Consider the following 57466-nt stretch of genomic DNA (forward strand, 5'->3'; position numbering starts at 1 on the left):
ACCGTTGATCACCTGCATTTCCGGTCCCCTCTGACGTGCCGACTGGAGGTGATGACGGGCGGAAAAAGGGCTTCGCATGTTTGAGCCCGAAGGGCGAGTTTGCGAAGACCCCGCCCGGCATCGCCGGAAGGAGGGAACCCCCGAAGGGGGCGCGGCAGCGGGGCACGCTTTCTTGCCTACTTCTTTGTCGTGCAACAAAGAAGTAGGTCGGCCGCCGGGCCGAGACCCGGCCAATGTGACACCCCATACTGGAAAGCCCCACAACCCGCCACCAACACCTCTCAAGACAACCACCGCTTCCTTCGCCGGTAATGCTTCACCTCCCGGAAACTCTTCCGCCCCTCGGACGACAGCCCCAGATAAAACTCCTTCACATCCTCGTTGGTCCGGAGGTCGGCGGCCTCCCCCTCCATCACCACCCGGCCGTTCTCCAGGATGTAACCGAAATCCGCATAGCGCAGCGCCACCATCGTGTTCTGCTCGGCCAGCAAAAAGCTCACGTTCTCCTTGCTGTTCAGATCCTTCACGATCTCGAAAATCTCCTCGACGATCTGCGGGGCGAGGCCCATGGAAGGCTCGTCGAGCAGGATCATCTCGGGCTTGGCCATCAGCGCGCGGCCGATGGCGCACATCTGCTGCTCACCGCCGGAGGTATAGCCGGCCTGCGAGCTGCGACGGGTCTTGAGACGCGGAAAATAAGCGTAGACCTTGTCGAGGCTTTCTTTCAGTTCGGCACGACTCTGGCTGCGGGTGTAGGCGCCGGTGAGGAGGTTCTCCTCGATCGAAAGGTGGCCAAAACAATGGCGCCCTTCCATCACCTGGATCACGCCCTGGCGCACCAGGTCGGCGGGGGTCAGCTGGTCGATCCGGCTGCCCTTGAACTCGACGCTGCCCTTGGTCACGTCACCGCGCTCGGCGCGCAGCAGGTTGGAAATCGACTTGAGGGTCGTGCTCTTGCCGGCGCCGTTGGCACCCAGCAGGGCCACGATCTTGCCCTTGGGCACCTGCAGCGACACGCCCTTGAGCACGAGGATGACGTGGTCGTAGATGACCTCGATATTGTTGATGCTGAGGTAAGACATGGCGGCCATTCCCTTGTGGGCGTCTTGTAGGGGCGACTTCAGTCGCCCGCCTTTTAGTTGATCAACCACCGCGAGGGCGACTGAAGTCGCCCCTACAGGTCACGCGGGAGCCGACGCCCAGCCGGCTCCCGCCCCGATCAGCTTTCCTTGGAACAGTCGCGGGGCTTGATGCCCTTTTCCTTGGCGTAGGCGGCGGCCGACTCTTCGATCATGCCGCGCACCAGCGGACGGTCGGACTCCACCCAGTCGGTGATGGCCTTCCACTGGGTGCCGTCCCATTGCTGGAACTTCACCTTGCCCGGGCCTTCGTGATCGGCACAGGTGATCTTCAGCGGCGGCATGAAGCCGGTGGCGCCGAGGGCCTTCAGGCGGGCATCGTCGAGGTTGAGGTTTTCGAGGCCCCAGCGCATCTGCTCGCCGGTGAGGGACTTGCCCTTGCCGAATTTTTCCTGGGCCTTGCGGATGCCTTCGACGGTGATGATGCCGTGCACCACGCCGCGGTTGTAATACACCGAGCCGATGCGCGACTTGTCTTCCATGTTGCCCTTGTCCTTGCCGTACACGTGCTTCTTGATGTCGGCCACGACCGGGTAGTTCGCGCCGGCCACGTTGAAGCCCGCGGCCACGAAGCCCTTGGCTGCGGCACCGGCCGGAACGGTGTCCTCTTCGGCGCCGGACCACCACACGCCGATCAGCTTCTCACGCGGGTAGCCGGTCTTGGCGGCCGCCTTGATCGCCGTCGGGTTCATCACGCCCCAGCCCCACAGCACCACGTAGTCGGGCTTGGCCTGGCGGATCTGCAGCCACTGGGATTGCTGCTCGTTACCCGGATGGGCCACGGCGATCTTGATCACTTCGAAGCCGTGCTTGGCCGCCAGCTTGTCCATGATCGCGTGGGATTCCTTGCCGTAGGCGGAGTCGTGATAGAGCAGGCCGATCTTTTTGCCCTTCAGCTTGTCCATGCCGCCTTCCTTCTGGCCCATGTAATTCACGATGGCAGAGGCTTGCGACCAGTAGGTCGTGATCATCGGGAAGACCCACGGGAAGACCCGGCCGTCGGCGGCGTCGGTGCGGCCGTAGCCGATGGTCACCATCGGGATCTTGTCCTGGGCCACCTTCTCGAGCACCGAGTAGGTAATGCCGGTGGACACGGGCTGGAACAGGGTGTTGCCGGTGCTGCCCTTCTTCTTGAGACGCTCGTAGCACTCAACGCCGCGGGCGTTGTTGTATTCGGTTTCGCACTCTTCCCAGGTGAGCTTGACGCCATTTACGCCGCCGTCGCGCTCGTTGATGAGCTGCATGTAGTCGATCCAGCCGCCAAAGATGCCGACGCCGCCCGCCGCGTAGGGGCCGACCCGGTAGCTCGGCAGGCCGATGAACTGCTCCTCGGCAGCGCTTGTGACGGAAGAGGCCAGCAGGCCGGCCATGGCCGCGCCCAGCAGAACGGTTTGCTTCAGTTTCATGTTTTGTCTCCTCTTGTAGGTATGGGTGCTACACGCGGGGCGGCAAACCGCCGGGCATTTTTCAGTGCGGGAAGGGCCACAGGCGCAGCTTCTCCTTGGCGATCTGCCACAGTCGGGCCAGGCCGTGGGGCTCGACGATCAGGAAGAAGATGATCAGGCCGCCGAACACGATGAGCTGGAAGTTGGACACAAAGCCCGCCCCCAGCGAATCGCCGAAGATCATCGGCACGAAGTTATCGAGAAAGATCGGCAGCAGCACGATGAAGGCCGCCCCCAGGAAGGAACCCATGATCGAACCGACCCCGCCGATGATGATCATGAACAAAATTTTGAAGGACAGGTCGAGGTTGAAGCCTTCGGGCTCGACGGTACCGATGTAGGTGTAGGCATACAGCGCGCCGGCCACGCCGCAGTAGAAGGAACTCACCGCAAAGGCCAGCAGCTTGGTGCGCATCAGGCGAAAGCCGATCACCTGCGCCGCAACGTCCATGTCACGCACCGCCATCCAGGCCCGGCCGGTGGATGAGCGCACCATGTTCTTGGCCAACAGCGCCATGAAGGCGACGATCAGGAAGGTGAGCACGTACTTGGCTTCGGGCGTTGCGAAGGTGTAGCCGAGAATGGTCACATCCTGCGCGGTCACCACGCCCGACGACGAGTTGTTGGAGAACCACGGAAACTTGACCAGCGCCCACACGATGAAGAACTGCGCCGCCAGAGTGGCCACCGCCAGATAGAAGCCCTTGATGCGCAAACTGGGCAGCCCGAACAGGATTCCCACCGCCGCAGCCGTGAGCCCCGCCAGCACCAGCGCGACCAGGAAGGGCATGCCCTCGATGCGCAGGATGAAGTTGTAGGCCGCAAAGGCCCCCACCGCCATGAAGGCCGCCGAACCCAGCGACAACTGCCCGGCATAGCCGGTAAGGATGTTGAGCCCCAGCGCCGCCAGCGAAAAGATCAGCACCGGAATCAGGATGGCCTTGAGCCAGTACTCGCTGGCCAGGAAGGGCACGGCCACGCCGAACACCAGCATCAGCAGCCAGAACCCGATCCTGTCCTGGCGAATCGGGAAGATCTGGGCATCTTCGGCATAACTGGCCTTGAACTGGCCGGCTTCACGGTAAAGCATGGTGGTTTACTCCTTCGCCGCTCGGGCGGGTGCCGGGGATGGGCGGGTTATTCCTGTATTGAATTCTGCTGTCGGGTTACGCCCTGCGGGCCAGCCCGACCTACCGAGGCTTACACGCGGTCAATGTGCTTCTCGCCGAACAGCCCTTCCGGCCGCACCAGCAGGAAGGCCAGCGCCAGCATGTAGGGGAACCAGCCTTCGATGCCGCCACCAACAAAGGGGCCCACGTAAACTTCGGCCAGCTTCTCGGAGGCACCGATGATCAGGCCGCCGACGATCGCGCCGGGCACCGAGGTGAAACCGCCCAGAATCAGCACCGGCAGGGCCTTGAGCGCCGTAAAGGTGAGGGCAAACTGCACGCCGTTGCGGGCGCCCCAGATCATCCCGGCCACCAGCGCCACGAAGCCGGCCACCGCCCACACCACGCGCCAGATGGTTTGCAGCGGAATGCCGATGGACAGCGCCGCCTGGTGGTCGTCCGCCACGGCGCGCAGCGCCCGGCCCACCTTGGTGTATTGGAACAGCAGGGCCAGCAGGGCCACCAGCGAGGCGGCGACACCGGCAGCAAAAAGGTCGAACTTGGAAACGCCGATCTCGTAGTTGTCCATCAGCCAGGCGATGGGCTCATCGACGATGCCCAGATCCAGTCCGCGCACCGTGGCGCCCCAGGTCATCTGGGCAATGCCCTCGATCACGTAGGTGAGGCCGATGGTGGCCATGAACAGCGTGATGTGCGGCTGGTTCACCAGCGGCCGCAGCACGATGCGCTCGGTGGCGACGCCAAGCACGATCATCGCCAGGAAGGCCAGCAAAAAGGCCAGCCAGAACACGATGCTGCTGTCCGCCTCCATCCCCAGCCAGCCGGGCAGGACTTCCTGGAAGCCGACGAAGGTCAGCGCAGCGAAGAACACCATCGCCCCCTGGGCAAAGTTGAACACGCCCGAGGCCTTGTAGATCAGCACAAAGCCGAGGGCCACCAGCGCGTACATCACGCCCGACAGCAGCCCGCCAACCAGCACTTCAATGAAAAACTGCATGTCTCTCTCCTCTGCGGCACATCGGACTGGATTGCCCGCAGCCGCTTCTGCTGTCGTTCGATGTCGGGTTACGCTGGGCTAACCCGACCTACGGTGTTGCAACCACCGGACCCAGAAGTAGGTCGGGTTGGCCCACCGGGCGTAACCCGACACCCCGCGCTCAGTGCGACGTGCCCAGATAGGCCTTGATCACTTCGGGGTTGTTCTTCACTTCTTCCGGCTCGCCGTCGCCGATCTTCTTGCCGTAGTCCAGCACCACCACGCGGTCCGAGATGTCCATCACCACGCCCATGTCGTGCTCGATGAGCACGATGGTGGTGCCGTAGTGGTCATTCACGTCGAGGATGAAGCGGCACATGTCCTGCTTTTCCTCCACGTTCATGCCGGCCATCGGCTCGTCCAGCAGCAGGATGTGCGGCTCGGCGGCCAGCGCGCGGGCCAGCTCGACGCGTTTTTGCAGGCCATAGGGCAGGCGGCCGACGGGCGTCTTGCGGATGCTCTGGATTTCGAGGAACTCGATGACTTCCTCGACCTTGATGCGGTGGGCGATTTCCTCTTTCTGCGCGGCGCCCCAGTACAGGGCGTGCTGCAGAAAATTGCACTTCATCCGGAGGTTGCGCCCGGTCATGATGTTGTCGAGCACCGTCATGCCCTTGAACAGCGCAATGTTCTGGAAGGTGCGGGCAATGCCCTGCTCGGCCGCCTCGTGGGGCTCGAGCTTCTTGCGCAGCGCGCCCTTGAAGAAGATCTGCCCTTCCTGTGGGTGATAGACGCCGTTGATCACGTTGAGCATCGAGCTCTTGCCGGCGCCGTTGGGGCCGATGATGGAGCGGATTTCATGCTCCTTCACGTCAAAGCTGATGTCGGTCAGCGCCTTCACGCCGCCGAAACGCAGGGAAATGTTCTGCAGGTCGACGATCACGCCGCCAATTTTTCTGGCCATGGGGTCGGTCTCCGTCGGTCAGGCGGCTTTCCGCGGCTGGGGCGGAAAAGTCCTGGCATCTTCGAGGCGCAGATCGGCGGACACCTTGTTGGTGCGGCCGTCCTCGTAGGTCACCTGGGTTTCGATGAACTGGTTCTTCTTGCCGGTGTACAGCGCGTCGATCAGTTCGGCGTATTTCTCGGCCACGAAGTTGCGGCGCACCTTGCGGGTCCGGGTCAGCTCGCCATCGTCGGCATCGAGTTCCTTGTGCAGGATCAGGAAGCGCTTGATCTGCGATTCGCTCATCTTCGGGTCGGACGCCAGATCGGCATTGACCTGCTCGATGCACTCGCGAATCAGCTCATACACCTGGGGCTGGCTGGCCAGATCGGTGTAGCCGGAATAGGCCATGCCGCGCCGCTCGGACCAGTTGCCCACGGCTTCCAGGTCGATGTTCACGAAGGCGGTGACGTAATCGCGGCCGTTGCCAAAGCACACCACTTCCTTGATGTGCTGGAAGAACTTGAGCTTGTTCTCGATGTAGTTGGGGGCAAACATGCCGCCACCGGTGAGCTTGCCCACGTCCTTGGCCCGGTCGATGATCTTGAGGTGGCCGTCCTCGTCGAAGAAGCCCGCGTCGCCGGTCATGAAGTAGCCGTCGGCGTTGATCGATTCGGCGGTGGCGTCGGGGCGCTTGTAGTAGGCCTTGAGCAGCATCGGGCCGCGCACCAGGATTTCGCCGTTGTCGGCCAGCTTCACCTCCACGTTGGGCGCCGGTGTGCCCACCGAATCCAGCTTGATCTGGCGATCCGGCTGCAGGCACACGTAGGCGCAGGTTTCGGTCTGGCCGTAGAGCTGCTTGAGGTTGATGCCGATCGAGCGGTAGAAACGGAACAGATCAGGCCCGATGGCCGCGCCGGCGGTATAGGCCACGCGCACCCGGCTGAGGCCGAGCACGTTTTTAAGCGGGCCGTAGATCAGCGCATTGCCGATGGCGTACTGCAGGCGATCACCGGCCGACACGGGCTTGCCGTCCAGCAGGTCGGCCCCGCAGCGCCGGGCCACGTCCATGAAGTGTTGAAAAACCTTGCGCTTGATCGACGTGGCATCTTCCATGCGGATCATCACCTGCGTGAGCAGGTTTTCGAAGACCCGCGGCGGCGCAAAGTAATACGTGGGGCCGATTTCCCGCAGATCGCCCATCACCGTCTCGCCCGATTCCGGGCAATTGATGGTGAAACCCGCCACCAGCGCCTGGGCGTAGGAGAACAGGTGATCGCCCACCCAGGCCATCGGCAGGTAGGAAAGGATGTCGTCCTGGTCGGTCAGCTGGTCAAAGCTGCAGCCGCCGCGGGCCGCGGCGATGAAGGCCGCGTGGGTCTGACAGACGCCCTTGGGCTTGCCGGTGGTGCCCGAGGTGTAGAGCATGACCGAAACGTCGTCCGGGCTGCCCTTGTCGATCTCGTTGCCGAGAAAATCGGGGTGGTGGCTGTCGTGGATGCGGCCCATTTCGAGCACTTCATCAAGGCCGTGCAGGAAGGTCTGGTTGTAATGACGCAGGCCGCGCGGGTCGTCGTAGATCACGTGTTCAAGGAGCGGCAGGCCGTCCTTGATCTCGAGCATCTTGTCCACCTGCTCCTGGTCTTCCACGCAGGCGAAGCGGATTTCCGCATCCTCCATCACGTAGGCCATTTCCTGGGCCACGGCATCCTGGTACATCATCACCGGAATACCGCCCAGGCACTGACAGGCCGCCACCGACCAGTACAGCCGCGGCCGGTTGTCACCCACCACGGCCAGGCGGTCGCCGCGCTTGAAACCCAGCTCGGCCAGGCCGCTGGCAATCGACCGCACCCGCGCGGCAACATCCGCCCAGGTGTAGGTCTGCCAGATACCGTATTCCTTCTCGCGCATTGCCGGCCGCGTGGGCCGCTGCCGCGCATGCTGCATCAGCAGGCGCGGAAAAGTATCCAGGCCGGCCGTGTCTGCGGCTGTATCTCGGACATCCGACATACCCCCTCCTCCAGTCTTGTCTCGCATCGTGTCTGCGACTTCTTCCGGCAAACCCCTTGGAGCTTTGCCCGCGGCCGCAGATTGTCTTTTTGCTGGAGGCCAGTCTCGCAAACCATGTTTGCTCAACTGTTTTTCAAATGTAGGGAATTGTGATCAGGACACTTCGGTGAAGGGGGACGAGAGGCACGAACGGGCCATCCCCAAAAAAGCAAAAGCCCCTCACGGGGCCACGACATCACACAAGGCGCATTGCCGGCCTTCTGGCTACGCCGTTCAGGCGTCGCGTCAGGCCGGCAGCGTCATTGAACGGTATTCAGTTGGTGCCCTCTCCGCCTACCGGGCCGAGCCGCGTGCGGATGTCGCTCCACTGGGTCCAGGCCGAACCGTAGTACTCCGACGCATACGCACCGGAACCGCTGTAATAGCCGCGGTCATCCTTCATCATGTCGGTCCGAACGGGGCCCTGCATGCCCGACGCGGTCGGTTCCATGTATTCATAGACGTCGCCGGTGCGATGCAGCTTCATGCCGTCGCTCAGCTCCTGAAGGCTGTCATACAGACTGTGGTCGGCCGCTTGGGCGGTGGCCAGCGGGGCAAGGGCGAGGATGCTTCCAGTCAGGAAGCCGGCGCCGATTTTAACCAAGAGACCCTTTTTCATTTTGCCCTCCTGCTACGTTTTCTCTCCTAGAAAAAAATGGTGAAACCAGCTTCAGGAAGACCCCTGCGCAACCGGTTCCCGCTGCGTGAGCGATCAACGCTGCATCGCCGACACGCTGTGAACCTGCCGGACACGGCCCCTTGAAAAAACCGGCTGCATCCGACTTGTCCACATCTTCATAATAGTCGACGGATTTTGTCGGAAAAGAAAAAAGTCACGAAAAAACGCTGCCGCCACAGACCTATTCGGCCAATGCCGTGAGGCTCCCGGCCGGCCGATCCGGCGGCACCACGTCGTCCAGCGCCAGCAGGGCCAGCACGCCGGCAACGAGGTCGCGATGGGCCAGCGGCGTATTGCCGTACCACTGGCCCAGATAGCTGCGCAGGCTGCTGCGGGCGTCGCCCGGATCGAGATTCATGTAGCTCAGGGCCTGCCAGTTTTCGGGGTTGCGCTCGAACAGCGGCAGCAACAGGTTTGCCAGCACCTCGTTTTTCTGGCGCAGGTAGGGGTTGCGGCGCAGCGCGTCCTCGTTGTCGCGCAGCCAGGTGGCCAGCGGCGCCTCGGGCGGCAGCCGGCGGTGGCCTTCGGCGATCAGCAGGTCGAAAAAGGCGCGCAAACGCACCGCCTCCGCCTGCCACTGCGGCCCCGGCGGGGCCTGCTCCCAGCGCTGCGCCAGGTTTTTCAGCGTGAACAGCGAGGCGGTTTCACACAGGGTTTCCTCGAACCACTGGTTGTCGTGGGCGCTCACGTGGGCGTCGTAGTTCGACAGCACGTGGCACAGTTCATGGGCAAACTCATACGCGTAAAGGTGCCAGTTTTCGCCTTGGGCATGCAGGCGGATGCGGTATTCGCCGTGGCTGCCCCGGCCGTATTCCGCCACCGGCGGGCCGTCGGTGTGGGTCACCACGATGGGCGCCTTCAGCCGGCCGGGCAGGCGCGACAACATTTCATCCGCGACCGAATAAAGCACGGTCTCGATGGCATCCTTGCGCGCCCTCCCCCAGCCTCCGCCCTGCACCTGGATGCTCAGGCCCAGCTTGCGGGTGCCGGATTTTTTCGCCACCGTCTCGCCGCCCGTATCGGCATAGGCCAGCGAACACACCACCGACGCCAGGATGAACGGCAGCCGCATGCCGCGCCGCAGCCAGTCCGCCGTGGCGCCATGCCGGAACGCAAAACGCTTTCGTTTGTTCATGCGAACAAAAGCCCCGAAGACTGCCGCGCCGGGCATCGGCGCGCCGCCAGCCCCTCGTTTCATGATAGATCGGGGACGGGGAATGCCAAGGCAAGCGTCAGCGGATCAGCACATCGAGCTGCTCGCGAAACTGGCGCTTGAGGTGCTCGATGTCGGCGTAGCCGGTATGAAAATGGCCCAGCCCGTCCAGTTTTTTCTTGAACGCCAGCAGGCTCACGATTTCATCGGTGATCTCGCCCGTCTTCACGTCGGCGTTCTTGAAGTAGGTGTAGATCCACGGCTTGCCGGTTGCCAGAAACTGGTGGTGGGCGGTGTCGAATTCTTCCTCGGTGAATTTGCCGGTCTTGGTGAAAAACAGGCTGACGAACACATCGCATTCACGCACCGCCCGGTTGTATTCGTCCTGCAGCCGGGTGTCGGACATGGCGTCGAGAAAATGCTCCCAGCGGACAACCTTCAGATACACGCCGCGCTCCAGAAAACGGTCATTCTGCTGGCGGATGAACAGGTCGAAGGCATCCCGTTCGCCCTTCAGTTCGGATGACGAGGCCAGGAAGATCCTGATCGTGCGCGGCGCAGCAAGGCCCGGACCGGCCTCGAGTTGAAGGCCGTCGAGCAGCGCCAGCACCTTGACCATTTCGAGGTCCACTTCGCAGCGGATCTCCGGAATCCCGCGCTCCTTGTATTTCAACAAGATCTTGCGGTCGAAGAATCCGGGCGCAGGCGATCTGGCGCAGGTGGAGCAATTGCACGGAATGCGCTTTTCCACCTTGTCGCGCAGGCCATGAAAGGAATCGTTGAGCGCATCCAGCTCGGCGGCCACCACGCTCAGCAGCTCCTTGCGTTCGGCCCCGCGGGCGCGCAGTTCGATCTCGCCGCCTTTGGGCAGGATTTCCACCAGCACGTGCGAGCCGTCCCGCTCGAACAGCGCACCGGTGCGCCAGGCCTTGTCGGGGTCGGCCACAAAACGGTTCAGGCGCACGATCAGCCGGCTGACGAGCCCCTTCGGCATGAAGTCGTAGCGGTAGCGCAGCACCAGGTCGGCGCCGGGGCTTGCAGCCGGCAGCGCGGCGGGCCGGGCGGCCGGCAGCAATTGCGGCGCCAGCCAGGCCTCCGGCCGGTGGTCGGCGAGCGGGTAGCACAGCTCGAAGCGCTGCATCAGCGCCAGCAGTTCCAGGTGCATGTCGGCGTAAGCCGCATCGCCCCACAGGCGCAGGCAGTCGGCCCAGCCAAAACGGCCGCAGGCGCCCTTCACCGCTTCATCGTCGAGAATCCGGAACACCGCCGTGGTGGCCCACTGGTTCTGCAGGATGACCGCGCCGGCCAGACGGGGCTCGTCCTGAAAATGCAGGAAGACGCCGAGGTCATGGAAGTACTGGCTCAGGTGCAAGGCCTTGGTCCGGTCGAAAGGCAGGTGCCGTGCGTACAGATCGAAATACGCCTGCTGCGTGATGTGCGGTGACCGGGCCGCCGCCGCTTCGATCGCCTCCCGCACCTTGATCCACCTGGCGGGCAGCTCGTCGCCGATATGGCCCAGTTGGCCGGCATGAAACTCGATGGCCGCGCGCAGGGCATCCGCCCCGTCGGCAAACTCCAGGTTGCCCGAGTAGCTGCCCTGCACATTGTCGAAGCGCCCCTTGATGCCGCCCAGGTCGATGCCCTTGCTGCGCCCGCCCTTCTCGTTCTGGAAGATCAGCACCGGGCTGTGGTCGCCAAACAGGTCGATCAGCTCCAGCGGGTATTTGAAGCCGTCGTCCTGCACCGACTTGTCGTCCTTGCGGGTGTCGTCCACCAGCACGTAAAGGGAGCGGCGGGTCAGGAAGAACTGGTGGGTGGCGTGGTAGATCTCCTGGCCGCCGAAATCCCACACGTTGAGGCGAAAGCGCCGGCCATTGGGCAGCGTGAAGTCGTGGCGGTGAATGTCGATGCCGTGGGTGCTCTCGCTCTCCGCCGGTAAAGGCGCCTCCGGCTGGTAGAGCCGGCGCAGCAAGCTGGTCTTGCCGGCGCCGCCCTCGCCAAGAATCAGCAATTTGGCTTCGTAGAGGTAATCCACCTCCCCGGCGTCGCGCTCGCGAAAATAGTTGAGGATGGCCTCATTGCCTTGCTGGACGACTTCCGGCGGCGGCGTGGTCAGGGGGCAGCCGTAGACAAAAATGCCGTTCTGACGCGGCTCCGCGGTCCACAAAACCGGGTAGCCCGCCTCGATCAGGGGGCGCAGCGCCGTGAGATCACACAGCGCCGAGTTCGTCAGAATCAATCTGCGCAGCTGCTTCAAACCAACCAGCGGAAACAGCTCCTGAATCCGCGTATCCCTTGCGACGAATTCCTGCAGGTTGGCAAGGCCGGCCAGCGGCGACACATCGACAACCTGTGTTCCCGATACGTTCAAGGACCGCAGCGCCGTGTTGCCGGCAATCGGAGCAAGATCGGCAAGCTGACTGTTGGCCTGCCCGGCGGCCTGCCGCCCCTCGCGGGACACACCCACTTCCGGCCACGGAAACACGTGGGAATCGGACAGATTGAGGTGCCGCAGCCAGCTCAGCTCGCGGATTTCCGGCGGAATCGCCGTCAAGCCGCACAGGCCCAGATCGAGAAAGGGATCCCGGTTTTTCTTGTTGGCGGCGATCAGGCTCTGCGCAAGTTCAGACATGGCTACGGACCCAGGAAAAAAGACACGACTGCGCGTGAGCACATCCACGCCCAAAAAAACGCGCCAGCGATGATTGTAATTTGCAATGGCGGAAGACGTGATTCCCCGCCCCGGCCGCGCGCGCGGCCCGACAAGGGCATCCCGACACCAGACGGTGTCTGGCCACATCCATCGAAAAAACAAGGGCATATACCAATTGGATAAACCCTTCTGGCCCGAATATTTTTCCTGCTCCGACAGTGCGACTTCGCACACCCGGCCCCGGCCCGGAGCGCGTTATCATCGGGGCCGGTGAGGCTCATGCCACACATTTTTACCTACCATTCCGGCATTTCGATGATGACTTTCCCTTTCCGCCGCACACTCGTTGCGCTGGCCCTGTGCCTGCCCTGCGTGTCCGCCACCCTCGCCGCCAACGAGCCTGTCGGGCCGGAAGTGCGCATCGAAGCGGCCATCAATGCCGCCCAGGCCGTGGTGCAGCAGGGGCCCCGCGACATCGCGCTGGGCGACCAGGGCGTGCTCAGGCTGCCGGACGGCTTCGGCTTCATCCCCAAGGCCGAGGCCGAAGCGATGATGGCCGCACAGGGCAACCACGCCGGGCCGGGTTTCATGGGGCTGGTCGTGGGCCCGGACCTGCAGGGCTTCCTGGCGGTGGAGTTTTCGGCCGCCGGCTACGTGAAGGATGAAGACGCCCGCGAGTGGGATGCCGCGGACATGCTGGACAAGCTCAAGGAAGGCACCGAGGCGGCCAACGAAGAGCGCCGCCGGCGCGGCCTGTCGGAATTCAGCGTGGTCGGCTGGGTCGAGGTACCGAGCTACGATCCGGCCACCCACCGGCTGGTGTGGTCGGTGGCCGCCCGGCCCAAGGAGCCCCGCGTGGGCGGTGACGGGGTGAACTACAACACCTACATGCTCGGCCGCGAAGGCTATTTTTCGATGAACCTCGTCACCAGCATGGATCGTGTCGAGCTGGAAAAACCCGTTGCGCGGGAAATCCTGGCGGCCCTGAGCTTCAACGAAGGCAAACGCTACACCGACTTCAACGCCGCCACCGACCGCATGGCCGAATACGGCCTGGCTGCGCTGGTTGGCGGCCTTGCGGCCAAAAAGCTGGGCCTGCTGGCCACCGCGGGCATTTTCATCGCCAAGTTCTGGAAGATCGGCCTGCTGGCCATGGCCGGCGCCGGTGCGGGTGCCGGCACATGGCTGAAGCGCAAGAAGAATGCAGACTGAGCCCGCCGGATATAGGCCGGCTTTCCGGCCCGCAACACCCTTGATGAAACTCCTCCTGCTTCTTCTTGGCGGCGCCAAGTTCGGCAAGCTGCTGACCACCGGCGGCACGATGCTGATCTCGGTGGGCGCCTATGCCCTGATCTGGGGCTGGCGCTACGCCGCCGGCTTTGTCGCGCTGCTGTTCTGCCACGAGATGGGCCATTACCTTGCCGCGCGGCAACGCGGCCTGAAGGTGGGCGTGCCAACTTTCATTCCCTTCGTCGGCGCATGGATCGAGCTCAAGGAGCAGCCCATGAACGCCGAAACCGAAGCCTACGTGGCCATGGCCGGCCCCCTCGCCGGCACCGCGGCATCGCTGGCCTGCTACCTGCTGGCCCGCTCGGAAGGCAGCAACCTGCTGCTGGCAATCAGCTATTCGGGCTTCTTCCTCAACCTGTTCAACCTGATCCCGGTGCCGCCGCTGGACGGCGGACGCATGACCGGCGTGGTCTCGCGCAAGTTCTGGCTGCTTGGCGCGCCGGTGCTGGTCGGCATATTCATGTGGCGGCCCAGCCCGATGCTGATCCTCGTCGCGCTGCTGGCCGCGCCGCATGTCCTCAAGGCCTTCCGGGGCACGGGCGGCGAGGCGCCCGGCTACTACGACACCCCGCCGGGCAAACGCATCGAATACGCCCTGCTCTACCTCGGGCTCACGGCCTATCTGGCCGTGATGAGCCACGAGGTGCATGAAATGCTGGGCGCCATCCGCCAGGGCGGATAGCCCGCCCGCTCAGCTCGGGTCGGTCATGACGCCGGGCGTCGTTGCCAGCAAGCGGACCCGCTTGAACTGACCCTCCGCCGTGCGGATCTCGGCCATCAACTGCAGGCGGTTGGTGCCCAGCTCACGCCAGGTGGGCACCATGGCCAGCTCGGCGTACTCGTTGAAGCCCTCGACTTCCTGGGACGCCACCACGGTCGGCATCTCGCCGGCCTTTACCCGCAGCCACTGCACGACCACCCGCGTCAGCACCGTATCGCCATCGCTGCGGATGACGATCACCCGGTACGGGCCACTGTCCTTGCTCTGCACCCAGCGCCCGACCAGCGTCACCGACTGGACGTCCGCCGGAATCGACAGCTTCAGCTCGGGCAGCTTGGGCTTTTCAGCCGGTTTTTCTGCCAGAACCGGCGTGGCTATTGCCGTTGCCGGTGCCTGTGGCGCAGCCCCGACCTGGGCCCAGGCCCCCGGCACGACGAAAGCCAGGGCCAGTGCTGCCGCCCCGCAGGATCGCGCCCACCTGGCGCGGGCTGCCGGCCGAGCCGGCCACGAGAGTTCTAAGCCATTCATCTGTCTGTTCCTCGAAACGCATCGTCATTCCGTCACCGCTCGGCAGGAGGCCCAACACCATCAGCGGACGGCCATTCTTGCCACAAAGATTTTTGCGGCCCGACATTATGGAGGCAGTCGGGAGGCACCGGGCAAGTCTGCCCGGCCTTGCCACACATTACGCCCGCCCCTGTTTCATCCGCATGGATCCTGGAGGATGATGAACAAATGCCGCAGTGCGGCAAAACCCCGGCCAGCCCCCGCACCTTGCCTCTTTTGGCCGATTCCGTTCCCGCGACCTGATCACGAGGAGAATCCCATGCCTGTCCTTGCCCTCAACCCGCGCCAGCTCAAGGCGCCCTGGCTCGCCACCCTCGCAAGCCTCGGCGTGCTCGCCGCAGCCTTCCCTGCCCACGCCGCGCCGCCGCTGCCCGCACTGAACATCGACATCAGCCAGACCTCCATCTCCGGCATCTCGTCGGGCGGCTTCATGACCGTGCAGTTCCAGCTGGCCCACTCCTCGATCGTAAAGGGCGTTGGCGTGGTGGCCGGCGGGCCGTTCAATTGCTCGAAGGCGGACGTCTTGCGCGCCGTTTCGAGCTGCTCCTGCACCGGCGAACCCAGCGTGCCCTGCGCCGTTTCCGAAACCAGCACCGACGTGCCTTCGCTGGTTGCCGGCACCGAAGAGATGGCCGGCAAAGGCCTCATCGACCCGACCCGCAATCTGGCCGGCCACCGCATCCTCACCGTCGCCGGCACCAAAGACACTCTCGTCCCGCCCCCGATCGCCCGCCAGTTGTCGGCCTTCTACACCGCACTGGGCGTGCCCGGGGCCAACCTCTCGCCGGTCAGCCTGCCCAACGCCGGGCACACCATGCCGACGCAAAACTACGGCATCGCCTGCGGTCTCGAGAAGGAACCCTATATCGGCAAATGCGCCTACGACAGCGCCCGTGAAATCCTCGGCTGGACCTACGGCAAACTCACGGCCGCCGGCAGCAAGCCCGCCGGCAAGTTCATCCAGTTCGACCAGCGGGCCTACATTCCGGCCCGCAGCGCCGGCGCCTTCAGCTGGAGCACTGGCCTCGACACCACCGGCTGGGCTTACGTGCCCGACACCTGCGCCAGGGGCGAAAAGTGCCGCGTCCACATCGCGCTGCACGGCTGCAAGCAGGGCCAGAGCTACCTCCCCCTCACCCCGCCCCCGGGCGGCGGCCTTTACAACGGCACCACCTTCGTCAAGAACACCGGCTACGACCGCTGGGCCGACAAGAATCACCTGGTCATCCTCTACCCCCAGGCCGTCTCCATCCCCTTCCGCAACCCTAACGGCTGCTGGGACTGGTGGGGCTACACCGGCACCGACTACGCCACCAAAAACGCCGTTCAGATCAGGACGCTGCGGGCGATGGTGGATGGGCTGGCCGCCGGCGCAAAGTAGATCCGTCGCGCCCCAATGACAAACGGCGCCGAGGCGCCGTCCCAGACTGCTGACAAAGCCGCCGGGGGCTTGGTTTTTTATAATCCTAGAAACGGCAGTTGGACGCGCCTGCAGGTGCGTCTGGGCGGGTGTCTGGCGCGAAGCCGAGGCCCCCCGAGGGGGCAGCAAGAAAGCTTGGGGCGGCCCGGCGCTTTCTTGCGACAACGCGGCAGGCTGATGCCTGCAAGGCGGAGCGACAAAGCCAGGCGCCCGCACAGGCGTGCCAGCGGGCGTGTAGCGCGCTCACCCTCCGGTTGAGCGTCGGCGAAGGCACCAAAGCGCGTGCTCATGCGGCTCTTGAGCTTACGAAAAGCAGTCAGCTGCCGTTTCTAGGATCATCGTTAGTCGGCCCTGAACAATCAGCCCGCCCCTTTCCCGACGCGGGCTGAACGCCCCTGAGGCCTTGCCGAATCCTCCAGTCTCCAGTGCAATCGCATTTACTTTCTGGAAGATTTGGAGCGCAGGTTTTCAATGACCACCCCGGACTTTTTCCGCGCCCGTCTCGACGCGATGATCGATCTGCGTCACCCGCTGGCCGTGCTGACCACCCGAATGCCGTGGGCCGAGATCGAATCGGCGCTAGCGCCATGCTTTTCCCGCCAGGACCGCCAGGAACGTCCGATCGAGGGCCTGGATCTGTTTGGCCCGACCTTGCAGATGGCGGGTGCAGGCACCAGCGCAGCGGGTCGCCAGCGCTTGCCGATCCGGCTGATGGTCGGGCTGCTGTATTTGAAGCACGCGTTCGGCGAGAGCGACGAGAGCGTCGTTCAACGGTGGGCCGAGAACCCCTATTGGCAGTTCTTTTGCGGCGGTGAGTATTTCGAGACCCGGCTGCCCTGCGACCCGAGCGGCCTGACGCGTTTCCGTCGTGCGCTGGGGGATGCAGGCGTGGAAGAACTCCTGGCCAAGACTATCGAAACCGCGGTGTCGATGAAGGCCATTGCCCCGAAGGACCTGGAGCGGGTCATCGTCGATTCCACGGTGCAGGAGAAGGCCATCGCCTTTCCCACCGACAGCCGGCTACTCGACGTGGCCCGGCGCAAGCTGGTGCTGATCGCCAAACGGTCTGGCGTGGTGCTGCGCCAGACCTTCGAGAAGGAAGGCCGCAGTCTCAAGCGACGAGCCGGTGGCTACGCCCACGCCAAACAGTACCGGCGCCTGCGCCGGGTGCTCAAGCGCCAACGGACGATCCTGGGCCGGGTCATGCGTGACCTGGAACGCCGTTTGCCGACGCTGGCTGACGGCATGAAGGAGATCGCCACCCTGTGGCTCGAGCGGGCCCGACGCATTCACACCCAGCGGCCCAAGGACAAGAACAAGCTCTACGCCCTGCACGCACCCGAAGTCGAGTGCATCGGCAAGGGCAAGGCCCGCCAGCCCTACGAGTTCGGGGTCAAGGTGGGTATCGCCACCACCGAGAAAGGCAACCTGATCGTGGGCGCCCGGGCCTTTCCCGGCAATCCCTACGACGGTCATACCCTCACCGAACAGATCGAGCAGGCGACGATTCTGATGCAGGAAGTCCAGGGCACCCCGAAGCCTCACACCGCCATTGTTGATCTGGGCTATCGGGGGGTTGAAGTGCCGGGAGTCGAGATCATCCACCGCGGCCGGATCAAGAGTCTGAGCGCCAAGGCCCGCCGTCTGCTCAAACGCCGTCAGGCGGTGGAGCCCGTGATCGGGCACCTGAAGGACGACTGTGGGCTACGGCGGAACTGGCTGAAAGGATCGGAAGGAGATGTGTTGCACCCGGTGCTATGTGCTGCCGGGTACAACCTGCGCTGGCTGATGCGGGCCATTGCCCGGCTGGGGCTGAAGGCCCTTTTTGCGCTCTGGCTTCTGGTCGGGATGCGTGGGCGACTGGTCAGCGACGAGGGGTCATGGCCACCGGGCAGGCGGCGGAGGGCGGCGAATTGAATATTTCAGGACCGACTCGTTATACGGCGGGATTCGCTGCGAAGTGCGAGTTCTTCGAGGTGCCCTATACATCATACCATTCCACACAACTCTTCTTGCATAATTTGGCGCTCGCCCAGTGCTTCGAGTAACCCTACAAATCAGTCTGGTATACCTTGTGCTTGCACCAAGTCCTCTATCAATAGGAGCATGGTCATGAATCACGAGGAGGCTTGGGCAATGAACGAGTTTGGCGAGGCTCAGATAGGTGACAAACGCTTGACCAAGCGCCTGGTCAAGCTGGCGGATCGGCTCGGTGATGCACCTTCTGCGAGCATTCCGGGCGCCTGCAATGGGCGTGCGGAGACGCAGGCAGCCTATCGGTTTCTGGATCAGGCGAGCGCAGCGAAACGGGGGCTGGGTTGGGAGCCTGTGCTGGCCCCTCACATGGCGCGTACCGAGGCCCGCATGGCCGAGTACGCGGTCGTCTTGTGCCTGCAAGACACGACCGAACTGGATTTCAACGGGCAGGCCATCGATGGGCTGGGCCGTTTGTCCTACGCGGCACAGCGCGGCATGTACCTGCACCCGACCTACGCAGTGACGCCGCAGCGCCTGCCGCTGGGTATCCTCGACGCCTGGATGTGGGCGCGGCCGCTTGACACGATGGAGAGCCGGCGCTGGATCGAGGGCTACGAGCGGCTGGCGGAGCGGGCCGGGCACTTGCCAGCCACGCGGCTGGTCTATGTCGCGGATCGTGAAGCGGACATTCTCGAATTGATGCAGCGCGCCCACGCCCTGGCGCATCCGGTCGACTACCTTCTGCGCGCCCGGCACAACCGCTGCCTGCCGCAGGGCGGGAAGCTGTGGGAGACCACGCTGGCGAGCGCGCCCTTGGGCGAAGTCAGCTTCACCCTGCCTGCGCGCCCCCGCCAGAGCGCCCGCGCGGTCAGCCAGACGCTTCACGTGTGCTCGGTGCCCTTGCCGGATGGCCAGGGTGGCACGCTGGTGGTGACGTGCCTGATCGCGCGCGAAGCGGGCACGCCCGCGGGGCACAAACCCATCGAATGGCGGCTGCTGACCAATCGGCGCATCACGAACCTGGCCGAGGCCGCCGAGTTGATCGGCTGGTATCGCTGCCGGTGGGAAATCGAGACCCTGTTTCACGTGCTCAAGAACGGCTGCCGTGTCGAGGCGCTGCAACTGGGGGAGATCAAGAAGCTGGAGGTGGCCTTGGCGATCTATCTGGTCGTCGCCTGGCGTTTGGCGCACCTGGTGCGGCTGGCGCGAGATCAACCCGACCTGCCCGCCAGCGAGGTGTTTGACCGGATCGAATGGCAGGCCGCCTGGCTGCTGGCCGAAAAGGCCCCGCCCAAGAAGACGCCGACCGTGCGCGAAGTCGTTCGCCGCATCGCCATGCTCGGCGGCTTCCTAGCCCGCAAGGGCGACGGCGAGCCGGGCGTCAAGACGCTCTGGCAGGGCTTTGCCCGAGTCAGCAGCTTCGTCAGGGGCGTTGAGACGATGCGCGCGAATCATGCATCGTGAGTTGTGTGGAATGGTATGCCTATACATGGACCCCGACGGCACCTTCGGGGAAGAACATCAGCCGCGCGACATTTCATCCGCCAGCAGACTCCGCCACCGCCTGAAGCTCGACACGCTGACGCCTTACGGGCGCAAAACGCCTCAGCCTCCAAGCCACTGGCAGCAAACCCCTGAGCTGCCAGAAGACTGTGGCGTCCAGCCTGCCAAGTGTCGAGATTTCTTACAGTCTCGATCGACCACATCCACAGAATCTAACGCAATCAAGCATTTATATCATTTGCATGAAAGTTGCTTGGGGGGAACGTCCCGTTGTGGACAGCCTGAGGAGGGTTTCCTCATTCAATTTCGTGGGAGCGGTCGCATGAAAATATTCGTAGCGCTGGCGGTGCTGGCAGCGTCGGTGTCACCCGCATTCGGAGCGGCGGTCAAACTAAATATCATTCAAGTCTGCGACGATGCCGGGAGCAACTGCGCGCCCGTCAACCTCAACCAGACCTTCACCGACAAGATTTGGGCCCAGACCGGGACAACGTTTAATTACAGCTCAATTACCCAATTGAACAGCACCGCGTACCTGAATCCGACGCAGACCGAAGCGAACTCGCTCATTGACTCTTATTTTGGAACAGGGCGGGCCCTATTTGCCTATGATGTCTGGTTCGTCAATTCATTCTCTGGCGTCCCCGGATTGCGGGGGCTGGGCGCCTTGGGAGGTGATGGAGTTGTCATCTCGAGCTCTTCTGCGGCAGTCGATACGCTGGCTCATGAACTGGGTCACAACTTTGGTCAAGACCACACAGCAGCGTCAGTGCTCGACGCCAGCCGATACCTGATGGCCAGTGGGTCAATTCGCAGCATACCAACTGGCACAGGCGACGTCGCTCCGGATGGACTCCAACTCGACCGACTCAATGCAATTGTTCCAGAGGTGACGGTCGACATGATTGGCGCCACGCCATTCCAAAGCAGCGATTTTTTCGACGTCAAGTATTTGTCAGGTGCTGCGACGGATTTGGGCCTGAGTTCATTGACAATTAACCTCGCTCCGGCAAATGCGTTCTTTGACATTACCAACGCCGCCCCCGGCAGGTCTGGCTCCCCATTTGCGTACGGTCGGCTCAGCGGCGTGACCGCACAAGACATTGCAATATCAGGTCTTACGGATGGCAGTTCACTGCTGAGGATGGATTTTGCGACTGACTCATTTACTGCAGGCGATGCCCTATCCTTTGGACTAGACATGGACTTATTCAGTAACGTTGACGGGTTCGGCGCCACTGCTGATGAGCTGCGGGAGTCTGAAGTCACGCTAACGTTTGAAAATGGATATTCGGTTGCCGGTGATCTGTCCACGCTGATCCTGTCATCGCAATTTGATCCCAATCGCAATCTGGACATCATTACATCCCGCCGTGGCGACCCAATCGCAGCAAATGTCGTACCTTCGCCGTCGACGACTTCACTGCTTGGACTTGGTCTTGCGATGCTCGGCGGCTTCCGATTGCGTTTCGCCCGATCAATCACATGAAAACTTCTTCATTCTTTTTGATTCTCGCAGCGGCAGCCTCCTTCGCGACCACCCCAGTGCTCGGCAAGGGGGCGGGCACGCCCGGCGCGACTGTAGACAAGAATAGTGGCGTAACCGCTGACCCTGACTGGATCCCCTGCATCCGTGATCCAAACCGGGACAAGCTGAAGCACTGCTCGGAAGAGTACAGACTTTGCAGAGAATCAGGACAGGATTCCGTTGCGTGCTTGAATGCAGAGTATTCCACTCTTACGCCCGCATCCAAACCATCAAAGGACGAATACACAGCCTGTCGCGCCGCCGGACATGACGAAGTCAGATGCGCGGAAATACTGAACGATCGCAAGGAATTAAAACGCTGGCGCGCACGCTGACTTTCCCATTTGGGCCACGCCATCCCATGAATTTCATGCGCAGTGAATCAAGCGCGCCCGTTTGAACCTAGAAACGGCAGCTGGACGCGCCTGATTGGTGCGTCTGGGCTGGCGTCTGGCGAAGCGACAAAGTACGGCTTGGCGCTCGCGGGCTTCGGAGCCGGATCAGGATGGACCGCTTGCAGACAAACAGTGAGCTACTGTTCCAGATCGAAAACGGCGCCCGAAAGCGCCGTTTTTTCTGCCAGCGCCCTTTCTCCGGGGCTCTGCTCTAGCCTTACATGCTGCGCCGATACTGGCCACCCACGTCGTACAGCGCCGTGGTGATCTGCCCCAGCGAGCAGTACTTCACCGCCTCCACCAGCACCGCAAAAACGTTGCCGTTTTCGATGACGGTTTGCTGCAGTTTGGCCAGCCACTGAGGAGCCTGGGCGGCGTTGCGGGTCTGGAAGTCGGAGAGGCGGGTGAGCTGACCCTGCTTTTCGTCCTCGCTGGAGCGGGCCAGTTCGATGTCCTGCTGAGCCATGCCCTTCGGGTTGAGGAAGGTATTCACGCCGATGATCGGGTAGGAGCCGTCGTGCTTCTTGTGCTCGTAGTAGAGCGACTCTTCCTGGATCTTGCCGCGCTGGAAGCCGGTTTCCATGGCGCCGAGCACGCCGCCGCGGGAGCTGATGGCTTCGAATTCCTTGAGCACCGCTTCTTCGACGAGATCGGTGAGTTCGTCGATGATGAACGCGCCCTGGTTGGGGTTCTCGTTTTTGGCGAGGCCCCATTCGCGGTTGATGATCAGCTGGATCGCCATCGCGCGGCGCACGGACTCCTCGGTCGGCGTGGTGATCGCTTCGTCGTAGGCGTTGGTGTGCAGCGAGTTGCAGTTGTCGTAAATGGCGATCAGCGCCTGCAGCGTGGTGCGGATGTCGTTGAAGTCCATTTCCTGGGCATGCAGCGAACGGCCGGAAGTCTGGATGTGGTACTTCAGCTTCTGGCTGCGCTCGTTGGCGCCGTACTTGTTCTTCATCGCCACGGCCCAGATGCGGCGGGCGACGCGACCGATCACGGAGTATTCCGGGTCCATGCCGTTGCTGAAGAAGAAGCTCAGGTTGGGCGCGAAATCATCGATCTGCATGCCGCGGGCCAGGTAGCTTTCCACGTAGGTGAAGCCGTTGGACAGCGTGAAGGCGAGCTGGCTGATCGGGTTGGCGCCGGCTTCGGCGATGTGATAGCCGGAGATCGACACCGAGTAGAAGTTCTGCACCTGGTTATGGACAAAGAACTCCTGGATGTCGCCCATCATCTTGAGGGCGAATTCGGTGCTGAAGATGCAGGTGTTCTGGCCCTGGTCTTCCTTCAGGATGTCGGCCTGCACGGTGCCGCGCACGCTGGACAGGGTCCATTCGCGGATCTTCTGGATCTCGTCGTCGGTCGGCTCGCGGCCGTTCTGGGCGCGGAACTTGACCAGTTGCTGCTCGAGCGCGGTGTTGAAGAACATCGCCAGGATGATCGGCGCCGGGCCGTTGATGGTCATCGACACGGAGGTGGTCGGGTTGACCAGCTCGAAGCCGTCGTAGAGCACCTTCATGTCATCGAGGGTGGCGATGGACACGCCGGAGTTGCCGATCTTGCCGTAGATGTCCGGACGCGGATCGGGGTCGCAACCGTAGAGCGTGACCGAGTCGAAGGCGGTGGAGAGGCGGTGCGCGGGCATGCCTTCCGAAACCTTCTTGAAGCGGCGGTTGGTGCGGAAGGCATCGCCTTCGCCGGCGAACATCCGGGTGGGATCTTCACCTTCGCGCTTGAAGGCGAACACGCCGGCGGTGTAGGGGAAGGAGCCGGGGACGTTTTCCTTCATCAGGAAACGCAGGGTTTCGCCGTCGTCTTCGAAGCGCGGCAGGGCCACCTTGCGGATCTTGCTGCCGGAGAGCGATTCGGAGGTAAGGACGGTGCGAATTTCCTTGTCGCGGATCTTCACGACGTATTCATCGGCCGCGTAAAGCTCGACGGTCTTCGGCCACATGTCGAGGAGCTTCCTGGAGCTGCCGGTCAGTTCGCCGTCCTTCCATTCGATCAGCTCGTCAAAGGAGCCGGCGTCTTTCTTGCAGCCTTCGAACAGGTTCTTGGAGATGCGCAGGGCCTGGCGTTCGCGGGCCACGCGGGCCTGAGCGGCAGTGTGCTTGTGGTAGCCGCGCACCGCGTCGGCGATTTCGGCAAGGTAGCGGACGCGTTCGGCGGGCACGATGGCGCGGCCGCGGCTCGATGCCTTGACGCCCACCAGCGGCAGCTTGGCCTTGGACAGCTTGAGGCCCTTGGCGGCCAGCGCCGGGGCGAGGGCCTGGAACAGCGCGGTCACGCCGTCGTCGTTGAAGCGGGCGGCCATGGTGCCGAACACCGGCATTTCGTCGGTGTTGGTGTTGAACAGCTCGCGGTTGCGCTGGTATTGCTTACGCACATCACGCAGCGCGTCTTCGGCGCCCTTGCGGTCGAACTTGTTGATCGCCACGAAATCGGCGAAGTCGAGCATGTCGATCTTCTCGAGCTGGCTGGCGGCGCCGAACTCGGGGGTCATCACGTAAAGCGAGACATCGACGAAGGGCACGATGGCGGCGTCGCCCTGGCCGATGCCGGAGGTCTCGACGATCACCATGTCGAAGCCGGCCAGGCGGGTGGCGGCGATGACTTCGGGCAGCGCCACGGAGACTTCCTTGCCGGTGTCGCGGGTGGCCAGGGAGCGCATGAAGATGTTCGGGTGCTCGATGGCATTCATGCGGATGCGGTCGCCCAGGAGCGCGCCGCCGGTGCGTTTGCGCGACGGGTCGATGGAGATGATCGCCAGCTTGATCTTGTCTTCCTGGTCGAGGCGGAAGCGACGCACCAGTTCGTCGGTGAGGCTGGATTTGCCTGCGCCGCCGGTGCCGGTGATGCCGAGGGCCGGCACCTTGAGGCCCTTGGCCGCTTCGATCAGCGCAGTCTTGACTTCGTCGCCGTAAACACCGTTTTCAAGGCCGGTGATGACGCGGGCCAGCGCACGGCGGTCGCCCGACTTGAGCGCGGCGATGATGGTGTCGGCGCCCTTGGGCACGGCACCGGAAAGATCCTGGTCGCAACGCTCGACGAGGTCGTTGATCATGCCCTGCAGGCCCAGCACCGCGCCGTCTTCGGGCGAATAGATGCGGGTGACGCCGTATTCCTGGAGTTCCTTGATCTCGGCCGGCACGATCACGCCGCCGCCGCCGCCGAAGACCTTGATGTTCTCGCCGCCGTTTTCGCGCAGCAGGTCGATCATGTATTTGAAGAACTCGACGTGACCGCCCTGGTAGGACGTGATCGCAATGCCCTGCACATCTTCCTGCAGCGCGGCATTGACGATCTCGCCTACCGAACGGTTGTGCCCGAGGTGGATCACCTCGGAGCCGGTGGATTGAAGAATCCGCCGCATGATGTTGATCGACGCATCGTGGCCGTCGAAAAGCGCCGCAGCAGTGACGAAACGCACCTTGTTCTTGGGCTTGTAAGCGACGAGTTTCTTGGCAACGCTCAGGTCGGTCATGGTTGTCTCCCCCACATCATGTTTATCAGTCCCCACATCTTAGAAGCCTGCTCACGCCTTTGCCATTGCTGTTTGCGACGGGATTCGTGCAAAATCCGCCAAGCTGCATCCACCCCCTCCACCGCGGCCCACCGGAACGGAGAATGTCCCTTGCCCGCCAGCCACAATCGCAAACCTACAAGCGTTTCAATGGGTTTCGTCAGCGGCATGCTGTCGGGCATGCTGCGTCGCAACAAAAACCCTGTCCACCTGCTTGCCGGCCTGGACATCAATCTTGCAGACACGGCCAGCCGGGTTCCGGTGGATCGTTACACCACGCTCTACAACCGCATCATCGCCGATCTGGATGACGAGGCTTTCGGGCTGTTCGACACCCGGATGCGGCCGGGGAGCTTCGAATTCCTGTGCCGCGGCATGCTCGGCGCCCCCAGCCTGGCCGACGGCCTGGACCGGGCGCGACGCTTCCTGTCGATCGTGCTGCCCGATCTTGCAGTCAGCATCGAGCGCGGCGCCGACCGGGCTGAGCTACGGATCACCGAGGCCGCGCCGCTCATGGCCGGCCCCGACGACCCGGCCCGCGTGTTCGCCTTCGAATGGCTGCTGCGCCTCATCCACAGCCTGTCGTGCTGGCTGGTCGGGCGCGGGCTGGCGCTGGATTCCGTGGATTTTCCGTTCAGCCGCCCGGCCCATGCCGATGACTACACGCTGGTGTACACCGAGCGCTCCAGCTTCGTCGGCGGCAGCCGGCTCACCGCCCGTTTCAACGCCACCCTGCTCGACCTGCCGATCCGCCGCGATGAAGCGGCGCTGGCGAGCTTTCTCGAGGGCGCGCCGGGGCGCATCAGCATGCTTTACCGGCGCGACCGCGCCACCGTGCTGCGCGTGCGTGACCTGATCCGCGACGCCCTGCCGGCCAGCCTGTCGCAGGACGAAGTGGCCAGCCGCCTGCACATGTCGCCGCGCACCCTGCACCGCCGGCTCGACGAGGAAGGCGCCAGCTTTCGCAGCATCAAGGAAGCCCTGCGCCGCGACATCGCGCTGGCCCGCCTCACCAAAACCCGCCAGCCCATCGCCCGCGTGGCCGCCGACCTGGGCTACGCCGACACCTCGGCCTTCTACCGGGCCTTCACCAGCTGGACCGGCCTGTCGCCGGAGCGCTATCGCAAGCAACTCGCGAACAGTGCCCCGCTCCCCGGCAGCGACGACACCTAAAATGGCCCGCAATACTTCCGAACCCCACCCATGCCGATCACGCCCGAACCCCTGACCGAAGAACTCATCCGCGAGGCGGACGGGCTATTTCTTGGCCTGTTGCGCAACGCGATGATCGGCGTCTACATCATCCAGAACGGGCTCTTCCGTTATGTGAACCCGCGTTTTGCCGAAATGTTCGGCTACACCCAGGAAGACATCTGCGGCCACCTCGGCCCGGCCGACCTGATCGAGCCCCAGGACCGCGACAAGGTGCAGCAAGCCATCGACAAGCGCATCGACGGACTCGCCGAAACGGCTCACTACACCTTTCACGGCGCCCATCGCGAGCGGCGGGCGCTGGAGCTGGAAGTCTTCGGAACCCGCACCGAGTTTGCCGGCAAGCCGGCCATCATCGGCATGCTGATCGACATCACCGCCCGCCGCGCCGCCGAACGCACCGCCACCGAGCAGCTCAACTTCATCGGCCAGCTCATCGAGGCCATCCCCAGCCCGCTCTTCTTCAAGGACGAACAGGCCCGCTACGTCGGCTGCAACAAGGCCTTCGAAGCCTTCCTCGGAAGCCCCCGCGACGCAATCATCGGGCGCTCGGTATTCGAGCTGTCGCCCCCCGATCTGGCCCAGCGCTACCACGCCGCCGACCAGGCCCTGTTCGACAACCCCGGCGTGCAAACCTACGAAGCCTCGGTCGAGTCGGCCGGCGGCCAGCGCCGCGACGTGATCTTCAACAAGGCCACGTATTTCAAAGCCGACGGCCAGCTCGGCGGACTGGTCGGCGTGATCACCGACATCACCCAGCGCAAGCAGACCGAAGCCCTGATCTGGATGCAGGCCAACTACGACCCGCTCACCGGCCTGCCCAACCGCCGCCTGCTCAACGACCGGCTGGCCGAATTCGTCAAGCGCACCCACCGCACCCACGATTGCGTTGCCGTGATGTTCATCGACCTCGACCGTTTCAAGGAAGTGAACGACACCCTCGGCCACGAAGCGGGCGATCGCCTGCTGGTCGAAGCCGCCCGGCGCATCGTTGCCTGCCTGCGCGAATCGGACACCGTGGCCCGTCAGGGCGGCGACGAATTCACCGTGCTGCTGCCCGGCCTGTCCGAGCGGGCACCCATCGAGCGGATCGCCGAAGACATCATCCAGTCCCTTTGCCAGCCCTTCCAGCTCGGCAACGACGTGGCCTATGTCTCGGCCAGCATCGGCATCACCCTGTGCCCGGCCGACGCGACAACCCCCGCCGACATCCTGAAGAACGCCGACCAGGCCATGTACCACGCCAAGGAAGCCGGCCGGAACCGCTTCAGCTATTTCTCGCCATCGATGCAGGCCAACGCCCTGGAGCACCTCCAGCTCGGCAAGGATCTGCGCCTCGCCCTCGGCGCGGGCCAGCTGTCGCTTCACTACCAGCCCATCCTCAACCTCGCCAGCGGCCGCCCCGACAAGGCCGAAGCCCTGCTGCGCTGGACGCACCCGGAGCGCGGCCCGATCCCGCCCGCGGTCTTCATCCCGGTGGCCGAAGAGCTCGGCCTCATCGACACCATCGGCACCTGGGTTTTCCAGCAGGCGGCCGCAACCGCCCGGCGCTGGCAGCAAAGCCTGCCGCCCGGGATCCGGGAAGCCCACCCGATCCAGATCACCATCAACACCTCGCCGCGGCAGTTCGCCAAGGGCAAGTCCCTCGAAGTCCTCCTCGAGAGCCTCGAAGCCCTTGAACTGCCGGGCAGCTGCATCGCCATCGAAATCACCGAAAGCCTGCTCCTCGACGAGCAACCGGCCGTCACCGCCCAGCTGGCCCGCCTGCGCGCCGCCGGCATCCAGCTCTCCATCGACGACTTCGGCACCGGCTACTCGGCCATGGCCTACCTCACGCGCATGGACATCGACACCCTGAAGATCGACCGCTCCTTCATCCGCAACCTCACCATCAACCCCGGCGATCTGGCCATCGCCGAAGCGATCATCGTCATGGCCCACAAGCTCGGCCTGAACGTGGTCGGCGAAGGCATCGAAACCGAAGCCCAGCGCGAGCGCCTGGCCGCCGCCGGCTGCAACTACGGCCAGGGTTTCCTGTTTTCGAGGCCGATCCCCGAACACGATTTCTTCGAATTTCTCGCCCGCCAGGGAGCCCCGGCAAGCCCATGACGTCCCGCATCGCCCCGCTCCCCGCCGCCGGCAAGCCCGGTTCGCCCGAAGAGCTGCGCCGCTACGACCTGCTGCTGGCCGGCTTCGACCTGCTCGACCAGGCCATTGCGGTGTTCGACGCCACACCCAAGCTCGTCACCTGGAACACCGCCCTGCTGCGCCTGCTCGATTTTCCCGAATCCATGGTGCGGGTCGGCACGCCCTTCGAGGAGTTCGTGCGCTTCAACCTGCGGCGTGGCGAATACGGCGCCGGTGGCCTCAGCGACGCCGAAGTCGAGCGCCGGGTCGCCGAGCGCATGGCCGCAGTCCGCGCCTTCCAGCCCCACCAGGCCGAACGCACCCGCCCCAACGGCCAGGTGCTGTCCATCCGCGGTGTACCGATTCCCAACCTGGGCTTCGTCACACTCTGGACCGACATCACCGAGCAGCGCCGTTACGAGCACCTCATCGAAAGCCAGAACGCCGAACTCGAAACCCGCGTGCACGCCCGCACCGCGGAACTCGAAGCCGCCACCAGCCGCATCGACAAGGTGGCCGCCCAGCTCGCCCGCAGCGAGGAACGCCTGCGCCTGATCATGGACGCCATCCCGGCCATGATCGCCTACGTCGACGCCGGCGAGCGCTACCACTTCGCCAACAAGGGCTACGCCGACTGGTTCGGCATCGACAAGAACACCATCGCCGGCAAGAGCATCACCGAAGTGTTCGGCATCGACGCCTACACCCAGATCCGGCCCTACCTCGATCAGGCCTACACCGGCGAGCGGGTCAGCTACGAATACAGCCGCATCAACGCCGCCGGCCGCCAGGTGTACGCCCGCAGCGTGGTGGTGCCCGAAGCCTCCGAAGCCGGCGGCGTGCAGGGTTTTTTCGTGCTGTCCATCGACATCACCGAACAAAAGGCCAGCCAGGCGGCGCTGATCCAGGCCCAAAAGATGGAAGCCGTCGGCCAGCTCACCGGCGGCCTCGCCCATGATTTCAACAACCTGCTCACCATCATCACCGGCAACCTCGCCACGCTGAAGGACAAGCTGCCCGCCCACCCGGACTTCGAGGATCACCTCGAACCGGCCCTCGCCGCCGCCCGCCGGGGTGCCGAACTGATCCGCCGCCTGCTCACCTTTTCGCGCCAGCAATCCCTCGACCCCTGCCCGGTGGAAGTCGGCGCCCTCGTCCACGGCATGATGCAGCTGCTGTCCCGCTCGCTCACCGAGCGCATCGCCATCCGCCTCGACCTGCCCACCGAAAAACTCCACGCCCTGATCGACCCCCACCAGCTCGAAAGCGCCCTCCTCAACCTCGCCATCAACGCCCGCGACGCGATGCCCGACGGCGGCCGGCTGAGCATCGCCGTGGCCCGCCGCCACATCCCCAAAAGCCTCGCCCTGCTGGTCGATACGCCGCCCGGCGACTACGTGCAGTTCGACGTCGCCGACACCGGAACCGGCATCGCGCCAGAACACCTGCCGCGGGTCTTCGAACCCTTCTTCACCACCAAATCCTTCGGCGCCGGCAGCGGCCTCGGGCTGGCCATGGTGTATGGCTTCATCCGCCAGTCCGGCGGCAACATCCGCATCCTCAGCACCCCGGGCGTCGGCACCAGCGTGCGCTTCATCGTCCCGATGACCGACGCCCCCGTCCCGGCACCCGCACCGGCCCGCCACACCGCCGACGGCGCGGACGCGAGCCGGCTGGTACTGCTGGTCGAGGACGACCCCGAAGTGCGCAAGGTCATCCGCCAACAGCTCACCGAGCTCGGCTACCCGGTGCTCGAAGCCGCCAACGGCGTCGACGCCGGCACCATGCTGGAGGCAGTGGAAGACATCGCGCTGCTCGTCTCCGACACCGTCATGCCCGGCATGGGCGGGCGCGAACTGGCCGCCCTGGCGCGCCGGCTGCGCCCGCAACTGCCCATTCTGCTGATCACCGGCTACGCCACCGGCGAGGCGCCTGCCGCCATGCCGGACATCCCGACCCTGCGCAAACCTTTCGAGCGCGCCGGACTCGCCGACGCCATCGCCACGGCCGTCGCCGCCGCCGTTCCCCCGGAGACCCCGGCACCATGACATTCGCCGACCACGACAGTCCGCTCATCTTCGTCCTCGAGGATGAAACCGACATCGCCCGCCTGATCGCCGGCACCCTCGCCGAATACGGTTTTCGCAGCGAAAGCTTCGGCACCGGACGCGCCCTGCTGGCCCGCGTCAAACGCATCCAGCCCGAACTGGCCATCCTCGACCTCGGCCTGCCCGACATGGACGGCCTGCAGGTGCTGCGCGAACTCCAGGAACAACACCCCTGCGCCGCGCTGATCCTGACCGGTCGCGACGGGCTGACCGACCGGGTGCTGGGCCTCGAACTGGGCGCCGACGACTACCTCGTCAAACCCTTCGAACCCCGCGAACTGGTCGCCCGCGTGCGCTCCATCCTTCGCCGCTACCAGAAAGCGGCAGCCGTCGACAACAGCGCCGCCCACAGCACCGTACACTTTGCCGACTGGCACTTCGACATCGGCCGCCTCAGTCTCGTCTGCGACGACGGCCGCGAAGTCTCCCTCTCCGCCGCCGAAGCGGCCCTGCTGCAGACCCTCCTCAAACGCCCCAACAAGATCCTCACCCGCGAACAGCTTATCGGCGAACGGGAACTCGACCCCTTCGACCGCAGCATCGACGTGCGCATCTCGCGCCTGCGCCGCAAACTCGAAGACAACCCGCAGGACCCGAAGATCATCAAGACCGTCTATGGCGCCGGCTACCTGCTGTGCGCGACGGTGACGTGGGATTAAGACCGCGCGCCCGCGCCGCGGCCCTGGCGCTCGGCACGGCAGCGCTGGGCGGCTGCGTCGTCTTCATGCCCGAAACCACAATCCGCTACAACCCGGCCTGCGGCACGATGGAGCGGCACATGGAGCTCCGGGCCTATCAGACCGCGGCATTCGTGAGTTGCCGCAACGACGGCTGCGCCGAATTGCTGGTGCTGGCCGGGGCCGTCTCCGCGGCATCGCTGGTGGTCTCGGGCAGCATCGCGGTGGTGGGAGACATCGTGTATTGGCTGGAAGCGGTGCAGCGCTGCCCGGGCAAGTGAAGCCGGCCCCGTCGCCGCGCCAAGTCCCGTAAAATCTCCGCTTCTTACTAGGGAGAAAACCATGACCAGACCATTCAAAGTCCTCGGCGTACAGCAAATCGCCATCGGCGGCCCGTCCAAGGACCGCCTGCGCACCCTGTGGGTCGACATGTTCGGCCTCGAAGTCACCGGCAACTTCAAGTCCGAGCGCGAAAACGTGGACGAAGACATCACCGCGATGGGCAAGGGTCCGTTCAAGGTCGAAGTGGACCTGATGCAACCCCTCGACCCCGAGAAGAAACCCGCTGTGCACACCACGCCGCTCAACCACGTCGGCCTGTGGATCGACGATCTGCCGAAGGCCGTCGAATGGCTCGGCGCCAACGGCGTGCGCTTCGCGCCGGGCGGCATCCGCAAAGGCGCGGCCGGTTTCGACATCACCTTCCTCCATCCCAAGGGCAACGAAGAGTTCCCCATCGGCGGCGAAGGCGTACTGATCGAACTGGTCCAGGCGCCGCCGGAAGTCGTCGAAGCTTTCGCCAAGCTGGCGGGCTGACCGCAACGGGGCCGGACAAGCTTCCCGGCCCCGCCGCAAGCCGGGAAAACGAATACCATGCGGGTAGTTAAATTCTCCCGACTGCCATGAAGCTTACCGGTCGAGCCCTCCAGATCTGCGCGTGTCGGCTGCTGACTTTTTTCTTCAGCCTGCTGCTTTCGCTTACCGGCGCCCCAGGCCGCGCCGCCGACGCCCCCACGGATCCACCCGACGCCTCCGCCGCCCGTTTTCGCGCCAGTCTGGATATTCACGAGATCGCTTGGCTGGCGCGCCACCCCGAACTACGGGTTGGCGACGGCCCGGATTTCCGCCCCTTCCACGCCTGGCAGGGCGACCAATACAGCGGCCCCAGCGCCGACTACCTCGAACTCCTCAGCCGGCGCACCGGTCTGCAGTTCCGCACGCGGCGCTTCGCCGACTTCCCCGCCGTCCTTGCCGCCCTCGACCGCGGCAACATCGACCTCATTCCGATGCTCACCCACCGAGGCCCGGCGCAAAAAATATCTATTCACCGGCGGCCACCTGCACTCCCCGGCGGTGGTCATCACCCGCAGCGGCAGCATCGAACTCCCCGCCAGCCTGGACGGCCTGCGGATCGCCGTCGAAAAAGGCCACGCCTCGCACGAGGTGCTCGAACGCAGCAAACCGGCCGCACGACTGATCGACTTCGTCGACACCGAAGCCGCCCTGCGCGCCGTCTCCACCGGAGAGGCCGACGCCTACATCGGCATGCTGGCCGTCGCCCACTACTACATCGAGCAGCTCCACCTGATCAACCTCACCGTGCGCAAGCACTTCGACGCCGACCTCTCCGCGATGGCCATCGCCGTCAACCAGAATCAGCCGGTGCTCCACAGCATCCTGCGCAAGGCCATGATGTTCGTCAGCGACGACGAGGGCAACGCCCTGATCCGCCGCAATCTTCCGGCCATCGTCGGCATCCCCGGCGAACACTTCCGCCTCACCGCCACCGAGCAAGCCTGGCTGCTCAGTCACGGCCCGATCCGGATGGGCTACGACCAGGCCTTCTACCCCCTCAGCTACACCAATCCCAACCACCAGGCCGAAGGCTATTCGATCGAACTCTTCCGCCTGCTGCGCGACAAGACCGGGCTCACCGTCGACGAAACCGCCGGCCCGTGGTCGAGCGTGCTCAAAAAAGCCCTCGGCGGCGACCTCGATGTACTCGTGGCAGCCGCCCGCACGCCCCAGCGCCACGAACAACTGTTGTTCGTCGGCCCCTACCTGTCGGCGCCCACCGTCATCGTCACCCGCAGCAACTACCAGCAGGTCTGGAATCTGGCCGAGTTCAACGGGCGCAAGCTGGCGCTGCTCAAGGAGCACTTCCTGCACGACCGCATCCGCAAGGATTACCCAACGATCCAGCTCGTCGAAGTGGCCACCCAGGAAGATGCCCTGAGTCTGGTCGCGGCCGGCTCGGCGGATGTGGCAATCGGCAACCTGCACGCCGTGAACCGTCTCATCCAGTCCCGCTTCCTGGGCTCGCTGTACATCGCCGGGCATGTTCCGGAAGGCGACAGCGAGCTTTATCTGGGCGTCAGCAAAAAGTCCCCCGAACTGGCGGCGATCCTGCGGCGGGCGCTCGACGCGCTGACGCCCGAGGAAATCGTCGCCGCCAAGAACCGCTGGCTCGATACGGTGTATGCGCCGGCCAAACCGGAGCCCGACATCGCCACCCTTGCCGGACCGCCCGCGGCCGCGCTGCTCACCCTGCTGATCGGCGGCGCCTGGTCGGCCCGCCTGCTGCGCCGGGAACGCCAAGCCAGACGTACCGCCGAAGCAAGTCTGGCCGAACGGGCCCAGCGTCTCATGGCCGCCAACGCACGGTTGGAAACCCTGGCCAGCACCGCCGCACGACGCCTGCGCCGCTCCGCCGCGAGCCTCCACGACAACCTGAATCTACTGCGAGACACGGCCACCAGCGATGGCCGCGACGATGTTCCCGCCGCCCTTGAACGTCTCTACGAGAGCGATGGCCAGATCGGACATGTACTCGCGGATCTGGAGAGACTTTCGAGCGGCACCCAGGTCTCGCTGCCGCAGGAAACCGTCGATATCTCCGCCCTCGTACAGGCGCTCTGGCCGAAGCTGACCGAGAGCCACGCCACCCTACAAACGGTGCAACTGGACTGCGCACCGGATATCCGGATGCAGGGCGACCCCGTGCTGCTGCGCGGCGTCCTGTTCAGCCTGCTCTCCCGCGCGATCGCCCACGTCCGCCCTCAGGCCGCGGCCTGGGTGAAGGTGCGCGCCAGCGCAACGGGACGAGGATTCGAAGTGTGCGACAACGGACCCGGCCTGTCGCCAGCCGAGGCAAGCGCGCTGTCCGGTGCCGTCGCCCAACCCGACAGTCGCGGCAAAGGCAGCCTGGAACCAGACGGCGATACGGATCTTTCCATCGCGATGTGGCTGACCCATCGGTACGGCGGCGATATCTCCATCGTGCCGCAGGACAGCGGCGGCACCTGTTTCCGCATCACCCTCGGCGCTCCGGCATAGCCCTGAACGACCGGGCAAAGACGCCTGGCCCCTCCTGCCGGCCAGCGGGCTCAAACCTGCTCCAGATGGGCGATACCCCGACAATCCCGATCGTCCCATTGCGCCTTGATGTCCAGGATATCCGACAGGACGTCTTCAAAGGCTTCGATAAGGCGCGGTTCGAAATGAGTGCCGCTGCTTTCCCGCAGGGTGGACATCACCTTGTCCATCGGCCAGGCGTCCTTGTAGGGACGCTTCATCGACAGCGCATCGAATACGTCGGCGAGCGCGACGATCCGTGCCGACTCGGGAATCTCGTCCCGGCTTAGCCCGTGGGGATAGCCGCTGCCGTCCCATTTTTCGTGGTGACACAAGGCGACCTCCGCCGCGAGCTGGAAAACCGGCGCCCTTGAGCGGGCGAGAATGTCGTGGCCGATCTGCGCATGGGTCCGCATCACCGACCACTCTCCTGCATCCAGTTTTCCCGGTTTGCGCAGGATGGCGTCGGGGATGCCGACTTTCCCGGTGTCGTGCATGGGTGCGGCCAGTTCGAGGGTTTCGCATCGCTCGGCGTTCCACCCCAGGGATTCGGCCAACGCGCGGGAGTATGCGGCCATCCTCCAGATGTGCATGCCGGTGTCCGTATCGTTGAAATGACCCGCATCGCCAAGCATGCCGATGGCATCCCGATAGCTCTGTTCGAGCTGAGTTACCCGCACCAGGGATAGATGGATGCTCACCCGCGCCAGCACGACGGGCGCCGAGATGGGCTTGGCGATGAAGTCTACGGCCCCCGCGGCAAAACCAAGCGCCTCATCCCGCGCATCGTCATGACTGGTGACGAAAATGACCGGAATATGCTCGGTGGCGGGATTCGCCTTGAGCGCCCGACAGGCCGTATAGCCATCCATGTCGGGCATATCCACGTCCATCAGGATCAGGGACGTTCGATGCTTGACGGCTGCCGCCAGCGCCTCTCGCCCGTTGCGTGCATAGACGAGTCGATGTTCGCCAGCCAGAACGCTGCGCATGGCATCGAGATTGATGGGTTCGTCATCGACGATGAGAATTGGGCCGTTCATGACAAAACCTCCGCTACACACTGAAACCGGTTCTTCGCGCCGCGGACGAGTTGCCGCGCCTCCGCGAAATCGTAGGCATCGACGGCGCGACGCAAGGGCGCCAGAACGTCCGCCGGCAGACTGCCTGCAAGCTGCTTGATCAGGGGTTCGATCATGTCGATATCGTCGCTATCGAGCGCGGCATCGAGTTCCTGCAAGCCGCATAGCAGTGCGTCGTTCCCGAGCCTGGGCGCGTCGCGCGGCGGGGCGGCATCCGATCCGGCATAGCCGTCGATCGCGTGCAGCGCGGCGGCCATCGCGCTGCGCAAGGCGGGCAGATCGGCGCCCGGATCGCCCCCGTCGACGAGACACTCTTCGACGATGCCCGCCTGGTGTCCCAGCGCTTCGAGCCCGAGCTGCATCGCGGCACCCCGCATCTTGTGCATCAGCGCGGCGGCTTCGGCGGCGGTCAGATCCACGATCCCGTCGATGGAGTCGGCATAGGTCTGGGCAAACTTCCTGAGCAGCCGGCCGTAGGCGTCCATATCCCGCCAGATGGACACGGCGCGGGCACTGTTCAGAACCACATGCGAGGACGGGGGCGATCCGCTCGGCGCCGCTTTCGGAGACGCGCTCGGGGACGCAGCGCGTGTCAGTTCGACGATGGTGTCGACCAGTTGCTCCACGTCGAACGGCTTGGCCACAAAGGCATTCACGCCGGCCTTGAGCGCCAGATCGCGCTGGGCCTTGAACGCGCCGGCAGTCAGCGCGACGACCGGCATCTTCGCCAGCGCTTCGGTCGCACGAATCTGGCGGGTTGCGGTATAGCCGTCCATGACCGGCATCTGCATGTCCATCAGCACGATGTCGAATCCGTCCGGACTGTTGCCCAGCGCCGTCAGCGCAGCGCTGCCGTCGCCGGCAAGTTCCACGCTCGCCCCTTCCCCGCTCAGGATGCGCTCGGCCACGTCGCGGTTGATGTCGCTGTCGTCCACAACCAGAACCCGAATGCCCACCAGCCGCTGAACCACGGCCGAGGCATGCAGTGCCGGCGTCAGACTGCCCCGGCGGCATTTGGCCTCCTGCACCGCGTTGTATAGGCATGAACTCGTCACCGGCTTGGTGAGCACGACATCGGCGACTTGGCTTCCAGGGACCCGCTGCAACTGGCTGCGGTCATAGGCCGTCACCATGACGATGATGGGTGAGGATTCCTGGCTGGCGACATTCCGGATGCGTTCGGCGGCCTCCAGACCGTCCAGTTCGGGCATCCGCCAGTCGAGCAGGATCACGTCAAACGGCTTGTCCTCGCTTTCGTGAACGGCCTCCACGGCCTGCGCGCCGGACTCCACGACCTCCGAACTCCATCCCAGCCCTGCGGTGACGTCGGCCAGCGCATGACGCGCCGAAGGATGATCGTCGGCAATCAATACGCGCTGATGGGTCATCTCCGGCACGGCCGTGCCCGCCGGCTCGTTGCGTTCGAAGGAGAGGGTGAAACTGAACGTGCTGCCCTGCCCGGGCACGCTGTTCACCGCCAGCACGCCACCCATGAGTTCCACCAGACGGCTGCTGATCGCCAGCCCCAGGCCGGTTCCGCCGTAGCTGCGCGTTGTCGACGTATCCGCCTGGGAAAAGGCCTGGAAAATCTGCTTCTGCTTGCTTTCGGGAATGCCGATGCCCGTGTCCCGAACACTAAACCGCACGACCGCCCGCCCCGTCGTAACGTCGTCATCCAGTTTGTCGATGGCGACGGTGACTTCTCCGCGCTCGGTGAACTTGATGGCATTGCTGACCAGATTGATCAGCACCTGCCCGAGACGCAGGCCGTCGCCGGTCAGATAGTCCGCGCCCGCCGGCGGAGACCCCACCACCAGCTCCACCGGCTTGACGCCCAGGGTCGAAGCCATGATCGTGGCCAGATTGTCGAGGACATCCGAAAGCCGGAACGGAACATGCTCAAGCTCCAGACGTTCGGCTTCGATCTTCGAGAAATCGAGAATGTCGTTGATGATGGCCAGCAGCGAACGCCCCGCGCCGTGGATCTTCTGCACCATCGTGCGGGATTCGGCAGGCAGTTCTTGTTTTTCCATCAGGTAGGCGAGACCGAGGATCGCATTCATCGGCGTGCGGATCTCGTGACTCATGTTGGAAAGAAATTCGGTCTTGGCGCGGGCGGCGGACTCCGCCATTTCCTTGGCCTGAACCAGTTCGGATTCCCGCCTTTTCTGGAGCGTGATGTCCGAGATGAAAGCGACAAAAAGAAGCCGGGTAGCCGAGAGCCTTTCGTGACCGACCGCCAGATTGGCCGGGAAGCTACTACCGTCACGACGGCGGGCAACGACCTCCCGACCCTTGCCGGAGAGTACGGATGCCGCGATGAAGTCGCCACTCGCCGCCGGGCCGGACTCCATCAGAACCGAAAAGTGCTGACCGACCACATCGGCGGCATTCCAGCCGAACATCTTTTCGGCGGCAGGATTGAAGATCCGGATGATTCCATTTTCATCCGCCGTCACGACACCATTGACCGCCGACTGCACGATCGCCGTCACCTCGGTGCTTGTGATTCCGACCTGTTCCTGCAGGCGGTCGCGGTGACTGCACAGTTCGGCCTCCCGGGCGGAAACCTCGCTCTGCATCGAAATGAACGCGGCGCGGAGCGCCGCCATCTCCTTGCCCGCCACCTCCGGAATCTCGACCCGGTAGTTTCCCCGCGCAATCTCGGTGGCGGCCGTCGTCAGTTGGCCCAGCGGTTTCAGCGCCTTGCGCAGGAACACGCCGGTAAACAGCAGCACGACGAGCAAAAGACCGCCCCCGGACATGAGCAGGGATCGCCGCGTCGCGGCGAGCATCTGGGTAAGCTCCTGCTCGGAGGACTCGACGATCACCGTCACGGCACGGCGGGCCTCGGTGTCGTTGTAGGGAACGCGGATCGCAAAAAGCCGCATCGGCCCGTCCCGCCCCACCTGCGAGCGCGCGGTCGCGGCCTCGCTCATCGCCCGGACGCCGCTCATGTCCAGCCCGTCGAACTCGTCCTGCACGCGATAAGGCGTGCCGGTCTCGAAACCCAACGCGTGGCGCTTGTCCGGATGCCACAGAAAATCGCCGTCGTCGCTGACCAGGAATCCCTGCAGCGAACCGGGAATCCGCTCGCCCAGACGTGCGCACAGCAATTCGAAGTCAATGCTAATGAGAAAGATGCCGACCAGTTCGCCATCGCCCGTATAGGCGGGCGTAGCCACGCGCAGCACCGGCCTGAACGGCTTCTCGACCACACCGTTCCTGCGGTTCGGCGAGACGCTCGACAAGTGGATCTGGCCGGACGCGAGCTTCATGGTGTCCTGGAAATAGTCCTGGTCCCCATGCTGCCGAAGGTCTCCTTCCGGACTGCGCGAGATCAATCCGTCGTTCTGATCGACGCGCACGATTTCCCGTCCGTTGTCGTCGATGCCGATGAAGCGCATGCGGATATAGAGCGGATTCGGCTGCATCATGGCCGTGAAGATGGTCGCCATGCGCTTGAGCCACTCGTCGGCACTCGAGCCGCCAAACGGATCCTTGCCGTTGTTCCGTCGCGCCCGTGCGTAGCCCTCGACCGGAGGAATCGCCGTCAGCACCCGGACGTCTTCACCGAAGCGTTCAAACTGCTCCCGCAGATAGATGCTGCCGGAACGTGCTCCGGCCGCGACGTGCCGATTGAGGATGTCATCCAGCGCCGCCTTCTCGCGGGCGAGTTCGGCGTGGCCGATCAGCACCGAAACGCAGATCACCACGACCGAGAACCCCAGCAGCAAGGCCCGGTGCAACGACAGCGCACCCTTTCCGCTCAGTGCAGCGATAGTCATCGCGCGCCTCCTTGCTCAAGCGATCCGCAGACAATCGACTGACGCAGGATCGTCACCGTATTGCGCAGGCGAAGACCGTCGATGGGAAACGCAAAACATCCCAGGTAGCGCAGCTTGAAGCGCTGGCAGTTCGACTCCAGGTCGATGACGTCCGTGCACCTGCCGTAAAAGCCCACCGCCGGCGGCGAATCGATACCCGCCAGCAATCGCAACCACAGCCTGGCACCATCGGGGAGCGATTCGTGGCCATACAAAATAGCCATCGCATTCCACGCCACGATTTTCCGGATCGAATCCAGCCAGTGCGCCGAAGTGGCCACCTCCACATTGCCCATTTCCAGCAACTGGATCGCCACCGCCTGGAGCCTCTCGGCATTCCGGTCATGCACGATGATTCGCACTGAATTCATGGCTTTCCCCAAGCGACGGCACCGGAATGGCTGCCTGCATCGAGGACCTCGATGCTTGACCCAAGACTAGCGCTGCGTCATGGGCATAGCCATCGGGGATTTCGACGTCCGACTTTCGAAATTCCTGAGGCGCCTGCGCCACATCCGACCCTGCTATCCGAATCGGGAAGCGGCCGGCCGTCGTCTCAAAGGGCCACGATGCCGTTGCGAATCGCGTAGCGGACGAGCGCCGGAATGTCGTGCAGGCCCAGGCGCTCCATGATCTGGGCCTTGTGGGTCTCGACCGTCTTGATGCTGACGCTCAGCTCAAATGCAATCTCCTTGATCGACGCCCCCTCGGCCAGACGTTGGAGAATCTGCTGCTGACGCGCCGTCAGCACGTCGTCCTTTTCGCCGGCGGGCTGACCGCGTGTGCCATAGCGCTTCAGCACCTGGGTCGAAACGGCGGCCGACAGCCACAGGTTGCCGTCCGCCACGGTACGGATCGCCAGTTCCAGTTCGGATGGCGTCGCATCCTTGAGCAGGTAGCCTCGCGCGCCCAGGTTCAGGGAACGGATGACATGCTCTTCGTTGGCATACATCGAAAGCATGAGCACATGAATCTCCGGCACCTGCTCGCGCAACTTGGCGAGACATTCCAGGCCGGACATGCGCGGCATGTTGATGTCGACCAGAATCACATCGGGCTTCAGCCCTATCGCACTCTCCAGGGCCGAGACGCCGTCGTCTGCCTGTGCAATCACCTCGTAGCCCGGAATCTCCTCGATCAACATGGCCAGACCGGCCCGCACGAGCTTGTGATCGTCGGCAATCAGGATCCGGACCGTCATGACGCCACCTGGTCCGTCAAGGGCGCAACGGGGATATCGACCTGAATCCGGCACCCCAGCCCCGGCGCGGTGATCACGGCAAAGCGGCCTTGCATTCCGAGCACCCGCTCGCGCATTCCCGCCAGTCCAAAATGCCCGCACCGATCGTTGTCGGCGCCAAGCCGATCGGCATCGAAACCCACCCCGTCGTCGCTGATGCTCAGGCCGATCTGCCCGGACGCACGGGTGATCCTCACTTCCAGAACCCGTGCCGAAGCGTGGCGCAAAGTGTTGGTGATGGACTCCTGCACGATGCGGAAGCACGACATCTCCACGTCCGGCGGCAACCTCGCGTCGCCCAGGTTTTCATCGAACGTGATCTTCAGGAAAGAAGTCTGCCGGACCCGGTCCAGATGCCATCGCAGAGCGGCCGGCAGACCGAGATCGTCCAGTTGAGGGGGACGCAGCTGGGTAACGATTTCGCGGATGCTCGCAAACAGCCCCTTGATGATCTCGGAGGCGTTCCGGATGGGCACGGCCGCGGCCGGATCGGTGCACCGCCGATGGATCATCTCGAAGTTGATCGAAAGAGCGGTCAGCTGCTGACCGATCTCATCGTGCAGTTCGAGACTCAGGCGCTTTCGCTCCTGTTCGGCCTTCCGCCGCTCGGCATCCGCCAAGCGGGCCAGCGCATCCCGCAACTCGAGGGTGCGCGCGCGGAGGGTCTGGCGGGTATCCTCGAGCACCATCGTCCGCGCCTCGAGCAAATCGGCCATCCTGGCGTTCAAGCGCAGGACTTCCTCTTCGGCGCGCTTGCGGGCGGTCATATCCACCAGACTGACGATCACATAGGCATCGCCGTCGGCGATCATCGGTCCGAGGCCGGCTTCGACCGGAAATTCGCTCCCGTCGCGACGCAAAGCGTAAAGATCGCGATTGCTGCCCATCATGCGCGGCGGGGAATCGGCCGAAAACCCTTCCCGCATCATTCGATGCTTGCGCCGAAAGCGCTCCGGAATCAGCGCCTCGACCGACAGCCCGAGAAACTCGTCGTCCGGATAGCCGAACATCGCAGACGCCTTCGCGTTGAAGCCGACGACACGTCCGTCCGCCGCCACGACCAGTACGGCCTCGGCGATGGTCTTCAGAATCAGCCCTGCCAGTTCGTCCTTGGCCTTGCCGCTCAATACGGAGCCATCAAGTTGCATTGTCACCACCTGCTGCGCCGCAACACGCTCCCGTTCCGCAATTGCACCGGCCGAGGCGGCTTCGGCCAGGATTTCCGTCGCATACATCGGCGAGCCGAAGAAGACGGGATCGCAACGGAAAATGAATTCGATCCCTCGTGACGCGCGAACATGCTTTCGTCACGAGAAGCCACAACGGCTCAACGGGAATTCATGAAAAAACTTTAGCGCAAAGACATGCAGACTGAATGAACGGCGCCGGCAGGCACAGGCATCCCGCATGGCAAGGAAACGGACGGAACCGCAGAGGATCCGACGGGCAGTTGCGGCCACGAGGCCGCGCCGCCGCGGATGAGGGACAGGAACCCGGCTACAGCGCCTTCGCCTGGAAAGTGTTGCAGGCGCCCAGTTGGCCCGACGCCATCCCGCGCTTGAACCAGCGCGTGCGCTGATCCGCCGAACCGTGGGTGAAACTATCCGGCACCGCATAACCCTGGGCCTGCTTCTGCAGGTTGTCGTCGCCGATCGCCGCAGCGGCGCGCAGCGCTTCGTCCACGTCGCCCGCCTCGAGAATGCCGCGGGCCGCATCCGCATTCTTGGCCCACACGCCGGCCAGACAATCGGCCTGCAGTTCCAGACGCACCGACAGCGCATTGGCCTCGCGCTCGCCGGCCCGCTCCCGCGCCGCCTGCACCTTCTCGGAGATGCCCAGCAGGTTCTGCACGTGATGGCCCACCTCGTGGGCGATCACGTAGGCCTGGGCGAAATCGCCCGGTGCCTGAAAGCGGTTCTTCAGTTCCTGATAGAAACCCAGGTCGATATACACCTTCTGGTCCGCCGGGCAGTAGAACGGCCCCATCGCCGCCTGCCCCGTGCCGCAGGCCGTGCGCGTGGCGCCCGAAAACAGCACCAGGGTCGGGTCGACATACTCCTTGCCGTTCTGGCGGAAGATCTGCTGCCAGGTATCTTCGGTTTCGGCGAGCACGTGACGGACGAACTTCGTCTCCGCGTCGTTGGCGGGCGGGCCCGACGGACGGACGCTGGCGCTCGGCGCCGGCGACTGCACCGCCTGATTCAGCACCACGCTCGGGTCCACCCCGAAATACATCGCCACCAGCGCCAGTACGATGGTGCCGATGCCGATGCCCTTCCCGCCGATGGGCATTCCGCCGCCTCCGCCGCGCCGGTCCTCGACGTTGCTGCTTTCCCGGCTGTTGTCGAAACGCATGGAAGATCCTTTGATGGAAGCTGATCGCAAATTGGGGACAAAAAGGACATGCCCACGATTGTCAGCCCGTCAGATTAGCAGAAGCGACGACGGGCGTTTTTTGCGCCGCAACATTTTCCTTGTGTCAATTCGGCTTTCAGACTATAGTTGTCGATCCGGTGCAAAGCGGTTCGCACCGAGTCAGATCGTCCCTAGCCTTCCTATATCTCCCGTATTCGACGTGAGGTTGCCCTGATCGGTTAGTGCCGATATGCCAGTCAGGCAGCCTTACTGCCGCTCGCACTTCTGCGCAGCGGCGCGTTGCCGTTTTTTCTTCGCGGGCACCGCATCCGCAATACAAAGATAAGGAAGCGAATATGGATTTCGCCAGCCTCGGCCTGTCCGAGAACATTGTAAAAGCCGTTACCGAAGCCGGTTACACCGAACCCACCGCCGTTCAGCAAGCCGCCATTCCGGCCGCGCTCGCCGGCAAGGATCTGATCGTTTCGAGCCAGACCGGCTCCGGCAAGACCGCAGCCTTCATGCTGCCGTCGCTGCAGCGCCTTACCCTTGAGCCCACCATCAAAGCCCGCGGCCCCCGCGTGCTGGTACTCACCCCGACCCGTGAACTGGCGGTTCAGGTCACCGACGCCTGCAAGGGCTACGGCAAGAACCTGCGCTACGCCAAGGCCGTCAGCGTGGTCGGCGGCATGCCCTACCCCGTACAGAACAAGCTGCTGTCCAGCCCCTACGAAATCCTGGTGGCCACCCCCGGCCGCCTGATGGACCAGATGAACAGCGGCCGCATCGACTTCGGCCGTCTCGAGATCCTGATCCTCGACGAAGCCGACCGCATGCTCGACATGGGCTTCGTGGACGACATCGAAGCCATCGTCGCCAAGCTGCCCGCCACGCGCCAGACCCTGTTCTTCTCGGCCACCGTCGACGGTCAGGTCGCCCGCATGATGCAACGCATGCTGAAAGACCCGGAACGCATCGAGATCAACAATGCCCAAGCGCGCCACGAGAACATCGAACAGCGCCTGCTGGTGGCCGACGACATCGGTCACAAGAACCGTCTCCTCGACGGCATCCTGCGCGACGTGGGCGTCGAACAGGCCATCGTATTCACCGCCACCAAGCGCGACGCCGACGCCCTGACGCTCAACCTCGAATCGCAAGGCCACTCGGTTGCCGCCCTCCACGGCGACATGAACCAGCGCATGCGTACCCGCACCCTCGACCAACTGCGTCGTGGCCACCTGCGCGTGCTGATCGCCACCGACGTCGCCGCCCGCGGCATCGACGTGCGCACCATCAGCCACGTGATCAACTACGACCTGCCCAAGGTTGCTGCCGACTATGTGCACCGCATCGGCCGCACCGGCCGCGGCGGCTCCAGCGGCATCGCCATCAGCCTGGCCGAGCGCCGCGACGTGCGCCTGCTGCGCGCCATCGAACGCTACACCAGCCAGCCGCTGGCCGTGCATACCCTGCCGGGCCTCGAGCCGCGCAGCACCATGCCGGCCGACGACCGTCGCCCCGGTGGCGGTGGCGGCCCCCGTCGTGACGGCGGCCGCAGCTACGGCAACGCCCCGCGTTTCGGCGACAACAAGCGTCCGTCCGGTGGCTTCGGCTCCGGCGCCGGCCGTTTCGACCGCGAACCGCGCCGCGACGGCGAAAGCCGCCCGGCCAGCCCCTGGGCCGGCAACAGCGACACCCGTCGCGATGCCACCGCAGCCCCGCGTCACCCGGAACACCGCACCGAGTTCCCCCACGTGGCCAAGCGCAGCTCCACCCACCACAACGCCGGCGGCGGCTTTGGTGGTGGTCGCAGCGAAGGCAGCGGCGCAGGCAAGCCCCGCGCAGGTCGCACCTTCAATCGCGACCGCTAAGCTGCACTGAAAACCCGGACTTCACCGTCCGGTGTTTTTTCGAAGGGCGCCCCAAGGGGTGCCCTTTTTCATGCCCCATCGCAACGCATCACCAGGAAAGCGGGCCAAAGACCCCTCACTTTCGCCGGTCAATCGTCTGCCCGCCGCCTATCATGAAAAATGAGCATGACGATGGCAGGGTTTTCTCGCCTTGCCCACCCCATTTCCAAGGAGGAAACACCATGAAAATCACCAGTCCCGTTGTTGGCGAAATGGACGTTTCGGCAGACCGGGTTCTCAGCTTTCCGGCCGGCCTCCCGGGTTTCGAAAACTGCCGGCAGTTCACGCTGGTGCACGCCGCCGAAAGCGAATCGCCCCGGCTTTTCATCCTGCAATGCCTGGACGACCCGGAAGTCGTGTTCAGTGTCACCACGCCGGACATCCTCGGCCTCAACTATGAATTCACCCTCACCGACGCCGAAACGGCCAGCCTCGAACTGACCAACCCCGACGACGTGAGCGTGCTGCTGATCGTGCGCGCCAGCGTCGACGACACCCCGGTGCACGCCAACCTGATGGCCCCGCTGGTGCTGAACACCGCCACCCGCCTCGGCCTGCAGAAGGTCATCGGCCGGGTCGACACCAGCGTCACGCTGAAAGCCGTCGCCTGAAGCGTTAGTCCGTATCTCCGGGGGGCGGCGCTCAAACGCTGTCAGTACAGCAGAAACGCCCTCCGCGTCTCTTCCCAGGCCCGCTCGTCGGCCGACGCCAGCGCGTCCAGGTCGCCAGGGCGGGATTCCTTGTCGTCCACCCATTCGCGCAGGATTTCCGAGCCGTTGATCAGATCGATGGCGAGGCGGTCGTGCTCGTATTCGTAGGCAAAATCACGCCACAGCGGGTAATCGCGCTGCAGGCGGCGAATTGCCTTGAAGGCCAGCGCCTGCACGCGCCATGGGCGGAAGCGAGCATGATCGTAGTGGGTCGGGTCTTCCACGTGGATCTGCACCCCGCTGCACAACTTGCCGGCGTGCTTGTGGAAGGTGGGCTCGAACCAGCACTCGCGCAGCCGGCAGCCGGCCAGCCACTTGGGCGCGAAGACTTCCATGTGGGCGATCACCTGCCGGGCATCGATGTCCGGCGCGCCGAACAGCTCCAGCGGACGCGTCGTGCCGCGCCCTTCCGACAGGGTCGTCCCTTCCAGCATCACGGTGCCGGCGTAGGCGCGGGCCATCGACAGGTTGGGCGCGTTGGGGCTCGGGTTGATCCAGCTGCGCTCGCCGAGCGGCCAGCCGTAGCCGGGCGCGGCGTCCGGCGCCCAGCCTTCCATCGTGATCACTTCGCATTCCACATCAAGCTTGAGGGTGGCGATGAACCAGCGCGCCAGCTCGCCCATCGTGAGGCCGTGGCGCATCGGCAGCGGGCCGGCGCCGACAAAACTTTCCCAGCCCGGCTGCAGCAGCGTGCCTTCCACCGGCCGCCCGGCGGGGTTGGGGCGGTCGAGCACCCACACGGCCTTCTTGTGTTTGGCGGCCGCCTCGAGCACATAGCGCAGCGTGGTGATGAAGGTATAGATGCGGCAGCCGAGATCCTGCAGATCGACGAGCAACACGTCGAAGCGGTCCATCATCGTCGCCGTCGGACGGCGCACTTCGCCGTACAGGCTGAACACCGGAATGCCGTGCTGCGGGTCGAAGTAGTCCGGCGACTCGACCATGTTGTCCTGCTTGTCGCCGCGCAGGCCGTGCTGGGGCCCGAAGGCGGCGGTGACGTGAAGATCCTTGAGCGCCATCAGCGCATCGAGGGAATGGGTCAGGTCGCGGGTGACGGAGGCCGGATGGGCCAGGAGGGCGACGCGCTTGCCGGCCAGCGGACGGCGCAGGGCGGGATCGGCAAGCAGGCGGTCTAGGCCGAATTGAATCATGGGGTCGACACTTTCAGGGCAAAGGCGAAGCCATCGCGGTGGTGGAAATCGGGTTGGCCGGCCGGGTGGCGCAAGGCCCAGTAGCGGTGGGAGCCGTCTTTATTCTCGACGACGGCCGTCAGGCCAAGGATCAGCTCGCCCGGCGGCAGCAATTGGGCAGGTAGAAGCGCGTGCAGTTCCAGCACGCCGTCGCCGGCCTGCACGGCGATCTGCGGCGCCGGGCCGGCCGGCGAGGCCACGCGCTGGCGATACGCGCAAAAATCGAAGCGCATCCACTGGCCGCCGGGCGAGAAGTTGAACTCGCGGTAGGCGTCCGTGCCGGGCTCTGCCACGAACAGTTCGAAACAGGTGTGCGCCCACAAGCGCTCGGGCGACAGCGGTGTGGCCGCGTCAGGGATGCACAGCGCGGCCAGCGTGCCCGCCAGCCGGTAACGCAGCGCAAGACTGCCATCCGGCGCGCGCGTCAGGCTGACGGCAATGCCCTGCACGGCGGCATCCGGAGCGTCCGGGTGGCAGGCAAGGGCGAGCGTGGTTTCGGTTGAAAAGGCTGCGGGCATGAAGATTCGGGTCAAAAACAATCGAGCACAATCCAGCGGGCCGCAAACCGGCCGCCCGGCAGTTTAGCGGGTCTGGCCGGGCGCGTTAAACTCTTGGCCCCGACCCTTGCGTCTGCCGCCTGCTTCAGCCCCGATGACCGCTCCTCCCCGACTGCGCAGCCTGCCAGACCGCCTTCGCCAGATCGCGCTTTTCGAAGTCGGCGGCCTGGTACTGATCACCCCGCCCTACATCTGGCTCACCGGCCAGCCGGGCGGCGAATCCCTCGCGCTGATGGCCGCACTGGCCCTGCTGGCATCGCTCTGGAACGGCGTCTACAACACCGCCTTCGACTGGATCGAAGGCCGCCTCACCGGCCGCCCGGCCGACCTTCGCCCGTGGCTGGCGCGCACGCTCCACGCCACCGGCTTCGAGCTGGGCATCCTGCTCATGGGCCTGCCGCTCATCGTGTGGTGGACCGGCATGAGCTGGCGCGCCGCCCTCATCGCCGACATCGGCCTGGCCGTCGCCTACGTGGCTTACGCCTTCGTCTTCAACCTGGCCTACGACAAGATTTTTCCCATCACCCAGCCCGTCGGCGAATCGCGCTGACATCCATCCCGAAAGCCCCGCCATGCCCACCACCACCCTCATCATCACCGGCATGCAGTCCGACGACTGCCTGCGCACCGTCATGAACGCCATCCAGGATCTGCCCTGCATCAACCACGCCGACGTGTCGCTGGCCACCGGCGAGGCCACCATCGACCACACCAGCATGGTGTCGGAAGGCGACATCCGCGCCGCCATCGAGGACGCCGGCTTTCCGACCCGATAGAGACTGGCGGCTATAATCCGCCCCTTCGCCTCCACCAGGATTCCGCCGTGTCCGACCGCCTTGCCGTTCTTCCCCAGTATCTGATCCCCAAGCAGGCGCTCACCGTGCTGGCCGGCAAGCTCGCCAGCGCAAAGGCCGGCGGGCTCACCACCGGCGTGATCCGCTGGTTCGTCAAGCGCTACGGCGTCAATATGGCCGAAGCCGCCAACCCGGACATCGCCAGCTACCCGAGCTTCAACGAATTCTTCACCCGGCCGCTCAAAAAAGGCGCCCGCCCGCTGGCCAAGGCCGACTACATCTGCCCGGTGGATGGCGCCATCAGCCAGTTCGGCCGCATCCAGCGCGACCAGATCTTCCAGGCCAAGGGCCACAGCTACTCCACCGCCGCGCTGGTCGGCGGCGATCGCGACCTCGCGCTGCAGTTCCACGACGGCGAATTTGCCACGCTCTACCTCAGCCCGCGCGACTACCACCGCATCCACATGCCCTGCGACGGCCGGCTGACACGGATGATCTACATCCCCGGCGCGCTGTTCTCGGTCAACCCGACCACCGCCCGCGGCGTACCCGGCCTTTTCGCCCGCAACGAGCGGGTGGTGTGCGTCTTCGAAAACGACGACGGCCCCTTCGTGCTCACCCTCGTCGGCGCCACCATCGTCGGCAGCATGGCCACCGTGTGGCACGGCCAGATCAACCCGCCGCGCCCCGGCAAGATCAAGGAATGGGACTACGCCGCCGGTGAGGTCACCCTCAAAAAGGGCGACGAAATGGGCCGCTTCCTGCTCGGCTCCACGGTCGTCATGCTCTTTCCCAAGAGCCGCCTCAAGTTCACCCCCGACTGGGCCCCCGCCCGGCCGCTGCGCATGGGCGAAGCCATGGGCCGCCGCTGAAGCCCCATCCGCGCCAAGCCCGCCATGCGCCCGCTGCCGCTGATCGTCATCGCCCAGCTTTTTGGCACCTCGCTGTGGTTTTCGGCCAACAGCGCCGGGGCCGACCTGATGCGCGCCTGGGGCCTGCAGGCGGCCGATCTCGGCCAGCTCACCAACGCGGTGCAGCTCGGCTTTATCATCGGCACGCTCACGTTTTCCCTCAGCGGGCTGGCCGACCGGTTTCCGGCCAGCCGCATCTTTGCCGTCTGCGCCCTACTCGGCGCGCTGGCCAACGCCGGCTTTGCGCTGCTGGCCGACGGCATGGGCAGCGCGCTCGCCTTTCGATTTGCTGTGGGGCTGGCCCTGGCCGGGGTCTACCCGCTGGGCATGAAACTGGTGGTGAGCTGGGTGCCGCAGCAAGCCGGTGCCGCGCTGGCCTGGCTGGTCGGCATGCTCACGCTGGGCACCGCGCTGCCCCACGGCGTGCGCTTTCTCGACACTGGCTGGGGCTGGCAGGCCACGGTGCTGGTGTCCTCCGGGCTGGCCGTGCTCGCGGCCGGACTCATCGCCCGCCTCGGTGACGGCCCGCATCTCATCCGCAAACCCGGCGCCCACCCGCTGCGCCTCGGCCGCGTGCTGCTGGCCTTCGCCGAACCGCGCTTTCGCGCCTCGGCACTGGGCTACTTCGGCCACCAGTGGGAGCTGTATGCCTTCTGGACGCTGGTGCCGCTGCTGGTTGGCGCGGTGCACTCCGGCCCCACCTCCGGGCCGGCCTTCGCGGTGATCGGCATCGGCGCCGTCGGCTGCGTGCTCGGCGGATTCGCCAGCCGCAGATTCGGCAGCGCCCGCGTGGCCGCCGTCGCGCTGGCCATCTCGGCCACCTGCTGCGCCCTCTACCCGCTCTTGAAGGGCGCGCCCGAATGGCTGCTCGGCGCCGCCATGCTGGTGTGGGGCGCCAGCGTGGTGGCTGATTCGCCGCACTTCTCGGCGCTGTCGGCCCGCGCCTGCCCACCAGAAATCGTCGGCAGTGCGCTGGCCTTTCAAAATGCCATCGGCTTTGCCATCACCATGGTTTCCATCTCCCTCACCACCCGCCTGTGGCCCACGCTCCACGAACAGGTCGCCTGGCTGCTGCTGCCGGGGCCGCTGCTCGGCCTGGTGGCGCTGTGGCCGCTGGTGCGGCGGGCGCCCTGATCAGGGCTTGAGCTTCAGGATCCGCAGCGCCCCCGCCAGCACCATCGCCCCGATGAGGCTGCCGACCAGCCAGTCCGGCCACGGGGCGCCGGTCCAGGCCACCAGCGCCCCGGCCACGATCACCCCCAGATTGGCCAGCACGTCGGTGGCCGAAAAAATGTAGCTCGCCCGCATGTGCGCGCCGCCGTCCCGATGACGCGCCACCAGCAGCAAACAGGCCGCGTTGGCGCACAGCGCCAGCACCGACACCACCATCATCGGCAATGCCAGCGGCTCGGCCCCGTAAATCATGTGCTGCGCCACCTGCCCGAAAAGCCCCAGCGCCAGCACCAGCTGCAGCACCCCGGCCAGCCGCGCCGCCCGCCCCTGGGCCGCCGTACCACGCCCCACCGCATACAGCGCCGCGCCATACACCGCCGCATCGGCAAACATGTCGAGGCCGTCGGCCACGAGGCCGGACGATTCCGCCCACCAGCCGGCCAGCGCCTCGACGACAAACATCAGCGCGTTGATCGCCAGCAGCACGCCCAGCGTGCGCCGCTCGCCGGCCGGGTCTGCCGCCGCCGACGCCAAGGGCTCATCCGGCGCGGGGCCGCTTTCGGCCAGCTCCGCGCCCATCCCCAGCGCTTTCAGGCGGCCCAGCACCACGCCCACCGGCACCGCATGCAGCACCGTCAAGCGCCGCCCGGGCAGATCGAAATCCAGCCGCCGGGCCACATCGCCCAGGGCAGCGCGAATCTGCACCTCTTCGGCCGGGCAATCCATGCCGGGGATGCGAAAAACCGAGCGAAAACGCGGCGCCCCAGCCCCAGCCCCAGCCGGCAAGGCACCGCCCGGCAAGGCCTTTGATCCAGCACACCCGCAACCCGACGACGAACACGAATCAGCCATCTGTCACTCCCTCCGCAAGCGCCAAAGCATGCCACAGCCTTGAACCGCCACCCGCCCGGCGCCACAATCGCCCATCGCCCCACCGCCCCACAGGCCACCGCCCATGCCCGCCACGATTCCCATCCGCTACGTCGAACCCGTCTTCCGCCCGCCCAGCGAAGCCCAATCCCTGATCCTGCCCGTCACCGACGGCTGCTCGTGGAACGAATGCACTTTCTGCACCATGTATGAAGGCCCGCAAAAAGCCTTCCGCGCCCGGACGGAAGACGAAGTGCTGGCCAGCATCCGCCACACCGGCGAACGTTACGGCGACCAGATCCGGCGCGTCTTTCTCGCCGACGGCGACGCGCTGGTGCTGCCCACCCGGCGCCTGCTCGCCATCCTGGCCGCGATCCGCGAGCACATGCCCGCCGTGCATCGCGTCTCCAGCTACTGCCTGGCCCGCAACCTCAAAAAGAAGACCGTCGCCGAACTCGTCCAGCTGCGCGAAGCCGGCCTCGCCATGGTCTACCTCGGCGCCGAATCCGGTGACGACGCGGTGCTCGCCAAGGTAAACAAGGGCGAAACCTGCGCCACCACCGTCGACGCCCTCACCAAGCTCGGCGCCGCCGGCATCACCCGCTCGGTGATGATCCTCAACGGCCTCGGCGGCCAGGTGCTGAGCGAGCAGCACGCCGACAACTCCGCCCGCCTCGCCAACGCCACCCAGCCCGAATACCTGTCCACGCTGGTCGTCAGCTTCCCCCAGGGCGAAGCCCGCTTTCGCGCCGGATTTCCGGAATGGGAACCCCTCGGCCAGCACGGGCTGTTCGTCGAGATGGAGCGCTTCCTGTCTCAACTGGAACTCAAGCGCACGGTTTTCCGGTCGGACCACGCCAGCAACTGGCTGGTGCTCAAAGGCACCCTGGGCGCCGACAAGGCCCGGCTGCTGGCACAAATCCGCAGCGCCATCGCCGCACCGGACGCCGCCCACCTGCGGCCGGCGTGGGCGCGGGGGCTGTAGCTCGGGCTTGAAACCTCAATACAACGTAACTACACTCAAGTCATGAGCGATCTGCATTTCGAGTGGGACGAACACAAGGCGGCCATCAACGAAACCAAGCATGGCATCCGCTTCGAAGAGGCCCGAACCGTATTCTTCGACGAACGCGCCCGGCTGATCGACGACCCCGACCACTCAGAAGGTGAAGACCGTTTCCTGATCCTCGGCCTCAGCAACCGGCTTCAGTTGCTCATCGTGGCTCACTGCTACCGAACCGAAGACGGGATCATCCGCCTGATCTCGGCCCGCAAGGCCACGCGGCACGAAGCCCGCTTTTACCCCTGAAAGGCCCGCCATGCGCGACGAATACGACTTCAGCAACGCCCGCAAGAACCCCTACGCCGCCCAACTCAAAAAATCCGTCACGATCCGGCTCGACGAGGATTCCATCGCCTACTTCAAGGCCATGTCCGAAGAAACCGGCATCCCCTACCAGAGTTTGATCAATCTTTACCTGCGTGATTGCGCCAGTAGCGGGCGGAAGCTGGATCTGGCGTGGAAGTGACGCGGCGGACAAACCCTGGTTCGCTACGACAACGAAGCCGGCAAGGGCGACCACAAACACATGGGCGCCCATGAAACCGAAGTGCCTTTCACCTTCGTGTCGCTGGCACACACGCTGCGCGATTTTCTTGCCGACGTGGACGCACTGACAGGAGAAAAACCATGACCAACCGGGCAATCATCGGAATATCGAACTGGGCCAAAACCCGCGAAAGCCTGCTCGCGCTCGCCGACCAGCTCGAAGCAGGAATCGATCCGGAGGCGGGCGACTACCACCTCAACTTCGCCAGCGCCACCCAGCTGCTGGCCGAACTCCCGCCACGCCGTCTCGACACCCTGCGCGAGATCAAACATGCCGGCCCGATGTCGATCTACGCGGTCGCCAAAGCCCTTTCGCGCAACTACTCCAACGTGCACACCGACGTGCAAAAGCTCATCGAACACGGGCTGGTGGAAAAGGATGAAGCAGCGCGGGTGCGCGTGCCGTGGGACGACGTGCTCGTGCGGGTCGATGCGTCGCTGCTGGCAGCGGCCTGAACACACGGCAAAGACGCAACGCCGCCCAACACAAAATCCGTCACGATCCGGCTCGACGAGGATTCCATCGCCTGCTTCAAGGCCATGTCCGAAGAAACCGGCATCCCTTACCAGAGTTTGATCAATCTTTACCTGCGTAATTGCGCTAGTAGCGGGCGGAAGCTGGATCTGGCTTGGAATTGACGGGGTGCCGTTCAGCCTTTTCAGCCCCGTCCCGTGGCTGAACGGCGGGCCCCTCCGGGGCCGCCCCCCCGCTTCAGCGTCCCAGCAGGGCTGCTGGGCCTCAGGGAGAAGCGAAAGCCCCGGTCGTCGAGGCTCCAGTCCCGGCGCCACTGGTCGCGGTAAGCAGCACGAAGCCACCTCCACTCAAGGCCCCAAGAGCCGCCGCGCACGACTCGCGGTGCATCGGAAGCATCCCCTGTATTGCCCCGCGGATTCTGCTGTGCCTTACCATCGTAGGGCCGCATTCCGTCTGCGCACCATTCCCATACGTTGCCGTGCATTTGGTAAAGCCCCCAAGCGTTTGGTGCAAAGGATTTCACCGGCACAGTCTTCTTCCGGCACTCGTCGGTCGAACCATCGACATAAGCATCGCGACCATCGTAGTTCGCCTGCGCCGGCGTAATTCGGCTGCCACAGTTAAAAGCCTTTTTCGTTCCGGCACGGCATGCGTATTCCCACTCTGCGTCCGTCGGAAGCACCGCATTCACCCCTCGCAGCATCTCGCCCACCTTTTTCAGAAACCTGTTCACCTCGTCCCAGCTCACCCGCTCCACCGGATTCTGAGGGTCGTCCTTGAAGTGGCTTGGATTGCCTCCCATCATGGCCTCCCACACCGCTTGCGAGCATGCCGTCTCCGCCAGCCAGAAACCTTCCGTCAAACGCACCAGATGCGGCGGACCTTCGTCGAAGCTGCACTGAGGTTCGGTCTCATGCGAACCCATCTCGAACTCGCCCGGCTCAATCCAGCGAAAGCGCTGCAACGGCCCACCGATAACCACATCAATCCACAAACCGTAACGGTCATCTCCCCAAGCACGGGCAAAAACCGGCGGAAACTCTGGCGGCCGGCGCCGGGTTTCGGGAGGATAGGCAATATCAGGGGTGGGTTTAGGCGCTTGCATAAGCTATTTCTTATTCGGCGTGTCGTTGGCTGAATCGAAACCCAAAAACTTCCTGACGGTGCTCTTTAGCTTCTCCGATATCGTCGCTGGGCTAGCGACGGGCTCATCCCCTGCATCCGGGGCCACTGCTGCCCCCGGCAGGCACAGCGAGCCCTCGGCCGAGCTCATGAACCTCAGGGAGACGCGAAAGCCCAAGCCGTCGTTGCGCCCATCCTGGGGGCCCTGGCGGCGGTATGCCGCGCGAAGCCTCCACGGCCCGTCGAACCAGGAACCGCCGCGCACGACACGCGGGGCATCTTCCGAGTCGCCCGCCTCGCCCCGCGGACTTTCTTGAGCCTCGCCATCGTAGGGGCGCATCCCCTCCGCACACCATTCCCATACGTTGCCATGCATCTGGTAAAGGCCCCAAGCGTTCGGCGCGAAGGATTTCACACGCACAGTCTTCTTCCGGTACTCGCCAGTAGGCCCCTCGGCGTAAGCCTTTCGGCCATCGTAATTCGCCTGCGCCAACGTAATCCCATCGCCCCAGCTGAAGGCTGTCTCCGTTCCAGCCCGGCAAGCGTATTCCCATTCCGCTTCCGTCGGAAGCTCCGCCTTTACCCCCGGCAGCAACTCGCCCACCTTTTGCAGAAATTCGCTCACGTCGCCCCAACTCACCCTCTCCACCGGTTTCAGCGGATCGCCCTTGAACTGGCTCGGGTTACTCCCCATCACAGCTCCCCACACTGCCTGCGAACACGCGGTCTCCGCCAGCCAGAAGCCTTCCGTCAAACACACCCGATGCTGCGGGCCTTCGTCGTCGAAGCGCTCCGGCTCGGTGTCCGGCGATCCCATCACAAATTCGCCCGGCTCAATGTAGCGGAAACGCTGGGTAGCCCCGGCGATGTCGGCATCGGCATACAGCCCATGAATATCTCGCCCGAACTCCTGCGCCCAGAGCGGGCGCGATAGGGCGCCGAAGCGGAACAGACCTTTGTCCGCGGTCAGCCAGAATTCGGAGAGCCCCGGGTCGCCGCTACGCGGCAGCTCGACGGCCGCGCCATGGAATTCCAGCCAACGGCCAATACGCTCGCGACGCTCCGACCAGCCGACGCCGCCCCCGCTCGACACGACAGGCCACCGGCTTTGGTCGCCCCGGTCGGGGCGCAGGTAGAGGCGGTCGTTGTGCTGAACCAGCGCGAGCGGCTGCGCTTCCGTTTGCAACGACCGGCTGCGGCGAGCTGCGGCGATGTCCGCGGGGTTGAAGCCGTAAGGCACCGTCTCGGCCCCGCTGAGTGCCCATAACGGGGCGAGGAGACGGGATTGGGTGGCAATCCAGGTCGCGTCGGTTTGATGCCGGGTGAGCAGGTCGCGGGAGAACGAAACGGGATCGCCTGGCCCCTGGTAGGGAAAGCGCCCCATGCGCCGGAACCAGCGACTCGCCTCCTGCAGAATCTCCGGCGACACGGCCTGACGTGCCTCGGGACGGGCATGAGCCTGCCAGATGAGGATTTCCGCACATTCCGTCGAGCGCCCGGTCCAGGCGTGATGATGGAGGATGCACAGCAGAACCTCGATCTGGATGGCGGCAGGCAGGGCCTCAAATTCCTTCCGGTAGCGAACCACATGCGCCCTGTCGATCTCGCAGACCTGGGTTCCGGCAACGACAACAGGAGAATGGGACCACACCAGCGCTTCCAGTCCGGGCTCGGCGGCCGTGGCCGGATGCAGCCGACGCAGGGCGCGCAAAAGCTTCGGCTCGACCCGCACACAGCACGCCATGCAGGCGAGCAAGGTTTCGCGCAGATCATCGACAAGCCCGCCGCGTCTCCCCCGCGAGGGCCGGACAGGGCGCAGGTCGGAATCCGCCCCAAGGCAATACATGCGCCCGTGGCGGCTCATCTCCGATGACACCCGCCGGGCAGAGAGGGGCAGCCAGGCAACCGGCCGGGCTCCGCCCTCCTCGAGCGTTCGACAGAACTCGCGCCACTCATCCTCAACAATCGAGCTGCCGGACAAAAGGCCCAGATCACCCAGGATCAGCACCGGGGTACCGGGTGGCGGAACGGGGATGTCCCTGGGTACGGACCGGAGCACCTGCAGCCCTCGCTGCACCGTGCAAGGTTCAAATGGCGAGTCGTCCACCGTCCAGACCTTTAAACCGCCATCGCCGTGAAGCCGCTGGACTTCACGCAGGATGCTGTCGTAGTCATCCTCGTAGGGCAGCAGACGATCGGCAAATTGCATGACCACAACGAGTTCGCCGCCCCAGTTGCGGCTCATGCGCCGGGGCAGACGCCGGACTGTTTCGCCACGGGCCAGCCTGCGCACCAGCATCGCTACATCGATCTGTGCCGGGCGGGGGCAGGCGAGGGAACGTCGGAGTGCGGGCCACAGGCGGGGGCGGGCAACCAATGGCAGGTGGGGTGCCTCGCCCGTCAATCTGGGGGCACAATCAGCAGCGGTGAGGGGGCGCAGGTCGCCGTCGGCGCCCGGCTCTTGCCGACCTTCAAGGGCATGGGCTTCAAGTAGCGCAAACAGGCGGGCCTGGAGGCGTGCACGCAGCTGCGGAGCACCCTCATCAGGCTCGGTGTCGACCGGGATTTCGGGCTCTGGCGCGTCGTCGGGCGGTTCGACAACAACGGTCGTCCGCTCGTCTTCGACAGGCGCTTTGTCATCACCGAACTGCATGCACAGCAAGCGGCCAAACCGCTCGGCCGTTTGGGCATCGAGGGATTTAACGTCCGGCCCGTGGCTGATCACCAAGGCTCGAAGCAGGTCGGCGCGCCCGACGACGCTTCGGATACCCATCAGAACGACTTCCCGGCCGCTACCCCTTCACGTCGCTGGGACAGGTCAGGATGCCCTTCGACGATGCCATGCTTGAGATAGGCATAGGCCGACAGGCGCTTGACCCATTCCCGCTGCCTTTTCGGATTGTCGGGAAAAAGCTCCAGCACGGCGTAGAGCAGGTCCAGATATTCAGCCAGACCCGGCGGCGGCAAGCCGGCCTTCTTGACCTTGCTCCGGTCGGCGACAAGCTGGTCGGCCGCCAGTTCGAGCAAACCGCGCGGAAGGCGCTCGGCACGCAGCCCGTTTTCCGT

General features: G+C 64.6%; 49 protein-coding genes and 1 pseudogene (1 of these 50 cut by a window edge). 26 read left to right on the plus strand and 24 right to left on the minus strand.

Annotated elements, in window-relative coordinates:
• Positions 1-281: 281 nt before the first annotated feature.
• The 9 genes from Q1W26_RS08030 to Q1W26_RS08070 form a co-directional block, all read right to left on the minus strand.
• Positions 282-1091 carry an ABC transporter ATP-binding protein gene (locus tag Q1W26_RS08030; RefSeq protein ID WP_300438231.1) on the minus strand — a complete coding sequence of 270 codons (810 nt, stop codon included), beginning with the start codon at positions 1089-1091 and terminating at the stop codon, positions 282-284.
• Between the two features lie 128 nt (positions 1092-1219).
• A complete protein-coding gene (locus tag Q1W26_RS08035; protein WP_300438233.1) occupies positions 1220-2545 on the minus strand; it encodes an ABC transporter substrate-binding protein in 1326 nt (441 codons plus the stop codon).
• Positions 2546-2606: 61 nt separating this feature from the next.
• Positions 2607-3674: a branched-chain amino acid ABC transporter permease gene (locus tag Q1W26_RS08040; RefSeq protein ID WP_300438234.1), complete on the minus strand. Its 1068-nt coding sequence runs from the start codon at positions 3672-3674 to the stop codon at positions 2607-2609.
• Between the two features lie 110 nt (positions 3675-3784).
• Positions 3785-4711 (minus strand): branched-chain amino acid ABC transporter permease, encoded by a 927-nt coding sequence (locus Q1W26_RS08045; protein WP_300438235.1) that lies wholly within the window; start codon positions 4709-4711, stop codon positions 3785-3787.
• Positions 4712-4871: 160 nt separating this feature from the next.
• Positions 4872-5654, minus strand: coding sequence for an ABC transporter ATP-binding protein (locus tag Q1W26_RS08050; RefSeq protein WP_300438237.1), 783 nt, complete (start codon positions 5652-5654; stop codon positions 4872-4874).
• Between the two features lie 18 nt (positions 5655-5672).
• Positions 5673-7646 (minus strand): AMP-binding protein, encoded by a 1974-nt coding sequence (locus tag Q1W26_RS08055; RefSeq protein ID WP_300438240.1) that lies wholly within the window; start codon positions 7644-7646, stop codon positions 5673-5675.
• A gap of 313 nt (positions 7647-7959) precedes the next feature.
• Positions 7960-8304 carry a hypothetical protein gene (locus tag Q1W26_RS08060; protein ID WP_300438242.1) on the minus strand — a complete coding sequence of 115 codons (345 nt, stop codon included), beginning with the start codon at positions 8302-8304 and terminating at the stop codon, positions 7960-7962.
• Between the two features lie 241 nt (positions 8305-8545).
• Complete coding sequence (locus Q1W26_RS08065) at positions 8546-9499, minus strand: hypothetical protein (RefSeq protein ID WP_300438244.1); 954 nt, start codon at positions 9497-9499, stop codon at positions 8546-8548.
• Between the two features lie 97 nt (positions 9500-9596).
• Positions 9597-12149: a COR domain-containing protein gene (locus Q1W26_RS08070; protein WP_300438245.1), complete on the minus strand. Its 2553-nt coding sequence runs from the start codon at positions 12147-12149 to the stop codon at positions 9597-9599.
• A 300-nt stretch (positions 12150-12449) separates the two neighbouring features.
• On the opposite strand from Q1W26_RS08070, the gene Q1W26_RS08075 reads away from it, so the two are divergent.
• Together Q1W26_RS08075 and Q1W26_RS08080 are read left to right on the plus strand one after the other, a co-directional pair.
• Positions 12450-13382, plus strand: coding sequence for a DUF2167 domain-containing protein (locus Q1W26_RS08075; protein WP_300438247.1), 933 nt, complete (start codon positions 12450-12452; stop codon positions 13380-13382).
• Positions 13383-13425: 43 nt separating this feature from the next.
• Positions 13426-14142, plus strand: a complete 717-nt coding sequence (locus Q1W26_RS08080; RefSeq protein ID WP_300438249.1) for a site-2 protease family protein — start codon at positions 13426-13428, stop codon at positions 14140-14142.
• A gap of 9 nt (positions 14143-14151) precedes the next feature.
• Here Q1W26_RS08080 and Q1W26_RS08085 read toward each other — a convergent pair whose 3' ends face one another.
• Positions 14152-14709 (minus strand): hypothetical protein, encoded by a 558-nt coding sequence (locus Q1W26_RS08085; protein ID WP_300438251.1) that lies wholly within the window; start codon positions 14707-14709, stop codon positions 14152-14154.
• Positions 14710-15007: 298 nt separating this feature from the next.
• Here Q1W26_RS08085 and Q1W26_RS08090 point away from each other — a divergent pair, with 298 nt between their 5' ends.
• The 5 genes from Q1W26_RS08090 (at position 15008) to Q1W26_RS08110 (ending at position 21511) form a co-directional block, all read left to right on the plus strand.
• A complete protein-coding gene (locus tag Q1W26_RS08090) occupies positions 15008-16129 on the plus strand; it encodes a poly(3-hydroxybutyrate) depolymerase (protein WP_300438253.1) in 1122 nt (373 codons plus the stop codon).
• Positions 16130-16639: 510 nt separating this feature from the next.
• Positions 16640-18085: an IS5 family transposase gene (locus Q1W26_RS08095; RefSeq protein ID WP_300438255.1), complete on the plus strand. Its 1446-nt coding sequence runs from the start codon at positions 16640-16642 to the stop codon at positions 18083-18085.
• A 219-nt stretch (positions 18086-18304) separates the two neighbouring features.
• Positions 18305-19609, plus strand: a complete 1305-nt coding sequence (locus tag Q1W26_RS08100) for an IS4 family transposase (protein ID WP_300438567.1) — start codon at positions 18305-18307, stop codon at positions 19607-19609.
• Positions 19610-19970: 361 nt separating this feature from the next.
• A complete protein-coding gene (locus tag Q1W26_RS08105) occupies positions 19971-21137 on the plus strand; it encodes a reprolysin-like metallopeptidase (RefSeq protein WP_300438257.1) in 1167 nt (388 codons plus the stop codon).
• Positions 21134-21511 carry a hypothetical protein gene (locus Q1W26_RS08110; protein WP_300438259.1) on the plus strand — a complete coding sequence of 126 codons (378 nt, stop codon included), beginning with the start codon at positions 21134-21136 and terminating at the stop codon, positions 21509-21511. Before Q1W26_RS08105 ends, Q1W26_RS08110 begins: the two co-directional genes overlap by 4 nt.
• Before the next feature lie 277 nt (positions 21512-21788).
• Here the strand turns inward: Q1W26_RS08110 and icmF are convergent, their stop codons facing one another.
• On the minus strand, positions 21789-25055 hold the full coding sequence (gene icmF, locus Q1W26_RS08115) for a fused isobutyryl-CoA mutase/GTPase IcmF (protein ID WP_300438261.1): 3267 nt from the start codon (positions 25053-25055) through the stop codon (positions 21789-21791).
• Between the two features lie 189 nt (positions 25056-25244).
• Between icmF and Q1W26_RS08120 the strand changes: the two genes are divergently transcribed.
• The 6 genes from Q1W26_RS08120 to Q1W26_RS08145 all read left to right on the plus strand — a co-directional run bounded on the left by Q1W26_RS08120 (position 25245) and on the right by Q1W26_RS08145 (position 32034).
• Positions 25245-26267: an AraC family transcriptional regulator gene (locus Q1W26_RS08120; RefSeq protein WP_300438264.1), complete on the plus strand. Its 1023-nt coding sequence runs from the start codon at positions 25245-25247 to the stop codon at positions 26265-26267.
• Between the two features lie 30 nt (positions 26268-26297).
• Positions 26298-28415 (plus strand): EAL domain-containing protein, encoded by a 2118-nt coding sequence (locus tag Q1W26_RS08125; protein ID WP_300438266.1) that lies wholly within the window; start codon positions 26298-26300, stop codon positions 28413-28415.
• Positions 28412-30481 carry a PAS-domain containing protein gene (locus Q1W26_RS08130; RefSeq protein WP_300438269.1) on the plus strand — a complete coding sequence of 690 codons (2070 nt, stop codon included), beginning with the start codon at positions 28412-28414 and terminating at the stop codon, positions 30479-30481. The genes Q1W26_RS08125 and Q1W26_RS08130 overlap by 4 nt, the downstream gene beginning before the upstream one ends.
• Entirely contained in the window at positions 30478-31200 is a 723-nt protein-coding gene (locus Q1W26_RS08135; protein ID WP_300438271.1) for a response regulator transcription factor, read from the plus strand. Before Q1W26_RS08130 ends, Q1W26_RS08135 begins: the two co-directional genes overlap by 4 nt.
• Positions 31191-31499, plus strand: a complete 309-nt coding sequence (locus Q1W26_RS08140; protein WP_300438274.1) for a hypothetical protein — start codon at positions 31191-31193, stop codon at positions 31497-31499. The genes Q1W26_RS08135 and Q1W26_RS08140 overlap by 10 nt, the downstream gene beginning before the upstream one ends.
• A gap of 61 nt (positions 31500-31560) precedes the next feature.
• Positions 31561-32034, plus strand: coding sequence for a VOC family protein (locus Q1W26_RS08145; RefSeq protein ID WP_300438277.1), 474 nt, complete (start codon positions 31561-31563; stop codon positions 32032-32034).
• Positions 32035-32315: 281 nt separating this feature from the next.
• On the opposite strand, the gene Q1W26_RS08150 is transcribed toward Q1W26_RS08145, so the two are convergent.
• Positions 32316-32546 carry a hypothetical protein gene (locus tag Q1W26_RS08150; protein ID WP_300438583.1) on the minus strand — a complete coding sequence of 77 codons (231 nt, stop codon included), beginning with the start codon at positions 32544-32546 and terminating at the stop codon, positions 32316-32318.
• Here Q1W26_RS08150 and Q1W26_RS08155 point away from each other — a divergent pair.
• Positions 32467-34554: a transporter substrate-binding domain-containing protein gene (locus tag Q1W26_RS08155; RefSeq protein WP_300438280.1), complete on the plus strand. Its 2088-nt coding sequence runs from the start codon at positions 32467-32469 to the stop codon at positions 34552-34554. The two genes, Q1W26_RS08150 and Q1W26_RS08155, sit on opposite strands and share 80 nt — an antisense overlap.
• Positions 34555-34604: 50 nt before the next feature.
• Here Q1W26_RS08155 and Q1W26_RS08160 read toward each other — a convergent pair whose 3' ends face one another.
• From Q1W26_RS08160 to Q1W26_RS08185, 6 genes are all read right to left on the minus strand, one after another.
• Positions 34605-35615 (minus strand): HD domain-containing phosphohydrolase, encoded by a 1011-nt coding sequence (locus Q1W26_RS08160; protein WP_300438282.1) that lies wholly within the window; start codon positions 35613-35615, stop codon positions 34605-34607.
• Positions 35612-39442 (minus strand): response regulator, encoded by a 3831-nt coding sequence (locus Q1W26_RS08165; RefSeq protein ID WP_300438284.1) that lies wholly within the window; start codon positions 39440-39442, stop codon positions 35612-35614. Before Q1W26_RS08165 ends, Q1W26_RS08160 begins: the two co-directional genes overlap by 4 nt.
• Positions 39439-39852, minus strand: coding sequence for a hypothetical protein (locus Q1W26_RS08170; protein ID WP_300438287.1), 414 nt, complete (start codon positions 39850-39852; stop codon positions 39439-39441). The genes Q1W26_RS08165 and Q1W26_RS08170 overlap by 4 nt, the downstream gene beginning before the upstream one ends.
• A 185-nt stretch (positions 39853-40037) precedes the next feature.
• The gene (locus Q1W26_RS08175; protein WP_300438290.1) at positions 40038-40682 is read right to left on the minus strand and encodes a response regulator transcription factor; all 645 of its coding nucleotides are present in this window, start codon (positions 40680-40682) and stop codon (positions 40038-40040) included.
• Positions 40679-41956 (minus strand): PAS domain S-box protein, encoded by a 1278-nt coding sequence (locus tag Q1W26_RS08180; RefSeq protein ID WP_300438293.1) that lies wholly within the window; start codon positions 41954-41956, stop codon positions 40679-40681. The genes Q1W26_RS08175 and Q1W26_RS08180 overlap by 4 nt, the downstream gene beginning before the upstream one ends.
• A gap of 262 nt (positions 41957-42218) precedes the next feature.
• Positions 42219-43076 carry a neutral zinc metallopeptidase gene (locus tag Q1W26_RS08185; protein ID WP_300438296.1) on the minus strand — a complete coding sequence of 286 codons (858 nt, stop codon included), beginning with the start codon at positions 43074-43076 and terminating at the stop codon, positions 42219-42221.
• 356 nt (positions 43077-43432) lie between these two features.
• Here Q1W26_RS08185 and Q1W26_RS08190 point away from each other — a divergent pair, with 356 nt between their 5' ends.
• Positions 43433-44950 (plus strand): DEAD/DEAH box helicase, encoded by a 1518-nt coding sequence (locus Q1W26_RS08190; RefSeq protein WP_300438297.1) that lies wholly within the window; start codon positions 43433-43435, stop codon positions 44948-44950.
• A 221-nt stretch (positions 44951-45171) separates the two neighbouring features.
• Positions 45172-45600 carry a flagellar assembly protein FliW gene (gene fliW, locus Q1W26_RS08195; protein WP_300438298.1) on the plus strand — a complete coding sequence of 143 codons (429 nt, stop codon included), beginning with the start codon at positions 45172-45174 and terminating at the stop codon, positions 45598-45600.
• Between the two features lie 41 nt (positions 45601-45641).
• Here fliW and Q1W26_RS08200 read toward each other — a convergent pair whose 3' ends face one another.
• Positions 45642-46850 carry a DUF1343 domain-containing protein gene (locus tag Q1W26_RS08200; RefSeq protein WP_300438300.1) on the minus strand — a complete coding sequence of 403 codons (1209 nt, stop codon included), beginning with the start codon at positions 46848-46850 and terminating at the stop codon, positions 45642-45644.
• Positions 46847-47407 carry a DOMON-like domain-containing protein gene (locus Q1W26_RS08205; RefSeq protein WP_300438301.1) on the minus strand — a complete coding sequence of 187 codons (561 nt, stop codon included), beginning with the start codon at positions 47405-47407 and terminating at the stop codon, positions 46847-46849. Before Q1W26_RS08205 ends, Q1W26_RS08200 begins: the two co-directional genes overlap by 4 nt.
• A gap of 133 nt (positions 47408-47540) precedes the next feature.
• Between Q1W26_RS08205 and Q1W26_RS08210 the strand changes: the two genes are divergently transcribed.
• Genes Q1W26_RS08210 through Q1W26_RS08225 form a run of 4 tightly spaced genes read left to right on the plus strand, consistent with a single transcriptional unit; the run spans position 47541 to position 50285 of the window.
• Positions 47541-47996 carry a PACE efflux transporter gene (locus Q1W26_RS08210; RefSeq protein ID WP_300438303.1) on the plus strand — a complete coding sequence of 152 codons (456 nt, stop codon included), beginning with the start codon at positions 47541-47543 and terminating at the stop codon, positions 47994-47996.
• 22 nt (positions 47997-48018) lie between these two features.
• Entirely contained in the window at positions 48019-48222 is a 204-nt protein-coding gene (locus Q1W26_RS08215; protein ID WP_300438305.1) for a heavy metal-associated domain-containing protein, read from the plus strand.
• 47 nt (positions 48223-48269) lie between these two features.
• A complete protein-coding gene (asd, locus tag Q1W26_RS08220; protein WP_300438307.1) occupies positions 48270-49112 on the plus strand; it encodes an archaetidylserine decarboxylase in 843 nt (280 codons plus the stop codon).
• Positions 49113-49136: 24 nt separating this feature from the next.
• Positions 49137-50285, plus strand: a complete 1149-nt coding sequence (locus tag Q1W26_RS08225; RefSeq protein WP_300438309.1) for an MFS transporter — start codon at positions 49137-49139, stop codon at positions 50283-50285.
• Here the strand turns inward: Q1W26_RS08225 and Q1W26_RS08230 are convergent, their stop codons facing one another.
• Positions 50286-51050 carry a cation transporter gene (locus Q1W26_RS08230; RefSeq protein ID WP_300438312.1) on the minus strand — a complete coding sequence of 255 codons (765 nt, stop codon included), beginning with the start codon at positions 51048-51050 and terminating at the stop codon, positions 50286-50288.
• Positions 51051-51279: 229 nt separating this feature from the next.
• On the opposite strand from Q1W26_RS08230, the gene Q1W26_RS08235 reads away from it, so the two are divergent.
• From Q1W26_RS08235 to Q1W26_RS21495, 6 genes and pseudogenes are all read left to right on the plus strand, one after another.
• A complete protein-coding gene (locus Q1W26_RS08235) occupies positions 51280-52179 on the plus strand; it encodes a radical SAM protein (RefSeq protein WP_300438315.1) in 900 nt (299 codons plus the stop codon).
• A 42-nt stretch (positions 52180-52221) separates the two neighbouring features.
• A complete protein-coding gene (locus Q1W26_RS08240; protein WP_300438317.1) occupies positions 52222-52503 on the plus strand; it encodes a BrnT family toxin in 282 nt (93 codons plus the stop codon).
• Between the two features lie 10 nt (positions 52504-52513).
• The gene (locus Q1W26_RS08245) at positions 52514-52723 is read left to right on the plus strand and encodes a BrnA antitoxin family protein (RefSeq protein WP_300438319.1); all 210 of its coding nucleotides are present in this window, start codon (positions 52514-52516) and stop codon (positions 52721-52723) included.
• Between the two features lie 15 nt (positions 52724-52738).
• The gene (locus tag Q1W26_RS08250) at positions 52739-52888 is read left to right on the plus strand and encodes a DUF6516 family protein (RefSeq protein ID WP_300438570.1); all 150 of its coding nucleotides are present in this window, start codon (positions 52739-52741) and stop codon (positions 52886-52888) included.
• Complete coding sequence (locus Q1W26_RS08255) at positions 52885-53259, plus strand: MarR family transcriptional regulator (protein WP_300438322.1); 375 nt, start codon at positions 52885-52887, stop codon at positions 53257-53259. Before Q1W26_RS08250 ends, Q1W26_RS08255 begins: the two co-directional genes overlap by 4 nt.
• 27 nt (positions 53260-53286) lie before the next feature.
• A pseudogene (locus tag Q1W26_RS21495) lies at positions 53287-53442 on the plus strand (BrnA antitoxin family protein); the annotation flags it as partial.
• A 20-nt stretch (positions 53443-53462) separates the two neighbouring features.
• Here Q1W26_RS21495 and Q1W26_RS08260 read toward each other — a convergent pair.
• The 3 genes in view from Q1W26_RS08260 to Q1W26_RS08270 are tightly spaced (at most 3 nt apart) and all read right to left on the minus strand, a layout consistent with a single transcriptional unit that may run on beyond the window.
• Positions 53463-54383, minus strand: a complete 921-nt coding sequence (locus Q1W26_RS08260; protein WP_300438325.1) for a formylglycine-generating enzyme family protein — start codon at positions 54381-54383, stop codon at positions 53463-53465.
• A gap of 3 nt (positions 54384-54386) precedes the next feature.
• A complete protein-coding gene (locus Q1W26_RS08265) occupies positions 54387-57173 on the minus strand; it encodes a formylglycine-generating enzyme family protein (protein WP_300438328.1) in 2787 nt (928 codons plus the stop codon).
• A protein-coding gene (locus Q1W26_RS08270) for a MoxR family ATPase (RefSeq protein ID WP_300438331.1) crosses the window boundary here: on the minus strand, positions 57173-57466 show its 3' portion. 810 nt of this gene lie beyond the right edge of the window; only the last 294 of its 1104 coding nucleotides appear in the window; the start codon falls outside the window, past its right edge — the gene reads right to left on this strand; its stop codon occupies positions 57173-57175. Before Q1W26_RS08270 ends, Q1W26_RS08265 begins: the two co-directional genes overlap by 1 nt.

This window comes from Zoogloea sp., from assembly GCF_030157465.1.
GTDB lineage: Bacteria > Pseudomonadota > Gammaproteobacteria > Burkholderiales > Rhodocyclaceae > Zoogloea.

Excerpts from the sequence above, each read along its gene's own strand:
- Q1W26_RS08030 (WP_300438231.1), bottom strand. The coding sequence starts at position 1,091 with ATGGCCGCCATGTCTTACCTCAGCATCAACAATATCGAGGTCATCTAC.
- Q1W26_RS08035 (WP_300438233.1), bottom strand. The coding sequence starts at position 2,545 with ATGAAACTGAAGCAAACCGTTCTGCTGGGCGCGGCCATGGCCGGCCTG.
- Q1W26_RS08040 (WP_300438234.1), bottom strand. The coding sequence starts at position 3,674 with ATGCTTTACCGTGAAGCCGGCCAGTTCAAGGCCAGTTATGCCGAAGAT.
- Q1W26_RS08045 (WP_300438235.1), bottom strand. The coding sequence starts at position 4,711 with ATGCAGTTTTTCATTGAAGTGCTGGTTGGCGGGCTGCTGTCGGGCGTG.
- Q1W26_RS08050 (WP_300438237.1), bottom strand. The coding sequence starts at position 5,654 with ATGGCCAGAAAAATTGGCGGCGTGATCGTCGACCTGCAGAACATTTCC.
- Q1W26_RS08055 (WP_300438240.1), bottom strand. The coding sequence starts at position 7,646 with ATGTCGGATGTCCGAGATACAGCCGCAGACACGGCCGGCCTGGATACT.
- Q1W26_RS08060 (WP_300438242.1), bottom strand. The coding sequence starts at position 8,304 with ATGAAAAAGGGTCTCTTGGTTAAAATCGGCGCCGGCTTCCTGACTGGA.
- Q1W26_RS08065 (WP_300438244.1), bottom strand. The coding sequence starts at position 9,499 with ATGAACAAACGAAAGCGTTTTGCGTTCCGGCATGGCGCCACGGCGGAC.
- Q1W26_RS08070 (WP_300438245.1), bottom strand. The coding sequence starts at position 12,149 with ATGTCTGAACTTGCGCAGAGCCTGATCGCCGCCAACAAGAAAAACCGG.
- Q1W26_RS08075 (WP_300438247.1), top strand. The coding sequence starts at position 12,450 with ATGCCACACATTTTTACCTACCATTCCGGCATTTCGATGATGACTTTC.
- Q1W26_RS08080 (WP_300438249.1), top strand. The coding sequence starts at position 13,426 with ATGAAACTCCTCCTGCTTCTTCTTGGCGGCGCCAAGTTCGGCAAGCTG.
- Q1W26_RS08085 (WP_300438251.1), bottom strand. The coding sequence starts at position 14,709 with ATGAATGGCTTAGAACTCTCGTGGCCGGCTCGGCCGGCAGCCCGCGCC.
- Q1W26_RS08090 (WP_300438253.1), top strand. The coding sequence starts at position 15,008 with ATGCCTGTCCTTGCCCTCAACCCGCGCCAGCTCAAGGCGCCCTGGCTC.
- Q1W26_RS08095 (WP_300438255.1), top strand. The coding sequence starts at position 16,640 with ATGACCACCCCGGACTTTTTCCGCGCCCGTCTCGACGCGATGATCGAT.
- Q1W26_RS08100 (WP_300438567.1), top strand. The coding sequence starts at position 18,305 with ATGAACGAGTTTGGCGAGGCTCAGATAGGTGACAAACGCTTGACCAAG.
- Q1W26_RS08105 (WP_300438257.1), top strand. The coding sequence starts at position 19,971 with ATGAAAATATTCGTAGCGCTGGCGGTGCTGGCAGCGTCGGTGTCACCC.
- Q1W26_RS08110 (WP_300438259.1), top strand. The coding sequence starts at position 21,134 with ATGAAAACTTCTTCATTCTTTTTGATTCTCGCAGCGGCAGCCTCCTTC.
- icmF (WP_300438261.1), bottom strand. The coding sequence starts at position 25,055 with ATGACCGACCTGAGCGTTGCCAAGAAACTCGTCGCTTACAAGCCCAAG.
- Q1W26_RS08120 (WP_300438264.1), top strand. The coding sequence starts at position 25,245 with ATGGGTTTCGTCAGCGGCATGCTGTCGGGCATGCTGCGTCGCAACAAA.
- Q1W26_RS08125 (WP_300438266.1), top strand. The coding sequence starts at position 26,298 with ATGCCGATCACGCCCGAACCCCTGACCGAAGAACTCATCCGCGAGGCG.
- Q1W26_RS08130 (WP_300438269.1), top strand. The coding sequence starts at position 28,412 with ATGACGTCCCGCATCGCCCCGCTCCCCGCCGCCGGCAAGCCCGGTTCG.
- Q1W26_RS08135 (WP_300438271.1), top strand. The coding sequence starts at position 30,478 with ATGACATTCGCCGACCACGACAGTCCGCTCATCTTCGTCCTCGAGGAT.
- Q1W26_RS08145 (WP_300438277.1), top strand. The coding sequence starts at position 31,561 with ATGACCAGACCATTCAAAGTCCTCGGCGTACAGCAAATCGCCATCGGC.
- Q1W26_RS08160 (WP_300438282.1), bottom strand. The coding sequence starts at position 35,615 with ATGAACGGCCCAATTCTCATCGTCGATGACGAACCCATCAATCTCGAT.
- Q1W26_RS08165 (WP_300438284.1), bottom strand. The coding sequence starts at position 39,442 with ATGACTATCGCTGCACTGAGCGGAAAGGGTGCGCTGTCGTTGCACCGG.
- Q1W26_RS08170 (WP_300438287.1), bottom strand. The coding sequence starts at position 39,852 with ATGAATTCAGTGCGAATCATCGTGCATGACCGGAATGCCGAGAGGCTC.
- Q1W26_RS08175 (WP_300438290.1), bottom strand. The coding sequence starts at position 40,682 with ATGACGGTCCGGATCCTGATTGCCGACGATCACAAGCTCGTGCGGGCC.
- Q1W26_RS08180 (WP_300438293.1), bottom strand. The coding sequence starts at position 41,956 with ATGTATGCGACGGAAATCCTGGCCGAAGCCGCCTCGGCCGGTGCAATT.
- Q1W26_RS08185 (WP_300438296.1), bottom strand. The coding sequence starts at position 43,076 with ATGCGTTTCGACAACAGCCGGGAAAGCAGCAACGTCGAGGACCGGCGC.
- Q1W26_RS08190 (WP_300438297.1), top strand. The coding sequence starts at position 43,433 with ATGGATTTCGCCAGCCTCGGCCTGTCCGAGAACATTGTAAAAGCCGTT.
- fliW (WP_300438298.1), top strand. The coding sequence starts at position 45,172 with ATGAAAATCACCAGTCCCGTTGTTGGCGAAATGGACGTTTCGGCAGAC.
- Q1W26_RS08200 (WP_300438300.1), bottom strand. The coding sequence starts at position 46,850 with ATGATTCAATTCGGCCTAGACCGCCTGCTTGCCGATCCCGCCCTGCGC.
- Q1W26_RS08205 (WP_300438301.1), bottom strand. The coding sequence starts at position 47,407 with ATGCCCGCAGCCTTTTCAACCGAAACCACGCTCGCCCTTGCCTGCCAC.
- Q1W26_RS08210 (WP_300438303.1), top strand. The coding sequence starts at position 47,541 with ATGACCGCTCCTCCCCGACTGCGCAGCCTGCCAGACCGCCTTCGCCAG.
- Q1W26_RS08215 (WP_300438305.1), top strand. The coding sequence starts at position 48,019 with ATGCCCACCACCACCCTCATCATCACCGGCATGCAGTCCGACGACTGC.
- Q1W26_RS08225 (WP_300438309.1), top strand. The coding sequence starts at position 49,137 with ATGCGCCCGCTGCCGCTGATCGTCATCGCCCAGCTTTTTGGCACCTCG.
- Q1W26_RS08230 (WP_300438312.1), bottom strand. The coding sequence starts at position 51,050 with ATGGATTGCCCGGCCGAAGAGGTGCAGATTCGCGCTGCCCTGGGCGAT.
- Q1W26_RS08235 (WP_300438315.1), top strand. The coding sequence starts at position 51,280 with ATGCCCGCCACGATTCCCATCCGCTACGTCGAACCCGTCTTCCGCCCG.
- Q1W26_RS08240 (WP_300438317.1), top strand. The coding sequence starts at position 52,222 with ATGAGCGATCTGCATTTCGAGTGGGACGAACACAAGGCGGCCATCAAC.
- Q1W26_RS08245 (WP_300438319.1), top strand. The coding sequence starts at position 52,514 with ATGCGCGACGAATACGACTTCAGCAACGCCCGCAAGAACCCCTACGCC.
- Q1W26_RS08255 (WP_300438322.1), top strand. The coding sequence starts at position 52,885 with ATGACCAACCGGGCAATCATCGGAATATCGAACTGGGCCAAAACCCGC.
- Q1W26_RS08260 (WP_300438325.1), bottom strand. The coding sequence starts at position 54,383 with ATGCAAGCGCCTAAACCCACCCCTGATATTGCCTATCCTCCCGAAACC.
- Q1W26_RS08265 (WP_300438328.1), bottom strand. The coding sequence starts at position 57,173 with ATGGGTATCCGAAGCGTCGTCGGGCGCGCCGACCTGCTTCGAGCCTTG.